The 57,671-nt window shown below is 69.5% G+C and carries 3 protein-coding genes and 1 pseudogene (2 of these 4 cut by a window edge); all 4 read left to right on the top strand.

What is annotated here, in order from left to right; translation table 11 throughout:
• Nucleotides 1-10,256, top strand: partial view of a type I polyketide synthase gene (locus ACIQD6_RS09500; protein WP_401880167.1) — the 3' portion only. Its footprint begins 3,490 nt before the window's first position; the window shows 10,256 of its 13,746 coding nt (coding positions 3,491-13,746); its start codon lies off the left edge, out of view; its stop codon occupies nt 10,254-10,256.
• 40 nt (nt 10,257-10,296) lie between these two features.
• Nucleotides 10,297-35,730 (top strand): type I polyketide synthase, encoded by a 25,434-nt coding sequence (locus tag ACIQD6_RS09495; RefSeq protein ID WP_401880165.1) that lies wholly within the window; start codon nt 10,297-10,299, stop codon nt 35,728-35,730.
• A gap of 48 nt (nt 35,731-35,778) precedes the next feature.
• Nucleotides 35,779-47,241, top strand: a complete 11,463-nt coding sequence (locus tag ACIQD6_RS09490; RefSeq protein WP_401880164.1) for an SDR family NAD(P)-dependent oxidoreductase — start codon at nt 35,779-35,781, stop codon at nt 47,239-47,241.
• 92 nt (nt 47,242-47,333) lie between these two features.
• A pseudogene (locus ACIQD6_RS09485) lies at nt 47,334-57,671 on the top strand (type I polyketide synthase) (its annotated part continues 57 nt past the right edge of the window); the annotation flags it as partial.

Genomic DNA, 57,671 nt, shown 5'->3' with positions numbered 1-57,671 from the left:
ATGCCGAGGCGCTGATCCGGCTGCGCCGGGCGGACTCCCTGCCGGGCAACGTCGTGGCATGGCACGACGAGGACATGCCGTCGGTCGAGGGGATGCGCCCCACTGATTCCGCCCGGCAGGTCGAGGCGCTGGTCAGCGCCGTTGAACACGACGACCCGAGCATCGTGGTCGCCGATCTGAGCAGCGACCTGCGAGACACCGTCGTGGACGGTCCACGCCGCGATGAGCGTCGGCGCGGTCGTACCGGAGTCGGTGCCGCGCCCGGCGTGGCCGCCAGCGAGTCGTACCTGCTCGACCTGGTCCGCACGCACGCCGCCGCGGTGCTCGGTCACGGTGGAGCATCGGACATCGACGCCGGTCGGAGTTTTCGGGAACAGGGCTCGGATTCCTACATGGCCGTGGAGCTGCGCAACCGGCTCATCGCGGCTGTTGCTCTGGATCTGCCGGCCACCGTGCTGTTCGACTATCCGACACCCACGCGGCTGGCCGCGTATCTGCACCGCCGCTTGTCAGGAGTGTCCGAGTCGGATCGGGCACCGGCCGGTGCGGCCTGGGCGGCGGATGAGCCGATCGCGATCGTGGGCATGGGGTGTCGTTTCCCGGGCGGAGTGGATTCGCCGGAGGCGTTGTGGGAGTTGCTGGCCGCCGGCGGGGAAGGGGTGTCGGAGTTCCCGGTCGACCGCGGCTGGGATGTGGAGGGCCTGTACGACCCGGATCGGCTTCGCCCGGGTACCTCGTACTCCCGGCACGGCACTTTCCTGGCTGAGGCGGGAATGTTCGATCCGGAGTTCTTCGGGATCAGCCCGCGTGAGGCGACGGCGATGGATCCGCAGCAGCGGCTGGTGCTGGAAACAGCCTGGGAGGCGTTGGAGCGGGCCGGGATCGTGCCGGATTCACTGCGTGGTTCGGATACCGGTGTCTATGTGGGTGTCGGCGGATCCGACTACGGTTCGGTGCTGGCGTCCGGTTCGGACGAGGTCGATGGACATGTGCTGACCGGCAATGCGGTGAGTGTGGCTTCGGGCCGAGTCGCCTACACACTGGGCCTCGAAGGCCCGGCGGTGACGGTGGACACGGCGTGTTCTTCTTCTCTGGTGGCGGCGCATCTGGCCGCGCAGGCGTTGCGTTCCGGTGAGTGCTCGATGGCGCTGGCCGGTGGTGTCACGGTGATGTCCACCCCGGATATGTTCGTGGAGTTTTCCCGCCAGGGCGGCCTGGCCGCTGATGGCCGGTGCAAGCCGTTCGCGGATGCCGCGGACGGGACCGGTTGGGGTGAGGGCGCCGGGATCCTGGTTCTTGAGCGGTTGTCCGATGCACGACGGAATGGACATCAGGTTCTGGCCGTGTTGCGTGGCAGTGCGGTGAATCAGGATGGTGCGTCGAACGGTTTGACGGCGCCGAACGGTCCTTCGCAGCAGCGGGTGATTCGGGCGGCGTTGGCGAGTGCGCGGTTGTCTTCGGCCGAGGTCGATGTGGTGGAGGCGCATGGCACCGGGACCCGCCTGGGTGACCCGATCGAGGCGCAGGCGCTGCTGGCGACGTACGGTCAGGACCGGCCGGAGGATCGGCCGCTGTGGCTGGGGTCGGTGAAGTCCAACATCGGTCATACCCAGGCTGCCGCCGGAGTTGCCGGTGTGATCAAGATGGTGCTCGCCATGCACCACGATGTATTGCCGCGCACGTTGAACGTGGACGCGCCGTCGTCGCATGTGGACTGGTCCTCCGACGCCGTGCAGTTGCTGACGGAGCCGGTGCAGTGGCAGGCCAATGGCCATCCGCGCCGGGCGGGTGTCTCGTCGTTCGGTATCTCCGGCACGAACGCCCATGTGATCATCGAAGAACCCGAACCGGTATCGGTAACCGAATCGGATGAGACCCCGGCGGCCGGCGTGGTGCCGTGGCTGTTTTCGGCCAGGTCGCCGGAGGCGTTGCGGGAGCAGGCGTCCCGGCTGGTCAGGTGGACCGCCGAACGCCCGGAGGTCGATCCGGTGGCAGTGGGTCGCGCGTTGGCCACGAGCCGTTCGGTGTTCGAGCATCGGGCGGTGGTGCTGGGCCGGGACCAGCAGGCGTTGCTGGAGAGCTTGCAGGCGTTTGCCGAGGACCGGTCGGGTGCGGGTGTGGTGACCGGCTCGCCTGTTTCTGGGCGGCTGGCGGTGGTGTTTTCCGGTCAGGGTAGTCAACGTCCTGGTATGGGTTCGCAGTTGTCGGCTGTGTTCCCGGTGTTCGCTGAGGCTTTTGATGAGGTGTGTGCGGAGCTGGACCGGCATTTGCCGCGTCCGATCCGTGAGGTGATCGATGGTGAGCCGGGCCTGCTGGATGAAACTCTTTATACGCAGGCTGGGTTGTTTGCGGTGCAGGTGGCTCTGTACCGGCTGACGTCGTCGTGGGGTGTGTCGGCGGAGTGGGTGGCTGGGCATTCGATCGGTGAGCTGAGTGCTGCTCATGTTGCGGGTGTGTGGGATTTGGCGGATGCGGCTGCGGTGGTGGTGGCGCGTGGTCGGTTGATGCAGGAGTTGCCGTCCGGTGGGGCGATGGTGGCGTTGTCGGCGGGTGAGGCCGAGGCGCTGGAGTTGATCGGTGAGCGGGCCGAGGTTGGCCTGGCGGCGGTGAACGGTCCGGAGTCCACGGTGATTTCCGGTGCTGAGAATACGGTGGAGGAGCTGGCGCAGCGGTGGCGTGACCAGGGCGGGAAGGCGCGGCGGTTGCGGGTGAGTCATGCGTTCCATTCGCCGTTGATGGAGCCGATGCTGGATTCGTTCGCGCGGGTGTTGGAGCGGGTGACGTGGCGTGAGCCGCTCATACCGGTGGTGTCCGGTACGCCGGATGCGGATGTGACGGACCCGGCTTACTGGGTTCGGCATGTGCGGGAAACGGTGCGTTATCACGACGCTGTTCTCAAGCTGCGTGAACTGGGTGCGGAGCTGTTCCTGGAGGCCGGGCCGGCCGGGACGCTGAGCGCGATGGCCACGGTGGACAGCGGCGTATGGCTGCCCGCAATGCGGTCCGAACGCGACGAGTCCGAAACGGTCATGGCCGCGCTGGCCGGGGCGTACGTGCACGGCGCCGGCGTGGACTGGGTCTCCTTGCTGGGCGCCGGCGGGCGGCCGGTGCCCCTGCCGACCTACGCCTTCCAAAGGCAGCGCTACTGGCCCGCGCTCGCCGGAGTGCGGCCCGGGGACGCTCGGTCATTGGGGCAGGGCGAGCCTGGGCATCAGCTGCTCGGCGCGGAAGTGGCGCTGGCTGGTGGGGACGCGGTGGTGCTGACCGGCCGGTTGTCGCTGGCCACATACCCCTGGCTGGCCGACCACGCCGTGCTCGGTTCGGTGTTGTTGCCGGGAACGGCGTTCGTGGATCTGGCGGTGCACGCCGGTGACCGCGTCGGCTGCGCGGTGGTCGACGAACTGACGTTGCAGGCCCCGTTGCTGTTGTCCGAGCAGGGTGGCGTACGGGTGCAGATCCGGGTCGGCGAGCCCGATGAGGACGGCCGTCGGGTGGTCGGCATCTTCTCGCGTGCCGACGATGACGATGAGTGGGTTCAGCACGCCGACGGTGCACTGAGTACGCAGTCCGCCCCGGCACCGGAGTGGCCGGGGGCATGGCCCCCGGCAGGTGCGCGGCCGGTGCCGGTGGACGGTGCCTATGAGCGCCTGGCCGAGGACGGCTACGGCTATGGACCGGTGTTCCAGGGGCTTCGTGGAGTGTGGCAGTCCGGCGCGGACGTGTTCGCCGAGGTGGCTCTGGCCGAGGGAACCGAGGTCGACGGATTCGGGGTGCACCCGGCACTACTGGACTCGGCCCTGCACCCGATCGGCCTGACCGCTCAGCCCGGCGGGGACGGGGTGAGCCTCCCGTTCGCGTGGAATGGCGTACGGTTGCACGCCACCGGTGCGTCGGTGCTGCGTGTGAGGTTGTCCCATCGTGAGGACGGTGGGGTCGGGGTCGAGGCGTACGATCCGGCCGGGCAGCCGGTGTTCAGCGCGGACTCCTTGCGGCTGCGCCCGATCACCGCCGCCCCGGACACGTCCGGCGGAGGACGCACGGGCCGCTCACTGTTCGGTGTGGACTGGATCCCGCTGGTCGTCCCGGAGACCACCGCGGTGGAGTGGGCTTGGCACGGCCAGGTCGAGGGCGAACTGCCCGCCGTGGTGGTCGCCCAGGTCCCGACCGGCGATGGTCTTGAGTCGGTGCAGACGGTGACGGCCACGGTGCTGAACTGGCTGCAGGAGTGGCTGGCCGAGCCGGGCACGGAGGACTCGCGGCTGGTGCTGCTCACCCGGGGCGCGGTCGATGGCGGCGATCTGGCCGCTGCGGCGGTGACCGGCTTGGTGCGTTCCGCGCAATCCGAGCACCCGGGACGGTTTGTTCTCCTGGACCTCGACGCCGACATCGACATCGACGCCGTCCTGCCTGCCGTGGTGGGCAGCGGCGAACCGGAGATCGCGCTGCGCGCGGGCGTGTTGAGTGTGCGGCGTCTGGTACGGGCTACCGGTGCTGGTCAAGCGGTACCGGACCAGGTGGCTGCGGGCACCGTGGTCATCACCGGGGGCACCGGGGTACTGGGTGCGCTGCTGGCCCGGCATTTGATCACTGCCTACGGTGTGCGCGATCTGCTGCTGCTCTCGCGCCGGGGCATGGACGCTCCGGGCGCGGATGAGCTGGCCGCCGAACTGGGTGAGTTGGGCGCGCGGGTGTCGGTCCAGGCGTGTGATGTGTCCGATCGTGATGCGGTGGCGGCGGTGTTCGCCGAGCATTCGGTGTCGGGTGTGGTGCATGCCGCTGGTGTGCTGGATGACGCGACGGTGGAGTCGCTGACCCCGGATCGGCTGGCTGGGGTGTTGCGGGCGAAGGTGGATGCCGCGTGGCATTTGCATGAGCTGACCCGTGACACGGACCTGGGGCTGTTCGTGGTGTATTCCTCGGCGGCTGCCACGCTCGGTTCGGCGGGGCAGGGGAGTTATGCGGCGGCGAACGCCGCGTTGGACGCGCTGGTGCAGCAGCGGCGGTCGTCGGGGCTGGCCGGACACTCGCTGGCGTGGGGACTGTGGGAACAAGGCTCAGGGATGACCGGTCGCCTGAGTGAAACCGACTTGGCCCGGTGGGCTCGGGCCGGAGTTCGGGCGCTGTCCGATGAACAGGGACTGGCGTTGTTCGATGCGGCAACGCGCCTGGATCGGTCCTTGGTGGTGGCGGCGCGACTGGACGTAGCGGCCATGCGAGCCGCCGGAACCGTCTCGTCGTTGCTGAGTGGGTTGACCGGTGGTCCGGGGCGCCGGTCCGCGGCCACCACGGCTGGTGAGGGTGATCTTGCCGCCCGGCTTGCCGCACTGCCCATCGAGGAGCGCCAGTCGGCGGTACTGGAACTGGTACGTGCTCAAGCGGCCACCGTTCTGGGACACACCTCGGCTGTTCGGGTCGACGCCGATGCGACCTTCCGTGACGTGGGCTTCGATTCGCTGACCGCGGTGGAACTGCGTAACCGGCTCACCGCCGTGACCGGAATGCGCCTGCCGGCGACCATGGCCTTCGACTATCCGACTTCGCGGTTGCTGGCCGGGTTCGTGCTGTCCGGGGTGCTGGGTGAGCAGGCGGACGAGGTTCCCGCGCTCGGGAGCGGCGCGGCGGCCGGTGCGCTGGACGAGCCGATCGCGATCGTCGGGATGGGGTGCCGTTACCCAGGTGGAGTGAATTCCCCTGAAGCGTTGTGGGAGTTGCTGGCCGCCGGCTCCGAGGGAGTGACTGAATTCCCGGCCGACCGCGGCTGGGATGTGGCCGGACTGTACGACCCCGACCGGCTTCGCCCGGGAACCACCTACACCCGCCACGGCGGATTCCTGAAGGACGCGGCGGAGTTCGACGCGGGATTCTTCGGTATTTCGCCACGTGAGGCGGTGGCGATGGATCCGCAGCAGCGGCTCGCACTGGAGACGGCGTGGGAGGCGTTGGAGCGGGCGGGGATCGTGCCGGATTCGCTGCGTGGTACTGCGACCGGTGTCTATCTCGGGTTGATGTATCACGACTACGCGACTCAGACGGCGTTGAGTCCGGGAGACAGCGACGGATTCAACGGCACCGGCAACTACGGAAGCGTTCTCACCGGCCGGGTGTCGTACGCGCTCGGCCTGGAAGGCCCGGCGGTGACGGTGGACACCGCTTGTTCCTCCTCCTTGGTGACGGTGCATCTGGCCGCGCAGGCGTTGCGGTCCGGTGAGTGTTCGATGGCGCTGGCCGGTGGGGTGACAGTGATGTCCACCCCGGAAGTGTTCGTGGAATTCTCCCGGCAGGGCGGATTGGCCGCCGACGGCCGGTGCAAACCCTTCTCCGAAGCCGCGGACGGAACCAGCTGGGGCGAAGGGGCCGGCGTCCTGGTGCTGGAAAGGCTGTCCGACGCCCGACGACATGGGCATCAGGTTCTGGCTGTGCTGCGTGGCAGTGCGGTGAATCAGGATGGTGCGTCGAATGGTTTGACGGCGCCGAACGGTCCTTCGCAGCAGCGGGTGATTCGGGCGGCGTTGGCGAGTGCGCGGTTGTCTTCGGCCGATGTCGATGTGGTGGAGGCGCATGGCACCGGGACCCGCCTGGGTGATCCGATCGAGGCGCAGGCGCTGCTGGCGACCTACGGTCAGGGCCGGCCGGAGGAGCGGCCGCTGTGGCTGGGTTCGCTGAAGTCGAATCTCGGTCACACTCAGGCGGCCGCGGGCGTGGCGGGCATCATCAAGATGGTGCTGGCGATGCGGCACGGCCTGTTGCCGCGGACGCTCCATGTGGACGCGCCGTCGTCCCATGTGGACTGGTCGGCCGGTGCGGTCCAGCTGTTGACCGAGCCGGTGCCCTGGCAGGTGGACGGTCGTCCTCGCCGGGCCGGTGTGTCGTCGTTCGGTATTTCCGGTACGAACGCGCATCTGATCCTCGAAGAACCCGAATCCGCCCCCGTGGTGGAACCGGGTGTGGTCCGGGGCGGAGTGGTGCCCTGGCTGCTGTCGGCCAAATCGGCGGAGGCGTTGCGGGAGCAGGCTGTCCGACTTGGTCAGTGGGTCTCTGATCAGCCGGAGGTCGATCCGGTGCTGGTCGGCCGGGCGTTGGCCACGACGCGTTCGGTGTTCGAGCATCGGGCCGTGGTACTGGGCCGCGACCGGCGGACGTTGGCGGATGGTGTGCAGGCGTTTGCCGAGGACCGGCCAGGTGCCGGGGTGGTGACCGGATCGCCGGGTTCGGTTCCCTTGGCGGTGGTGTTTTCCGGTCAGGGCAGTCAACGCCCTGGTATGGGTTCGCAGTTGTCGGCCGCCTACCCGGTGTTCGCCGAAGCCTTTGATGAGGTGTGCACGGAGCTGGACCGGCATCTGCCGCGCCCGATCAGGGAAGTGATCGACAGCGAACCGGGCCTGCTGGATGAAACTCTCTACACGCAGGCTGGGTTGTTCGCGGTGCAGGTGGCGCTGTTCCGGTTGGTGAGTTCGTGGGGTGTGTCGGCGGAGTGGGTGGCTGGGCATTCGATCGGTGAGCTGAGTGCTGCTCATGTGGCGGGTGTGTGGGATTTGGCGGATGCGGCTGCGGTGGTGGTGGCGCGTGGTCGGTTGATGCAGGAGTTGCCGTCCGGTGGGGCGATGGTGGCGTTGTCGGCGGGTGAGGCCGAGGCGCTGGAGCTGATCGGCGAGCACGCCACCGTGGGCCTGGCGGCGGTGAACGGTCCGGAGTCCACGGTCATTTCCGGTGACGAGAACACCGTGGAGGAGCTGGCGCAGCGGTGGCGTGACCAGGGCGGCAAGGCGCGGCGGCTGCGGGTGAGTCACGCGTTCCATTCGCCGTTGATGGAGCCGATGCTGGATCCGTTCGCGCGGGTGCTGGAGCAGGCGACGTGGCATGAGCCACGGATCCCCGTCGTGTCGGGTATTCCAGGTGCGGATGTGACAGACCCGGCCTACTGGGTTCGGCACGTGCGGGACACAGTGCGTTACCACGACGCTGTTCTCAAGCTGCGTGAACTGGGTGCGGAGCTGTTCCTGGAGGCCGGGCCGGCCGGGACGCTGAGCGCGATGGCCACGGTGGACAGCGGCGTATGGCTGCCCGCGATGCGGGCGGAGCGGGATGAACCGGAGACCCTGCTGACCGCGGTGGCCGGAGTGCACGTCCATGGCTCCACCGTGGACTGGACCACGCTGCTCGGAACCCGGTCGGGCAACCCCGTGATGTCGCTGCCGACGTACGCGTTCCAGCGGGAGCGCTTCTGGCCCGAGGCGTCATCTCAGCGCTCCGCGAGCGCGGTTGACGGTCTGGACGCCGAGTTCTGGGAGGCGGTGGAGCGCGAGGACGCGTCGGCGGTGTTGCCGGTGCTGGCTTCCCTGCGGCAGCGGCAGGCACGTTCGGCGGTGGACCGGTGGCGGTATCGGGTGGGGTGGTCGTCACTGCCGGAAAGGTCCGGTGGCCGGCTTGATGGTGTGTGGGCGCTGCTGGCGGCCGCGGGCTCCGGTGACGACCTGGCGGCCTTCCTGACGGAGGCCGGCGCCGAGGTCGTACGCATTGATCTCGACCAGGTCGATGAGCGGGAGCTGCCGGAGGCCGGGTCGTTGGCTGGTGCGGTGGTGGTGGCCGGTGAGGGCCGCGAGTGTGCGGCGCAGTTGCTCGCGGTCGCTCAGGCATGGAATTCGGTGCCGATGTGGGTGCTGACCCGGGGCGCGGTGAATGTCGGTGAGAGCGATCCGGTGGTGAATGCCTGGCAGGGACAGGTGTGGGGGCTGGGCCGGGTGATCGGTTCCGAGCAGCCCGGCGGTTGGGCAGGCTTGATCGATCTTCCCGCCGGGCCGCTGGATGAGCTGTTGTGGCAGCGGTGCTGTTCGGTGCTGGCCGATGGCGATGGCGAGAACCAGGTCGCGGTGCGCCCCGACGGCGTGTACGGGATGCGGTTGCGCCGCGCCCATGTCGTACCGGGGCAGGGCTGGCAACCGTCGGGAACGGTACTGGTGACCGGCGGAACGGGTGCGTTGGGTGCGCGGGTGGCGCACTGGCTGGTCGAGCGTGGTGCGGAGCATCTGGTGCTGGTCAGCCGCCGGGGCGCGGACGCGCCCGGTGCGCAAGCACTGGTGGCGGAGTTGTCGGCGTTGGGTGTCGGTGTGCAGGTGGCGGCCGGTGACGCCGCCGACCGTGTTGCGATGGCCGAGGCCTTGGCCGCGATTCCCGAGGAATTCCCGCTGACCGCCGTTGTGCACACGGCGGGTGTTCTGGACGACGGTGTGCTCGGTTCGTTGACACCGCAGCGGCTGGAGGCGGTGGCCGCGCCGAAGATCGACGCGGTGCTCGCCCTGGACGAACTCACCGCGGACATGGGCCTGCAGGCGTTCGTACTGTTCTCCTCGGTGGCGGCGTTGCTGGGTTCGCCGGGCCAGGGCAACTACGCCGCGGCCAATGGGTTCCTGGACGCCTACGCACAGATGCGGCGGGCACAGGGTGCACCGATGGTGTCGATGGGGTGGGGTGCCTGGGCCGGCGCCGGCCTGGCCGACGCCGAACTGATGCAGTCCCTCCATCGGCGGGTGGGCGTGCGCGGGATGGATCCGGCGGTGGCCGTGATGGCGCTGGAACACACCTTGGACGACGGGTACGTCGCGGTCGCCGACGTGGACTGGGGCCGGGTCGCGGAACTCGGCCTCGGCGGACGGTCGCTGGCCGAACTCCCGGAGGCCGAGGCGGCGGTGGCCGCGGACGCGGCGAACGGGGATTCCTCGTGGCTGCGGGATTTGCGGGAGGCCCCGCCCGGCAAGGGACCGTCGGTGGTGCTGTCGATGGTCCGGGAGCAGGCCGCTATGGTGCTGGGGCACGCGGGTGCGGGGAAGATCGACGAGGGAACCGCCTTCCGTTCTCTCGGGTTCGACTCGCTGACCGCGGTCGAACTGCGCAACCGGATGGCCGCGGTGACCGGCCTGTCGCTGCCGGCGGCGCTCGTTTTCGACTATCCGACACCGGCCGACCTCGCCGGGTACCTCCACACGCGACTGTCCGGCGACGCCGATGCCTTCGGACCGTCCATCCTGGACGAGCTCAGCCGCCTGGAGGACTCCCTGTCGCAGCTGACCGCCGAGTACTTCGACTCCCAGGCGGCCGAGGCGGGCTTCCACGACGAGGTCAGCGGTCGACTGAAGGCATTGACGTCGACCTGGCACAACCTCCAAGGGCTGGACGGCGACGGGAATGTGCAGGACAAGCTCCAGCACGCCTCGGACGACGACCTCTTCGACTTCATCGACAACCGGTACGGCAAGGCATGAGGACTCCTCTCGCTTTTCACGAAGAAATGGGTGATCGGTAGTGAACACCGAGGGCAAGCTCCGCGAGTACCTGAAGCGCGTCACGGTGGATTTGCACGAGACGAGTTCGCGCCTCGCCGAAGTGGAAGAGAAGTCGCGTGAGCCGATCGCGATCGTCGGAGTGGGCTGCCGTTTCCCGGGTGGGGTGGATTCGCCGGAGGCGTTGTGGAAGCTGCTGACCGGTGGCACGGATGCGATCGGTGATTTCCCCGGAGACCGTGGCTGGGAGGTGGCCGGGGATGCCGACCCACAGGCCGGATACGCCCCGGTGGGAGGCTTCGTCACCGATGTGACGGACTTCGACGCGGGATTCTTCGGTATTTCGCCGCGTGAAGCGGTGGCGATGGATCCGCAGCAGCGACTCGCGCTGGAAACGGCGTGGGAGGCGTTGGAGCGGGCCGGGATCGACCCGGACTCGCTGCGTGGCAGCGCCACTGGTGTGTATCTCGGCACCAATGGCCAGGACTACGCCACGATGGTCGCTGACGGGCCGGTCGCCGAAGAGGGGCACACCGGAACCGGCAACGCGGCGAGCGTGATGTCCGGCCGGGTTGCCTACACGCTTGGCCTGGAAGGCCCCGCGGTGACCGTGGACACCGCGTGTTCGTCGTCGCTGGTGACGATGCACCTGGCCGCGCAGGCATTGCGCTCGGGCGAATGCTCGGTGGCGCTGGCCGGTGGCGTCACGATCATGTCCACGCCCGGGATCTTCGTGGAGTTCTCGCGGCAGGGTGGGCTGGCTCCTGACGGGCGGTGCAAGCCGTTCGCTGACGCGGCTGACGGTACCGGCTGGGGTGAAGGCGCCGGTGTGCTGGTGCTGGAACGGCTGTCCGATGCTCGGAAGCGTGGGCATCAGGTGCTGGCGGTGCTGCGTGGCAGTGCGGTGAACCAGGACGGCGCGTCGAACGGTCTGACCGCACCGAACGGCCCCTCCCAGCAGCGCGTGATCCGCGCGGCCCTGGCGAGCGCCCGGCTGACCGCGTCCGATGTGGACGTTGTCGAGGCGCACGGCACGGGGACGAAGCTCGGCGATCCGATCGAGGCGGACGCGCTGCTGGCGACCTACGGTCAGGACCGTCCGGAGTCACAGCCGTTGTGGCTGGGATCGGTGAAGTCGAACATCGGTCACACTCAGGCGGCCGCGGGCGTGGCGGGCATCATCAAGATGGTCCTGGCGATGCAGCATCGTGTGCTGCCGCGCACGCTGCATGTGGACGCGCCGTCGTCGCATGTGGACTGGTCGGCCGGTGCGGTGAGGCTGCTGACGGAAGAGGTGCCGTGGCAGGCGGATGGCCGTCGGCGGCGGGCGGGTGTCTCGTCGTTCGGTATCTCGGGTACGAACGCCCACTTGATCCTCGAAGAACCGGAACCCGAGCCGGCGACCGAGCCGACAGCCGAGCCGGAACCGGCCACCGCGGTGGTGCCGTGGTTGCTGTCGGCCAAGTCGGCGGAGGCGTTGCGGGAGCAGGCTGTCCGACTTGGTCAGTGGGTCTCTGATCAGCCGGAGGTCGATCCGGTGCTGGTCGGCCGGGCGTTGGCCACGACGCGTTCGGTGTTCGAGCATCGGGCGGTGGTAGTGGGCCGGGACCAGCAGACGCTGCTGGAGAGCTTGCAGGCGTTTGCCGAGGACCGGTCGGGCGCGGGTGTGGTGACCGGCTCGCCTGTTTCTGGGCGGCTGGCGGTGGTGTTTTCCGGTCAGGGTAGTCAACGTCCTGGTATGGGTTCGCAGTTGTCGGCTGTGTTCCCGGTGTTCGCTGAGGCTTTTGATGAGGTGTGTGCGGAGCTGGACCGGCATTTGCCGCGTCCGATCCGTGAGGTGATCGATGGTGAGCCGGGCCTGCTGGATGAAACTCTTTATACGCAGGCTGGGTTGTTTGCGGTGCAGGTGGCTCTGTACCGGCTGACGTCGTCGTGGGGTGTGTCGGCGGAGTGGGTGGCTGGGCATTCGATCGGTGAGCTGAGTGCTGCTCATGTGGCGGGTGTGTGGGATTTGGCGGATGCGGCTGCGGTGGTGGTGGCGCGTGGTCGGTTGATGCAGGAGTTGCCGTCCGGTGGGGCGATGGTGGCGTTGTCGGCGGGTGAGGCCGAGGCGCTGGAGTTGATCGGTGAGCGGGCCGAGGTTGGCTTGGCGGCGGTGAACGGTCCGGAGTCCACGGTGATTTCCGGTGACGAGAACACCGTGGAGGAGCTGGCGCAGCGGTGGCGTGACCAGGGCGGGAAGGCGCGGCGGTTGCGGGTGAGTCACGCGTTCCATTCGCCGTTGATGGAGCCGATGCTGGATTCGTTCGCGCGGGTGCTGGAGCGGGTGACGTGGCGTGAGCCGCTCATACCGGTGGTGTCCGGTACGCCGGATGCGGATGTGACGGACCCGGCTTACTGGGTTCGGCATGTGCGGGACACGGTGCGTTATCACGACGCTGTTCTCAAGCTGCGTGAACTGGGTGCGGAGCTGTTCCTGGAGGCCGGGCCGGCCGGGACGCTGAGCGCGATGGCCACGGTGGACAGCGGCGTATGGCTGCCCGCAATGCGGTCCGAACGCGACGAGCCCGAAACGGTCATATCCGCGCTGGCCGGGATCCACGCTCACGGCTCCACCGTGGACTGGTCCGAGCTGCTGGGGACAGGTACGCGCCCGGTGTCATTGCCGACGTACGCGTTCCAGCGTGAGCGGTACTGGCCCGCGGTGACCTCCCGCGCGGGGGATGTACGGGCACTGGGCCAGGGTGAGGCAGGGCATCGGCTGCTGGGCGCGGCGGTGGCGCTGGCCGGTGGGGACGCGGTGGTGCTGACCGGCCGGTTGTCGCTGCCGGCCTATCCGTGGCTCGCCGATCACGTAGTGCTGGGCTCGGTGCTCCTGCCGGGAACGGCGTTCGTGGATCTGGCCGTGCACGCCGGTGACTGGGCCGGATGCCCGGTGCTGGAGGAACTGACCCTGCAGGCCCCGTTGGTGCTCCCCGAGCAGGGCGGGGTGCAGGTGCAGATCCGGGTCGCCGAGCGCGATGAGCAGGGTCGCCGGGTGATCGGTGTCTTCTCCCGTCCCGGTGATGAGGAGGAGTGGGTCCAGCACGCCGATGGTGTGCTGAGCGCGCAGACAGCTCCCGCTCCGGTGTGGACCGGGGCTTGGCCGCCGCCGGCCGCGCGGCCGGTGCCGGTGGACGGCGTATATGAGCGCCTTGCCGGAGATGGTTACGGCTATGGGCCGGTGTTCCAGGGCGTGCGGGCGGTCTGGCGGTCCGACACTGAGGTGTTCGCCGAGGTGGCCCTGCCCGAGCGGACCGATGTGACTGGTTTCGGGGTGCACCCGGCGCTGCTGGACGCGGCCCTGCACCCGATCGGTCTGACCGCTCTCGCTCAGGAGTCCGGCGACGGCGGGGTGCGCTTGCCGTTCGCATGGAGTGGTGTGCAGTTGTTCGCCACGGGCGCGTCGGTGTTGCGCGTCAGGTTGTCGCAGCGTGAGGACGGCGGGTTCGCGGTCGCGGTGTTCGATCCGGCCGGGCAGCCGGTGTTCAGCGCCGACTCGTTGGTGCTGCGGCCGATCACCACCGATCCGGCCGCTTCGCGGGCCGGCCAGACCTCCCGGTCGTTGTTCGGAGTGGACTGGACGCCGCTCGCCGATCAGGCGAGCACCACGACGGTGGACTGGGCTTGGCACGGGCAGGCCGATGGTGAGCTGCCCGCGGTGGTGGTGGCCCAGGTCCCGGCCGCTGCCGCGGACGGGCCTGAGCCGGTCCACTCGGTGACCGCGACGGTCCTGGACTGGCTTCAGACCTGGCTGGCCGACCCGGCCACCGAGGATTCCCAGCTGCTGCTGCTCACCCGGGGCGCGACCGATGGCAGCGATCTGGCCGCCGCCGCGGTGACCGGCCTGGTGCGCTCGGCACAGTCCGAACATCCCGGCCGCTTCATCCTCCTCGACGCCGACGCCGACGCCGACGCCGACGCCGACGCCGACACCGATCTCGAAGCGCTCCTGCCCGCGGTGGTGGGTAGTGGTGAGCCGGAACTGGCGCTCCGTGCCGGCGTGTTGCACGCGCGGCGTCTGGTGCGGGCGACCGGTCAGCTGGTGGTGCCGGGTCCGGAGCGGCTGGGGTGGCGGCTGGACGTGCCCGAGCGGGGCAGTCTGGAAAATCTGGCCGTGCTGGAGAACCCGGCTGGGGAGACGCCGCTGGCGCCCGGTCAGATCCGGGTGGGTGTGCGCGCGGTCGGGCTGAACTTCCGGGACGTCCTCGTCGGCCTCGGCATGTATCCCGACCCCGACGCCTTGATGGGCGGCGAGGCGGCCGGCGTGGTGGTCGAGGTCGCTGATGATGTGGCCGGACTGGCGGTCGGTGACCGGGTGTTCGGCGTTTTCGCGGGTGCGCTGGGTCCGCTGGCGGTGACTGATCACCGGCTGGTGGCGAAGGCGCCGGAGGGGTGGTCTCTCACGCGGGCGGCGTCGGTGCCGATCGTGTTCCTGACGGCGTTCTACGCGTTGCGGGACTTGGCCGAGGTGCAGCGTGGTCAGCGGATTCTGATCCACGCCGCGGCCGGTGGCGTGGGCATGGCGGCGGTTCAGCTGGCCCGGGTCTGGGGCATGGATGTCTACGGCACCGCCAGTACCGGCAAATGGCCGGTGCTGCGTGAACAAGGCTTCGACGAGGCGCACTTGGCGTCCTCGCGGGATCTGGGCTTCCGCGACAAGTTCCAGGCCGAGACCGATGGCCAGGGTGTGGATGTGGTCCTGAACTCCCTGGCCGGTGAGTTCGTGGACGCTTCGCTGGACCTGCTCGCGCAGGGCGGCCGGTTCGTGGAGATGGGCAAGGCCGACGTACGGGACGCGGCCGCGATCGCGGCCGGGCATGGCGGCGCGGTGTATCGGGCCTTCGATGTGCTCGAGGCCGGTCCGGAGCGGATTGGCCAGATGCTGGCCGAGATCGTGGACCTGTTCGGCTCCGGGGACCTGGAGCCGCTGCCGGTGACGGTGTTCGAGGCCGCCGCCACGGTGGATGGCCTGCGGTATCTGCAGGCCGGGCGAAACGTGGGCAAGGTCGTGGTCCGGCTGCCGATGGGGTTGGACCGACGCGGCACCGTCGCGATCACCGGTGGGACCGGGGTGCTGGGCGCGATGCTGGCCCGCCATCTGGTGACCGCTTACGGGGTTGAGCACCTGCTGTTGCTGTCCCGCCGGGGTAGTGCCGCTGAGGGCGCCGACGAACTGGTCACCGAGCTGGGCGCACTGGGCGCGCAGGTGTCGGTCCGGGCGTGTGACGTGTCTGATCGTGACGCGCTGGCGGCGGTGCTTGCCGAGCATCCGGTGTCGGGTGTGGTGCATGCGGCTGGTGTGCTGGATGACGCGACGGTGGAGTCGCTGACCCCGGAGCGGCTGGCCGTGGTGCTGCGGGCAAAGGTCGACGCGGCGTGGCATCTGCACGAACTGACCCAGGAGCTGGATCTGGGTATGTTCGTGGTGTATTCGTCCGCGGCGGCCACGCTCGGGCAGGCGGGTCAGGGGAGTTACGCGGCGGCGAACGCCGCGCTGGACGCTCTGATGCAGCACCGGGTATCGACTGGTCTGGTCGGTCAGTCGTTGGCGTGGGGACTGTGGGAGCAGAGCTCGGGGATGACCGGGCGCCTGGGCGAAGCGGATCTGGCCCGGTTGACACGGACCGGTGTTCGGGCGCTGTCCGACGAGCAGGGCCTGGCGTTGTTCGACGCGGCGACGCGCCTGGAACGGCCGTTGGTGGTGGCGGCCGGGCTGGATGTGGCCACCATGCGCGCTGCCGGGGCCGCTGGGCCGCTGCTGCGCGGGCTGGCCGGAGGCTCGGCACGCCGGGCCGCGGCCACCTCCGCGGCCGGTGACGGTGAGCTGGCCGCACGGCTGGCGGCATTGTCGGTGGAAGAGCGCCAGGACATGGTGCTGGAACTGGTGCGTACCGAAGCGGCCATCGTCCTGGGGCACAGCGGAGTGGGCGCGGTGGACGCCGACGCGGCCTTCCGTGACCTGGGCTTCGATTCGCTGACCGCGGTCGAGTTGCGTAACCGGCTCACCGCCGTGACCGGGATACGACTGCCGGCGACGCTGGCCTTCGACTATCCGACTTCGCGGTCGCTGGCCGGGTTCGTACTGGCGGGGGTACTGGGTGAGCGGGCGGACGCGGCTCCCGTATCCGGGGCCGTGGTGGTCGCCGGTGCGGAGGATGACCCGATCGCGATCGTGGGGATGGGGTGCCGGTTCCCGGGCGGAGTGGATTCCCCGGAGGCACTGTGGGACCTGCTGGCCGCTGAGGGCGAGGGCGTTGTGGAGTTCCCCGCCGATCGTGGCTGGGACGTGGAGGGCCTCTACGACCCGGACCGGCTTCGACCGGGTACCACCTATGCCCGGCACGGCGCCTTCCTGGCCGAGGCGGGAATGTTCGATCCCGAGTTCTTCGGGATCACACCTCGCGAAGCCATGGCGATGGACCCGCAGCAGCGGATCGTGCTGGAAACGGCGTGGGAAGCGCTGGAACGGGCCGGGATCGTCCCGGACTCACTGCGTGGCTCGGACGCCGGCGTGTATGTGGGTGCCTCCTGGGCGGAATACGGATCAGTGCTGGCGTCAGGTTCGAATGATGTCGCCGGGCACGTGCTGACCGGTAACGCCGGAAGTGTGGCCTCGGGCCGGATCGCTTACACGCTGGGCCTGGAAGGCCCTGCGGTCACCGTGGACACGGCGTGTTCCTCTTCGCTCGTGGCGGTGCACCTGGCGGCTCAGGCGTTGCGGTCGGGCGAGTGCTCGATGGCGCTTGCCGGTGGTGTCACGGTGATGTCCACCCCCGGTGTGTTCACGGAGTTTTCGCGGCAGGGCGGGTTGGCCGCCGACGGCCGTTGCAAGCCGTTCGCCGAAGCCGCCGACGGCACCGGTTGGGGTGAGGGCGCCGGGATCGTGGTCCTGGAGCGGCTGTCCGATGCGCGCCGGCATGGGCATCAGGTGCTGGCGGTGCTGCGTGGCAGTGCGGTGAATCAGGATGGTGCGTCGAACGGTCTGACGGCGCCGAACGGTCCTTCGCAGCAGCGGGTGATTCGTGCGGCGCTGGCGAGTGCGCGGTTGTCTTCGGCCGATGTCGATGTGGTGGAGGCGCACGGCACCGGTACGCGGCTGGGTGACCCGATCGAGGCGCAGGCGCTGCTGGCGACGTACGGTCAGGACCGGCCGGAGGAGCGGCCGTTGCGGCTGGGCTCGGTGAAGTCCAACATCGGCCACACCCTGGCCGCTGCGGGCGTGGCCGGGATCATCAAGATGGTGCTGGCCATGCGCCATGGCCAGTTGCCGCGGACGCTGAATGTGGACGCGCCCTCCTCGCACGTCGACTGGTCGGCCGGATCGGTGGAGTTGCTGACCGAGTCACTGCCCTGGGAGACGGATGGTCGTCCTCGCCGGGCTGGTGTGTCGTCGTTCGGCATCTCCGGCACGAACGCTCACCTGATCCTTGAAGAACCCGATCCCGAACCGGAATCCGTATCCGAGGTTGCTGACGCCCTGCCGGGTGGGGCGGTGCCCTGGCTGCTGTCGGCGAAGTCGGCGGAGGCGCTTCAGGAGCAGGCAGTCCGGCTTGGCCGGTGGGTCACGGACCAGCCGGAGATCGATCCGGCGCTGGTGGGCCGGGCTCTGGTGACGAATCGGTCGGTGTTCGAGCATCGTGCGGTGGTCGTGGCCGAGGATCTGGCCGGACTCGTGACTGGGCTGGAGAGTTGGGCATCTTCGCCCGACGTGGTGCGGGGCGTGGCGGCGCCGGCTGGGCATGGTCCGGTGTTTGTGTTCCCGGGTCAGGGTGCGCAGTGGGTCGGTATGGGTGTGGAGTTGTGGGACACCGAGCCGGTGTTCGCTCAGTCGATGGAGCGGTGTGCGGCGGCGTTGGAGCCGTTCGTGGACTGGTCGCTTCGCGACGCTCTTGCTGACGCTGAGTTGTTGGCGCGGGTTGATGTGGTGCAGCCGGTGTCGTGGGCGGTGATGGTGTCCCTGGCTGAGCTGTGGCGCTCGGCTGGCGTGGTCCCGTCCATGGTGGTGGGTCATTCGCAGGGTGAGATCGCGGCCGCTACGGCTGCTGGTGGTCTGTCGTTGGAGGACGGCGCGCGGGTGGTCGCCTTGCGCAGTCAGGCGATTGTGGCTCTGGCCGGCTCCGGCGGAATGGTGTCGGTTCGGGCGCCACTGGCTCAGGTTGAGGAGTGGATTGCTCCGTGGGCTGACTTGTCGGTGGCTGCGGTGAACGGTCCGGCGCAGGTGGTGGTTTCGGGTGCTGCGGAGGCGTGTGACGAGTTCGTGGCCCGGCACGCCGATGATGGTGTGCGGCGGATCGCGGTGGACTACGCCTCGCATTCGGCGCAGGTTGAGGCCATCGAGCAGCAGCTGGCAGCTGATCTGGCCGGCCTGACGCCAGTGAGCGGACGGATACCGCTGCATTCCACACTGGAAGCTTCGCTGGTCGATACCGCTGGGCTTGACGGTGCGTACTGGTATCGGAATCTGCGTGAGCAGGTGCGTTTCGCCGAGGTGATCGAGTCGTTGGTGGAGGCCGGGCATCGCACCTTCGTTGAGGTGAGTGCGCATCCGGTGCTGGCGATGGCGGTCGAGCAGGCCGGCGAGGGACTGGCCGTGACTGGCACGTTGCGTCGTGATGACGGCGGCCGGAGCCGGTGGCTGCGGTCCCTGGCGACCGCTCATGTCGCCGGTGTGAAGGTCGACTGGACCGCACTGCTCGGCTCGCAGTCCGGTGCGGGATCGCTCTCCCTGCCCACGTACGCGTTCCAGCACCAGCGGTTCTGGCCCGAGATGTCGCCCCAGAGCGCCGACCGTGTAGTCGACGGTGCGGACGCGGAGTTCTGGCAGGCGGTGGAGCGTTCGGACGGCGCGGCTCTGGCCACCACCTTGAGGGTGGATGAGCATGAAGTCAGTTCGGTGCTGCCCGCGTTGTCCGCCTGGCGCCGCGAGCGGCAGGACCGACAGGCGATTGACAACTGGCGATATCGGGTGGAATGGGCGCCGCTGTCGGGCTCGCGGCCTTCGACGCTGAGTGGTTCGTGGCTGGTGTTGCACCACCCGGCCTCCGCTGAATGGGCCGGCCAGGTGGTAGGGGTGCTGGCCGATCAGGGCGCGCGACCGCTTCCGGTGGCTGTGCCCGGTGACCGTACGGTGGTCGCCGAAGCAGTGCGGTCTGCCGTGTCCGAGTCCGAAGTGGACCTGGCTGGTGTGGTGTTCCTGCCCGGCGCCGCGCCGGCGAAGGAGCTTCTGGCGGTGCTCCAGGGCCTGGAACAGACCGGGTCGACGCAGCGGTTGTGGATGCTCACCCGCGGCGCGGTCCGAGTTGACGGAGCTGACGGGTCAGGTGACCTCGAGGCGGCCGCGGCGTGGGGCCTGGGCCGGGTGGCGGCGCTGGAGTACCCGACGTGGTGGGGTGGGCTGATCGATCTGCCGCCCGCCGATGCCGAAGCCGCGCTCGACGAGGTGATCTGGCGGCGTTGCTGCGCGGTGCTGGCCGGGTGGGACGACGAGGACCAGGTCGCGGTACGCGCCAGCGGCGTATACGGACGTCGGCTCGTGCCCGCCCCTGACTCCGGGCAGCCGTGGGTTCCGGCGGGCACTGTCCTGGTCACCGGTGGCACCGGTGGACTGGGTGGCCAGGTCGCGCGCTGGCTGGCCGACCAGGGCGTCGAGCACATCGTGCTGACCTCGCGGCGCGGTACGCAGGCGCCCGGCGCGGCAGAGCTTGTGGACGAGCTGACTGCCGGGGACCGGGTGCGGGTCACCGTTCTGGGCTGTGATGTGGCCGACCCGGACGGCCTGGCCACGGCTCTGTCCGGCGTGGGGCGGATCGATGCGGTGGTCCACGCGGCCGGTGTCGGTGAGCTGACCTCGATCGCGCAGACCGATCCGGACGCGGTGGACCAGGTCCTGGCGGCGAAGGTGGCCGGGACGCTGAATCTGCACCGACTGCTGGTGCAGGACACCGAGCATCCGCTGGACGCGTTTGTGCTGTTCGCCTCGGGCGCCGGCGTGTGGGGCGGTGGCGGGCAGGGGATGTACGCGGCGGCCAACGCGTTCCTCGATGCCTACGCCCTCCAGGAGCGTGTTGCCGGGCGCGCGGTGACGAGCGTGTCCTGGGGCCTGTGGGCCGGGCCGGGAATGGCTGGTTCACAGGAGAGCCAAGCCATGCAGCGGCGCGGGGTCCGGCCGATGGATCCGCAGCGGGCGCTGCGCGCCCTGGCCGAGGCGGTGGGCCGGGGTGAGGCGTGTGTGACGGTGACCGACATGGACTGGTCCCGCTTCGCCGCGGCGTTCACTTCCGCGCGGCCCAGTCCGCTGCTGGGCCAGATTCCGCAGGTGCGGGCTCTCGTGGCCGAGACGGACTCGGCGAGGGACGAGGACAGCGCCCTGGCCGCCCGGCTGCGGGAGTTGCCGGAGGGCCGGCGCCGGCAGACTGTGCACGAGATGGTGTTGGCTCATGCGGCCGTGGTGCTGGGGCATGGCACCGCGGACGGGCTCGGATCCGGTCAGGCGTTCCGTGACCTGGGCTTCGATTCCGTGACCGCGGTCGAGCTGCGCAACCGGTTGGTGGAGGCAACGGGGCTTTCGCTGCCGGCGACGTTGGTGTTCGACTACCCGAACGCGGCTGTGCTGACGGACTTCCTGCTGGAAGAACTGATCGGAGCCGAGGCGGCGACGTCCGCGCCGGTGGCGGCCGCGGTGCTGGACGAGCCCGTCGCGATCGTGGGTGTGGGATGTAGTTTCCCCGGCGGAGTGGACTCGCCCGAGGCACTGTGGGAGTTGCTGACCGAGGGCACGGACGCGATCGGCGCATTCCCCGGGAACCGCGGCTGGGATGTAGCCGGACTCGACGACCCGCAGGCCGATTACGCACGTGTGGGCGGGTTTGTGCCCGAAGTCACCGATTTCGACGCGCGATTCTTCGGTATTTCGCCGCGTGAGGCGGTGGCGATGGATCCCCAGCAGCGTCTGGTGCTGCAAACGTCGTGGGAAGCGCTGGAGCGGGCCGGCATCGCCGCGGATTCGCTGCGAGGTTCGGACACCGGCGTGTATATGGGTGTCGGTGGGTCGGAGTACGGGTCGGTGCTGGCGTCCGGATCCCATGGCACCGAGGGGCATTCGCTGACCGGCAACGCCGTGAGTGTGATGTCCGGGCGTGTTTCCTACACCCTGGGACTGGAAGGCCCGGCGGTGTCGGTGGACACGGCCTGTTCCTCGTCGCTGGTGGCGGTGCATCTGGCCGCACAGGCGCTGCGGTCGGGCGAGTGCTCGATGGCACTCGCCGGTGGCGTCACGGTGATGTCCACCCCCGGTGTGTTCGCGGAGTTCTCCCGGCAGGGCGGGTTGGCCGCCGACGGCCGTTGTAAGCCGTTCGCCGATGCGGCGGACGGAACAGGCTGGGGTGAAGGCGCCGGAATCCTGGTTCTTGAGCGGTTGTCGGATGCGCGGCGGCGTGGGCACCAGGTGCTGGCGGTGCTGCGCGGTAGCGCGGTGAATCAGGATGGTGCGTCGAACGGTCTGACGGCGCCGAACGGTCCTTCACAACAGCGTGTGATTCGCGCGGCGTTGGCCAGCGCTCGGCTGTCGCCGGGTGAGGTCGATGTGGTCGAGGCGCACGGCACCGGCACCAAACTCGGCGACCCGATCGAAGCGCAGGCCCTCCTGGCCACGTACGGTCAGGACCGCCCCCAGGACCAGCCGTTGTGGCTGGGTTCGGTGAAGTCGAACATCGGTCACACCCAGTCCGCCGCCGGCGTGGCCGGGATCATCAAGATGGTGCTGGCGATGCGGCATGGCGTTCTGCCGCGGACGTTGCATGTGGACGCGCCGTCGTCGCACGTGGACTGGTCGGCCGGAGCGGTACGGCTGCTGACCGAGGCCGTGCCGTGGGAGCCCGATGGCCGTCCGCGGCGGGCGGGCGTGTCGGCGTTCGGTATTTCCGGCACGAACGCGCACCTGATCTTCGAAGAGGCGGAGCCCGAACCGGAGTTGGTGTCGGCCACGGAGCCGGACGAGGTTCCGGGTGGGATGGTGCCCTGGCTGCTGTCGGCCAGGTCGTCGGACGCGCTGCGGGACCAGGCTGTCCGGCTGGTCCGGTGGGCCGCTGACCAGCCGGAGACCGATCCGGCGGTGGTGGCTCGCGCGTTGGCCACGAGCCGGTCGGTGTTCGAGCATCGTGCCGTGGTTCTGGGCCGGGACGGGCAGGAGCTGATGGACGGCCTGCGCACGCTGGCCGAAGGCCGACCGGGTGCGGGCGTGCGCACCGGATCGGCGGGCTCCGGGCGGCCGGCGATGGTGTTCTCCGGTCAGGGCAGTCAACGGTTCGGTATGGCGGCGGAGCTGTGTGCGTCGTTCCCCGTGTTCGCCGAAGCCTTTGACGAGGTGTGTACGGAGCTGGACCGGCATCTGCCGCGTCCGATCCGAGAGGTGATCAACGGTGAACCGGACCTGTTGAACGAGACGGTGTTCACCCAGGCCGGCTTGTTCGCCGTGCAGGTCGCTCTGTACCGGCTGACGACGTCGTGGGGTGTGTCGCCGGAGTGGGTGGCAGGGCATTCGATCGGTGAGCTGAGTGCCGCGTATGTGGCGGGTGTGTGGAGCCTGGCGGACGCGGCGGTGGTGGTGACCGCGCGGGGCCGGCTGATGCAGGAGTTGCCCGCGGGCGGCGCGATGGCCGCCCTCTCGGCGAGTGAGGCCGAGGCGCTGGAACTGATCGGTGAGTGCGACACCGTGGGGCTGGCCGCGGTGAACGGTCCGGCCTCGACCGTGGTTTCCGGTGACGAGGATGTGGTGCTGGAGCTGGCGGAGAAGTGGCGACAGCAGGGCGGCAAGGCACGACGCCTGCGGGTCAGCCACGCGTTCCACTCCCCGTTGATGGAACCCATGCTGGCTTCGTTCGCGCAGGTCCTGGAGGGCGTGTCCTGGCGGGAACCACAGTTCCCCGTGGTGTCCGGAACCCCGGACGCGGATGTGACGGACCCGGCCTACTGGGTGCGGCATCTCCGGGACACGGTGCGTTACCACGACACCGTCCTGAAGCTGCGGGACCAGGGAGCGGACCTCTTCCTGGAGATCGGGCCCGACGGCACGTTGAGCGCGATGGCCACGGCGGACAGTGGTGTCTGGATCCCGGCGTTGCGGGCCGACCGTGACGAGCCGGAGACAGTGGTGACCGCGCTGGCCGGCGTACACGCCCATGGCTCCACCGTGGACTGGACCGCGCTGCTCGGCGCTCAGGGTTCCAGTCCGGTGTCGTTGCCGACGTACGCGTTCCAGCGGGAGCGGCACTGGCCTCGGGTGACCCGCCGCGCCGGGGACGTGCGCGCGCTGGGCCTGGGCGAATCCGCTCACGGGTTGCTGGGTGCGGTGGTGTCTCTGGCCGGGGGCGATGCCCTGGTGCTGACCGGGCGCCTGTCACTGGCGTCGTATCCGTGGCTGGCTGATCACGCGGTGCTGGGCTCGGTGCTGCTGCCGGGAACGGCGTTCGTGGACCTGGCCGTACACGCCGGTGATCGCGCCGGCTGTCCGGTCGTGGAAGAACTGACCCTTCAGGCTCCGCTGCTGTTGCCTGAACAAGGTGGGGTGCAGGTTCAGGTGCGGGTCGCCGAGCCTGACGAGCAGGGGCGCCGGGCGGTTGCGATCCTCTCTCGTGTCGACGATGACGACGAGTGGGTGCGGCACGCCGATGGTGTGCTGAGTCCACAGGACGTCACAGCTCCGGTGTGGACCGGCGCCTGGCCGCCGCCGGACGCGCGGCCGGTGCCGGTGGACGACCGGTACGAGCGCCTGGCCGAAGACGGCTACAACTACGGTCCGGTCTTCCAGGGGCTCCGCGCGGCTTGGCAGTCAGGGACCGATGTCTTCGCCGAGGTGGCACTGCCCGAGCACACCGAGGTGGACAGCTTCGGGATACACCCGGCGCTGCTGGACGCCGCCCTCCATCCGATCGGTCTCACCGCCTCGGCGCGGCCGAGCGAAGGCGTGAGCTTGCCGTTCGCGTGGAATGACGTTCGCCTGCACGCCACCGGTGCGTCGGTGCTGCGTGTGAGGTTGTCCCACCGTGAGGACGGCGGGGTCGGGGTCGAGGCGTACGATCCGGCCGGGCAGCCGGTGTTCAGCGCGGAGTCCTTGCGGATGCGCCCGATCACCGCGGACCTGGCGTCCGGGGCCGGCGAGTCGGCCAGGTCGTTGTTCGGAGTGGACTGGGTTCCGCTGACCGATCCCGGTACCACCACGGAGGTGGACTGGGCCTGGCACGGCCAGATCGAGGGCGATGTGCCCTCGGTGGTGGTGGCTCAGGTCCCGACCGGCTACGGCGAGGGCCCGGAATGGGTGCACGCGGTCACCTCGACGGTTCTGGGCTGGCTGCAGACCTGGTTGGCCGACTCGGCCAACCAGGATTCCCAGTTGCTGCTGGTCACCCGGGGCGCGCTCGACGGCAGCGATCTGGCCGCCGCCGCGGTGACCGGCCTGGTGCGTTCGGCACAGTCGGAGCACCCCGGACGTTTCGTCCTCCTGGACCTCGACACCGACCTGGATCTCGATGCCGTGCTGCCCACGGTGCTGGGAAGCGGTGAGCCGGAACTCGCCGTACGGGACGGAGCGCTGGCCGTGCGGCGCCTGGTGCGGGCCGCGGGCGGCAGGCAGGCGGCGGTGGCACCGGACCGGCTGGCTGAGGGCACCGTCGTGATCACCGGTGGTACTGGCGGCTTGGGCGCGCTGTTGGCCCGGCATCTGGTGACCGCTTACGACGTCGGGCATCTGCTGTTGCTGTCGCGGCGGGGCATGGACGCTCCCGGGGCGGCTGAGCTGGCTGCCGAGTTGGGCTCGCGGGTGTCGATTGAGGCCTGTGATGTGTCTGATCGTGACGCGTTGGCGGCGGTGCTCGCCGAGCGTTCGGTGTCGGGTGTGGTGCATGCGGCTGGTGTGCTGGATGACGCGACGGTGGAGTCGCTGACCCCGGAGCGGCTGGCCGTGGTGCTACGGGCGAAGGTCGATGCGGCATGGCATCTGCACGAACTGACCCGGGATCAGGATCCGGGGTTGTTCGTGGTGTATTCCTCCGCGGCGGCCACGCTCGGCTCGGCCGGGCAGGGAAGCTATGCGGCGGCGAACGCCACGCTGGACGCGCTGGTGGAGTTCCGGCGGTCCGCGGGGCTGGCCGGGCACTCGCTGGCCTGGGGACTGTGGGCGCAGCGCTCGGGAATGACCGGGGCGCTGGACGAGGTCGACCTGGCAAGGATGAACCGAGCCGGTCTCCAGGCTCTGTCGGATGAGCAGGGCTTGGGGCTGTTCGACACCGCGGTGCGCCTGGACCGGTCTCTGGTAGTGGCGGCGCGGCTGGATATGGCGAATATGCGAGCTGCCGGGGCGGACTCCCGGCTCTTGCGCGGCCTGATCGGAGGCTCGGCGCGCCGTACCGCTGCCAAGGTTCTCGCCGGTGGTGGCGAGTTGGCCGACCGACTGGCGGCGCTGACCGTGGAGGAACGCCACGGCACGGTGCTTGAGTTGGTGCGTACTCAGGCTGCGAACGTCCTCGGCCACGCCACAGCCGGCGGGGTCGATGCTGATGCGGCTTTCCGCGATCTGGGTTTCGATTCGCTGACCGCGGTCGAACTGCGCAACCGGCTCACGGCCGTAACCGATCTACGGCTCCCGGCGACGCTGGTCTTCGACTACCCGACCGCGTCCGTGCTGGCCGAGTTCGTGCTGGCGGAGCTCGTCGGGACCGGCACCGACGCTTCGAATGCGGCGCCGGTGGCGGCGGTGGTGGATGAGCCGATCGCGATTGTCGGGATGGGGTGTCGTTTCCCGGGTGGGGTGGATTCGCCCGAGGCTTTGTGGCAGATGCTGGCCGCCGGTGGTGAGGGAGTGGCGGAGTTTCCGCCTGACCGGGGCTGGGACGTGGAGGGGCTGTATGACCCTGAGCGTCTTCGTCCTGGTACGAGTTACACCAAGCACGGTGGTTTCTTGCTGGGTGCGGCGGAGTTCGACGCGGGGTTCTTCGGTATTTCGCCGCGTGAGGCGGTGGGGATGGATCCGCAGCAGCGGATCGTTCTGGAGACGGCGTGGGAGGCTCTGGAGCGGGCGGGGATCGTGCCGGATTCCCTCCGTGGCTCGGACACCGGTGTGTACGTCGGCCTGATGTACCACGACTATGCGACCCAAACGGCGATGAATCCGGCCGAGAGCGAAGGATTCGGCAGTACCGGCAATTCCGGAAGCGTGGCCTCCGGCCGGATCGCCTACACGCTGGGCCTGGAAGGTCCCGCGGTCACCGTGGACACGGCGTGTTCTTCTTCGCTCGTGACGGTGCACCTGGCCGCCCAGGCTCTGCGGTCGGGTGAGTGCTCGATGGCACTCGCCGGTGGCGTCACGGTGATGTCCACCCCAGCGGTGTTCACGGAGTTCTCCCGCCAGGGCGCACTGGCCGTCGATGGCCGGTGCAAGCCGTTCGCGGATGCCGCGAATGGCACTGGTTGGGGTGAGGGCGCCGGAGTCCTGGTTCTTGAGCGGTTGTCGGATGCGCGCCGGCAGGGGCATCAGGTGCTGGCGGTGCTGCGTGGTAGCGCGGTGAATCAGGACGGTGCGTCGAATGGTCTGACGGCGCCGAACGGTCCTTCGCAGCAGCGGGTGATTCGGGCGGCGTTGGCGAGTGCGCGGTTGTCCCCGGCCGACGTCGATGTGGTGGAGGCGCACGGTACGGGGACGAAGCTCGGCGACCCGATCGAGGCGCAGGCGCTGCTGGCGACGTACGGTCAGGACCGGCCGGAGGACCGGCCGTTGTGGCTGGGTTCGGTGAAGTCCAACCTCGGACACACTCAGGCGGCCGCGGGTGTGGCGGGGATTATGAAGATGGTGCTGGCCATGCGGCATGGTCTGCTGCCGCGGACGTTGCATGTGGACGCGCCGTCGTCGCAGGTGGACTGGTCGGCCGGTGCGGTGGAGTTGCTGACCGAGCCCGTTCCCTGGCAGGCCGCTGATCGTCCTCGCCGGGCGGGTGTGTCGTCGTTCGGTATCTCCGGCACGAACGCTCACCTGATCCTTGAAGAAGCTGAGCGCGTGCCGGCTGCGGAGGTCGATGACGCCGCTGAGAGTGGGCCGGTGCCGTGGTTGCTGTCGGCGAAGTCGGCGGAGGCGTTGCGGGAGCAGGCTGTCCGGTTGAGTCGGTGGGTCACTGACCGGCCGGGGATTGATCCGGTGCTGGTGGGTAGGGCGTTGGCCACGAGCCGGTCTGTGTTTGAGCATCGTGCGGTGGTGGTGGCCGAGGATCTGGCCGGGTTTGTGACCGGGCTGCAGGATGTGGAGACCTCCACGGCGGTGGTGCACGGTACGGCGGCGCCGACCGTCCTGGGGCCGGTGTTCGTGTTCCCGGGGCAGGGCGCGCAGTGGGTCGGTATGGGTGTGGAGTTGTGGGACACCGAGCCGGTGTTCGCACAGTCGATGGAGCGGTGCGCGGCGGCGTTGGAGCCGTTCGTGGACTGGTCGTTGCGTGACGCTCTTGCTGACGCTGAGTTGTTGGCGCGGGTTGATGTGGTGCAGCCGGTGTCGTGGGCGGTGATGGTGTCCCTGGCTGAGCTGTGGAGCTCGGCCGGTGTGGTCCCGTCCATGGTGGTGGGTCATTCGCAGGGTGAGATTGCCGCGGCGACGGTGTCTGGTGGTCTGTCGTTGGAGGACGGCGCGCGGGTGGTCGCCTTGCGCAGTCAGGCGATTGTGGCTTTGGCGGGTTCCGGTGGAATGGTGTCGGTTCGTGCCACGCTGGCTCAGGTGGAGGAGTGGATCGCCCCGTGGGCCGATGCTCTCTCCGTGGCTGCGGTGAACGGTCCGGCGCAGGTCGTGGTCTCCGGTGCTGCGGAGGCGTGTGACGAGTTCGTGGCCCGGCATGCCGATGATGGTGTGCGGCGGATCGCGGTGGATTATGCGTCGCATTCGGCTCAGGTGGAGGCGATCGAGGCGCGGTTGGCTGAGGATCTGGCCGGGCTGGAGCCGACGAGCAGCCAGGTGCCGTTCCATTCCACGCTGGAGGCTGCCCTGGTCGATACGGCGGGGCTTGATGGTGGGTATTGGTATCGGAATCTGCGTGAGCAGGTCCGTTTCGCCGAGGTGATCGAGTCGCTGGTGGCAGCCGGGCACCGCACCTTCGTCGAGGTGAGTGCGCATCCGGTCCTCGCGATGGCGGTCGAGCAGGCCGGTGAGGATCTGACGGTGACCGGTACGTTGCGTCGTGATGACGGCGGCCGGAGTCGTTGGCTGCGGTCACTGGCGACCGCTCATGTCGCCGGCGTGAAGGTCGACTGGACCGCACAACTCGGTGACGCGGGAAGCGTCATGGACCTGCCGACGTACGCCTTCCAGCGGGAGCGGTTCTGGCCTTCAGCCATCCACCGGGCCGGGGATGTGCAGGCTCTGGGGCAGGGCGAGTCCGGTCACCCGCTGCTCGGTGCCGTCGTGACGCTGGCTGGTGAGGACAAGGTGCTCCTGACCGGGCGGTTGTCTCTGTCCGCGTATCCGTGGCTGGCCGATCATGCGGTGCTGGGCTCGGTGTTGCTGCCGGGTACGGCTTTGGTGGATCTGGCGGTGCACGCCGGTGACCGGGCCGGCTGTCCGGTGCTGGAGGAGCTGACGCTTCAGGCTCCGTTGGTGCTGCCCGAGCAGGGCGGCATACGGGTTCAGGTGCGGGTCGCCGAGCTTGATGAAAAGGGTCGCCGGACGGTGGAGATCTTCTCCCGTCACGGCGACGAGGACGAATGGGTTCAGCACGCCGACGGCGTGCTGAACGACCAGGCCGCCCCTGCTCCCCTGTGGACCGGTTCCTGGCCACCGGCGGATGCGCGACCAGTGCCGCTGGACGGCGTGTATGAGCGCCTGGCCGAGGACGGCTATGGCTACGGGCCGGTGTTCCAGGGAATGCGTACGGTCTGGCAATCCGGCACCGATGTCTTCGCCGAGGTCGCGCTGCCCGAGCAGACCGAAGTAGGCGGTTTCGGGGTACACCCGGCGTTGCTGGACGCGGCTCTGCACCCGATCGGACTGACTGCGCTGACGCAGTCGAGCGAAGACGGCGTCCGGTTGCCGTTCGCGTGGAGTGGCGTCCAATTGCACGCCACGGACGCGGTGATGTTGCGAGTGCGGTTGTCCTCGCGGCAGGACGGCGGGGTCGCGGTCGCCGTGTTCGACCCGGCCGGGCAGCCGGTGTTCAGCGCCGAGTCGCTGATGCTGCGTCCGATCACCACCGACCTGCCTTCCGCCGGTGCGGGGGAGACGGCTCGGTCGCTGTTCGGGGTGGACTGGCTGCCGCTGACTTTCCCGGACACCACCGAAGTGGTGGACTGGTCCTGGTACGAGCACGTCGGTGCCGATGTGCCCTCGGTGGTGGTGGCCCGGGTCCCGGCTGCTGTCGGCGAGGGTCCGGAGTCGGTGCACGCGGTGACGGCGACGGTGCTGGACTGGCTTCAGACCTGGCTGGCCGACGAGGCCACCGAGGATTCCCGGCTTCTGCTGCTCACCCAGGGCGCCGCGGATGGCAGTGATCTGGCCGCGGCCGCGGTGACCGGTCTGGTGCGTTCGGCGCAGTCGGAGCACCCGGGCCGTCTCATCCTCCTGGACGCCGAACCCGGCACCGATCTCGATGCCGTCCTGCCTGCCGTGGTGGGCAGTGGTGAGCCGGAGCTCGCGCTGTGCGCGGGTGTGTTGAGTGTGCGGCGTCTGGTGCGGGCTGCTGGTGCTGGTCAGCCGGTGCCGGATCGGGTGGCTGAGGGCACGGTGGTGATCACCGGCGGGACCGGTGTGCTGGGGGCCATGCTGGCCCGGCACCTGGTGACCGTTCACGGAGTCAGGGACCTGTTGCTGCTCTCACGCCGGGGCATGGACGCTCCGGGCGCGGATGAGCTGGCCGCTGAACTGGATGAGTTGGGCGCGCGGGTGTCGATCCGGGCCTGCGATGCGTCTGATCGTGACGCGCTGGCGGCAGTGCTTGCCGATGGTTCGGTGTCGGGTGTGGTGCACGCGGCTGGTGTGCTGGATGACGCGACGGTGGAGTCGCTGACGTCGGAGCGGCTGGCCGTGGTGCTGCGGGCGAAGGTCGATGCGGCATGGCATCTGCACGAACTGACCCGGGACAAGGACCTGGGGCTGTTCGTGGTGTACTCCTCCGCGGCGGCGACGCTTGGTTCGGCGGGTCAGGGGAGTTATGCGGCGGCGAACGCCGCGTTGGACGCGCTGGTGGAGCAGCGGTGTTCGGCGGGGCTGGCCGGTCAGTCGCTGGCGTGGGGGTTGTGGGAGCAGAGCTCGGGAATGACCGGGGAGCTCGACGCGATGGACCTGGCGAGGCTGGCCCGGACCGGGGTTCGTGCGTTGTCCGATGAGCAGGGCTTGGCGTTGTTCGACGCGGCGGTGCGCCTGGAGCGGTCGCTGGTGGTGGCGGCGCGGCTGGATGTGGCGGCGATGCGAACGGCCGGAACCACTGGGCCGTTGCTGCGGCTGCTGGCCGGGGGCCCGGCACGCCGGGCCGCCGCCACAGCTTCCGCCGGTGAGGGCGAACTGGCCGCTCAGCTGGTCGCAATGCCGGTGGAGGAACGCCACGGCAAGGTGCTGGAGCTGGTGCGTGCTCAAGCGGCCACGGTGCTGGGCCACACCGCCGGCGAAAGCGTCGATGCCGACGCGGCCTTCCGCGATCTGGGCTTCGACTCACTGACCGCCGTCGAACTACGCAACCGCCTCACGGCCGTAACCGATCTACGGCTCCCGGCGACGCTGGTCTTCGACTACCCGACCGCCTCTGTGCTTGCGGAGTTCGTGCTGGACGAGCTCCTCGGAAGGGGAGCCAAGGCGCCGGTCGCGGTCTCGGTGGCGGCGATCGATGAGCCGATCGCGATCGTGGGCATGGGGTGTCGATTCCCGGGCGGAGTGGATTCCCCGGAGGCGTTGTGGGAGTTGCTGCGCGGGGGTACGGACGCGATGGGTGGACTGCCCGGCGATCGTGGCTGGGATGTTGCCGGGCTGGGTGATTTCGCCCGGGTGGGCGGATTCGTGACCGATGCGGCCGAGTTCGATGCCGGGTTCTTCGGTATTTCGCCGCGTGAGGCGGTGGCGATGGATCCGCAGCAGCGGCTCGTGCTGGAGGCGTCGTGGGAGGCGTTGGAGCGAGCCGGGATCGTGCCGGATTCGCTGCGTGGCAGTGCGACCGGTGTGTATCTCGGGTTGATGTATCACGACTACGCGACTCAGACAGCCTTGAATCCGGGCGACAGCGACGGGTTCAGTGGCACCGGCAGCTCCGGGAGCGTGGCTTCGGGCCGAGTGGCCTACACACTGGGCCTGGAAGGCCCCGCCGTGACCGTGGACACCGCTTGTTCCTCCTCTTTGGTGACGGTGCACCTGGCCGCGCAGGCGCTGCGGTCCGGTGAGTGTTCGTTGGCGCTCGCCGGTGGTGTCACGGTGATGTCCAGCCCAGGAGTGTTCACGGAGTTCTCCCGGCAAGGCGGCATGGCCACTGATGGCCGCTGTAAGCCGTTCGCCGATGCGGCGGATGGGACAGGCTGGGGTGAGGGCACCGGAATCCTGGTTCTTGAGCGGTTGTCGGATGCCCGGCGGCAGGGGCATCAGGTGCTGGCGGTGCTGCGTGGTAGCGCGGTGAATCAGGATGGTGCGTCGAACGGTCTGACGGCGCCGAACGGTCCCTCACAACAGCGGGTGATTCGCGCGGCGTTGGCCAGCGCTCGGCTGTCGCCGGGTGAGGTCGATGTGGTGGAGGCACACGGCACCGGAACGAAGCTGGGCGACCCGATCGAGGCGCAGGCGCTGCTGGCGACCTATGGTCAGGACCGGCCGGAGGACCGGCCGTTGTGGTTGGGTTCGGTGAAGTCGAACATCGGTCATACCCAGGCGGCCGCGGGTGTGGCGGGCATCATGAAGATGGTGCTGGCGATGCGGCATGGTCTGCTGCCGCGGACGTTGCATGTGGACGCGCCGTCGTCTCATGTGGACTGGTCGGCCGGTGCGGTGGAACTGCTCACCGAGTCACTGCCCTGGGAGACCGATGGCCGTCCTCGCCGGGCTGGTGTGTCGTCGTTCGGTATCTCCGGCACGAACGCTCATGTGATTCTCGAAGAAGCTGAGCTCGTGTCGGCTGCCGAGGTCGATGACGCCGCTGAGAGTGGTGTGGTGCCGTGGTTGTTGTCGGCGAAGTCGGCGGAGGCGTTGCGGGAGCAGGCTGTCCGGTTGGGCCGGTGGGTCACTGACCGGCCGGGGATCGATCCGGTGCTGGTGGGCCGGGCGTTGGCCACGAGCCGGTCGGTGTTCGAGCATCGTGCGGTGGTGGTGGCCGAGGATCTGGCCGGGTTCGCGTCCGGGCTGGAGAGCTGGGAGTCCTCGTCTGCGGTGGTGCACGGTGTTGCGGCGCCGACTGGGCTGGGTCCGGTGTTTGTGTTCCCGGGTCAGGGTGCGCAGTGGGTCGGTATGGGTGTGGAGTTGTGGGACTCCGAGCCGGTGTTCGCGGAGTGGATGGAGCGGTGTGCGGCGGCGTTGGAGCCGTTCGTGGACTGGTCGCTTCGCGACGCTCTTGCTGACGCTGAGTTGTTGGCGCGGGTTGATGTGGTGCAGCCGGTGTCGTGGGCGGTGATGGTGTCCCTGGCTGAGCTGTGGAGCTCGGCCGGTGTGGTCCCGTCCGTGGTGGTGGGTCACTCGCAGGGCGAGATTGCCGCGGCGACGGTGTCTGGTGGGCTGTCGTTGGAGGACGGCGCGCGGGTGGTCGCCTTGCGCAGTCAGGCGATTGTGGCTTTGGCGGGTTCCGGCGGAATGGTGTCGGTTCGCGCTACCTTGGCTCAGGTTGAGGAGTGGATCGCCCCATGGGCCGACGCTCTCTCCGTAGCGGCGGTGAACGGCCCGGCGCAGGTCGTGGTCTCCGGAGCGGCGGAGGCGTGCGACGAGTTCGTGGCCCGGCACGCCGATGATGATGTGCGGCGGATCGCGGTGGACTACGCCTCGCATTCGGCTCAAGTGGAGGCGATCGAGGCGCGGTTGGCTGAGGATCTGGCCGGCCTCACGCCAATCAGCGGTCGGATACCGCTGCATTCCACGCTGGAGGCCGCGCTGGTCGACACCGCGGAGCTTGACGGTGCGTACTGGTATCGGAATCTGCGTGAGCAGGTGCGTTTCGCCGAGGTGATCGAGTCGCTGGTGGCGGCCGGGCATCGCACCTTCGTCGAGGTGAGTGCGCATCCGGTCCTCGCGATGGCGGTCGAGCAGGCCGGTGAGGATCTGACGGTGACCGGGACGTTGCGTCGTGATGACGGCGGCCGGGGCCGGTGGCTGCGGTCACTGGCGACCGCTCATGTCGCCGGTGTGAAGGTCGACTGGACCGCACAACTCGGTGACGCGGGCCGCGTCATGGACCTGCCGACGTACGCCTTCCAGCGGGAGCGGTTCTGGCCCGAGACGATGCGGCAGGCCACCGGAAGTGTGGTCGACGGCCTCGATGTGGAGTTCTGGGAGGCCGTGGAGCGGAACGACGCGTCGGCGGTGCTGCCGGTTCTGGCGTCGCTCCGGCAGCGGCAGGCGCGTTCGGCGGTGGATCGGTGGCGGTATCAGGTCGCGTGGTCGTCGCTGCCGGAGAAGTCCGGTGACCTGCTCGGCGGCGAGTGGGCGGTGCTGGCAGCCGAGGGTTCTGGTGACGATGTCGCGGCCGGGTTGACGTCGGCGGGTGCCAAGGTCGTGCGCATCGATCTCGATCAGGTCGGCGAGCGGCAACTGCCGGAGGCCGGATCGCTGGCTGGTGCGGTCGTCGTGGCCGGTGAGGGCCGCGAATGCGCGGCGCAGCTGCTCGCGATCGCTCAGGCATGGAGTTCGGTGCCGCTGTGGGTGCTGACCCGAGGAGCGGTCAGCGTGGCGGAGCACGATCCGGTGGTGAATGCCTGGCAGGGACAGGTGTGGGGCCTGGGACGGGTGATTGGTTCCGAGCAGCCTGCGAGCTGGGGTGGTCTGATCGACCTTCCCGTCGAAAGCGACATGTCGCAGGAGACTCTGTGGCGGCGGTGCTGTTCGGTGCTGGCGGCCGGCGACGAGAACCAGGTGGCGGTCCGTGCTGACGGTGTGTACGGGATGCGGTTGCGGCGTGCCCCGATCGCTGTCGCCGAGGGCTGGCGGCCGTCGGGGACGGTCCTGGTGACCGGCGGAACGGGTGCGTTGGGTGCGCGGGTGTCGCGCTGGCTGGTCGACCGCGGCGCGGAGCACTTGGTGCTGGTGAGCCGCCGGGGTATGGCTGCCCCGGGCGCGCAAGAGCTGGCGGCGGAGTTGTCGGCCGCCGGTGCGGGCGTGGAGGTGGTGGCATGCGATGTCGCTGATCGTGACGCGATGGCCGAGGTCCTGGCCGCTGTTCCGGAGCAGTTCCCCCTGACCGGCGTCGTGCATACCGCGGGCGTCCTCGACGACGGTGTGCTCGGTTCGTTGACACCGCAGCGGCTGGATGGGGTGGCCGCGCCCAAGGTCGATGCGGTGCTGACGCTGGATGAGCTCACCGCGGGCATGGATTTGCAGGCGTTCGTGGTGTTCTCTTCGGCGGCCGCGTTGCTCGGTTCGCCGGGGCAGGGCAACTATGCGGCGGCCAACGGCTTCCTTGACGCCTATGCGCAGATGCGGCGGGCACAGGGCGCGCCGATGGTCTCGGTGGCCTGGGGTGCCTGGGCGGGTGCGGGACTCGCCGATACCGAGTTGGTCCAGTCTCGTCAACGTCGCGCCGGTGTCGGGGCGATGGATCCGGCGGTGGCGGTGACGGCTCTGGAACACGCCCTCGGCGAGGGTTATGTGGCGGTTGTCGACGTGGACTGGCGCCGGGTACTGGAGTTGGGCGCTGGTGGTGGCGCGTGGCTGACAGATCTGCCCGACGCGAAAGCGGTCGTCGCGGACCTGGCCGACCAGGACTCTTCGTGGGCCAAGGGCCTGCGCGGTGCCCCGGCGGGCCGCAGGGCGTCGATGGTGCTGGCGATGGTCCGCGAGCAGGCCGCGGTGGTGCTCGGTCATACCGGTGCGGGCAGGGTCGACGAGGGCGCTGCGTTCCGCTCGCTGGGCTTCGACTCGTTGACCGCGGTCGAGTTGCGTAATCGGCTGGCAACGGTGACGGGTCTGTCGTTGCCGGCCGGGCTGGTGTTCGATCACCCGACTCCGGCCGCGCTCTCCGAACACCTCCTCGGCGAAATCGTCCAGGGCGAACCCGCGGAGGAACTGCCGCTTCTCACGCAGTTCGACACACTGCAGTCGCGGCTGGCCGCGCTGGACGCCGACAGCGACCTGCGCACCACTCTCGTCGCCAGGATTCGAGGACTCGCAGCCAGCCTGGAAAACCCACGCGGGAATGGAACGTCGGCACTCGCCGAAAAGCTCAACGTTGCCGACCGCGACGAAATCCTCGACTTCATCGAGAACGATCTCGGATTGTCGTAAGCAGATCCCGCAGGTGTTCGTTCCACTCGGATTGGTGTTGTAGCTGCGATGACAAATGACGAAAAGCTCCTCGGATACCTCCGGCGGCTCACGGTGGATCTGCACGAGACACGCGAGCGTCTCCGCCAGGCCGAGGCGGGCGAACACGAACCCGTCGCGATCATCGGGATCGGCTGCCGATTCCCCGAGAACGTGCGGACCCCCGATGACTTCTGGCGGATGCTCGCCGCGGGCGAAGACGGCCTCGTCGCGTTCCCGGAGAACCGCGGTTGGGATACCGAGCCCGATCAGGCCGGCCCCGGCTACGCCCGTGTCGGCGGATTCGTTGCCGACGCGACCGAGTTCGATGCGGGATTCTTCGGCATTTCACCGCGTGAGGCGGTGGCGATGGATCCGCAGCAGCGGCTGGCGCTGGAGACCGCGTGGGAAGCTCTGGAACAGGCCGGGATCGCGCCGGACTCGTTGCGGGGCAGCGCGACCGGGGTGTATCTCGGCACCAATGGCCAGGACTACGCCGGGATAGCCGCCGATGGGCGGACCAGAGGCGAGGGGCACCTGCTGACCGGCAACGCGGTGAGCGTCATGTCCGGCCGCGTGTCCTACACACTGGGCTTGGAAGGCCCCGCGGTGACCGTGGACACGGCGTGTTCGGCTTCACTGGTGGCGATGCACCTGGCCGCGCAGGCGCTGCGTTCCGGTGAGTGCTCGATGGCGCTTGCTGGTGGCGTCACGGTGCTTTCCACCCCTGGAGTGTTCGCCGAGTTCTCGCGGCAGGGCGGTTTGGCCGCTGATGGCCGGTGCAAGCCCTTTGCCGACGCCGCGGATGGCACCGGCTGGGGTGAGGGTGCCGGTGTGCTGGTGCTGGAGCGGTTGTCGGACGCTCGCCGCCAGGGGCATCAGGTGCTGGCCGTGTTGCGTGGCAGTGCGGTGAATCAGGATGGTGCGTCGAACGGGTTGACGGCGCCGAACGGACCGGCTCAGCAGCGGGTGATTCGAGCGGCGCTGACAAATGCCCGGTTGTCCCCGGCTGAAATCGACGTGGTCGAAGCCCACGGCACCGGGACCCGGCTGGGTGACCCGATCGAGGCGGAAGCGCTGCTGGCGACCTATGGCCAGGAACGTACGGCGGATCGGCCGCTGCGACTGGGTTCGGTGAAATCGAACATCGGTCACACCCAGGCTGCCGCCGGTGTCGCTGGGATCATCAAGATGGTGCTGGCGATGCGGCACGGTGTCCTGCCGCGGACGTTGCATGTGGACGCGCCTTCGTCGCATGTGGACTGGTCCGCGGGCGCGGTGGAGCTGCTGACCGAGGCCGTGCCGTGGGAGACCGACGGCCGCCCGCGCCGGGCGGGTGTGTCGTCGTTCGGTATCTCCGGCACGAACGCCCATGTGATCCTTGAGGAAGCCGAACCAGAAGTGGTGGTGGCGACCGAGCCGGTTGAGGTTCCGGGCGGTGTGGTGCCGTGGCTGTTGTCGGCCAAGTCGCCGCAGGCGCTGCGCGAGCAAGCGGCGCGGCTGGCCCGCTGGGCGACTGAACAGCCGGAAATCAACCCCGGGCCGGCCGGCCGTGCGCTGGCCACGAGCCGGTCGGTGTTCGAGCATCGGGCGGTGGTTCTGGGCCGTGACCCGCAGACCCTGCTGGAGGGTGTGCGCGCGCTGGCCGAGGAGCGCCCGGATGCGGGTGTGGTGACTGGTTCGCCGGGGTCCGGGCGGCTGGCGATGGTGTTCTCCGGCCAGGGCAGTCAACGGCTCGGTATGGGGGCGGAGCTGTGTGCGTCGTTCCCGGTGTTCGCCGAAGCGTTCGATCAGGTGTGTACGGAGCTGGACCGGCATCTGCCGCGTCCGATCCGTGACGTGATCGACAACGACTCGGATCTCCTCGACGAGACGGTGTACACCCAGGCCGGTCTGTTCGCGGTGCAGGTGGCGCTGTACCGGCTGACGACTTCGTGGGGTGTGTCGCCGGAGTGGGTGGCCGGACATTCGATCGGTGAACTCACCGCCGCGCATGTGGCGGGTGTGTGGGACCTGGCCGATGCGGCAGCGGTGGTGACCGCTCGGGGCCGGCTGATGCAGGAATTGCCCGCCGGTGGGGCGATGGCGGCGTTGTCGGCGAGCGAGGCCGAGGCGCTGGACCTGGTTGCCGGGCATGCCATGGTGGGCCTCGCGGCGGTGAACGGTCCGGAGTCGACGGTGATCTCCGGTGACGCGAACACCGTGGAGGAGCTGGCGCAGCGTTGGCGTGACAGCGGTGGAAAGGCCCGGCGCCTGCGCGTCAGCCACGCCTTCCATTCCCCGTTGATGGAGCCGATGCTGGCGCGGTTCGAGCAGGCGCTGAAGCAGGTTACGTGGCGTGAGCCGGAGATCCCGGTGGTGTCGGGCACCGCTGGTGCCGAGGTGACCGATCCCGCGTACTGGGTGCGGCATGTCCGTGACACCGTGCGCTATCACGACTCCGTCCTCGCGCTGCGGGATCAGGGAGCGGATCTGTTCCTGGAGGCGGGTCCGGCCGGGACGTTGAGTGCGATGGCCACCGCGGACAGTGGTGTGTGGCTGCCGACGCTGCGGGCCGAACGCGACGAAGCGGAAACCCTGTTGACCGCGGTGGCCGGGGTGCACGCTCACGGTGCCACTGTGGACTGGACCGCGCTGCTGGGCGCACAGAGCGCCGGCCCGGTGCCGTTGCCGACGTACGCGTTCCAGCGTGAACGGTTCTGGCCCGCGGTGACCCGACGTGCGGGCGACGTGCGGGCGCTGGGCCTCGGCGAGCCCGGTCACGGGTTGCTGGGCGCGGAGGTGGCCCTGGCCGGGGGCGATGCCTTGGTGCTGACCGGGCGCCTGTCACTGGCGCTGTACCCCTGGCTGGCCGACCACGCGGTGCTGGGCTCGGTGCTGCTGCCGGGGACGGCGTTCGTGGATCTGTCCGTGCACGCCGGTGACCGCGTCGGGTGTCCGGTGCTGGAGGAACTGACGCTGCAGGCTCCGCTGCTGCTGCCGGAGCAAGGAGGCGTGCAGGTTCAGGTTCGGGTCGCCGAGCCCGATGAACGCGGTCGCCGGGTGGTCGGGATCTTCTCCCGTATCGACGATGAGGACGACTGGACCCAGCACGCCGATGGTGTGCTGAGCAGGCAGGACGCTCCCGCCCCGGTGTGGACCGGGGCCTGGCCCCCGCCCGACGCGCGGCAGGTGCCCGTGGACGGTGAGTACGCGCGCCTGGCCGAGGAGGGCTACGGCTACGGGCCGGTGTTCCAGGGTGTGAGGGCGATCTGGCAATCAGGCACCGAGGCCTTCGCGGAAGTCGCGCTGCCCGAGGACACTGAGGTCGACGGGTTCGGTGTGCACCCGGCGCTGCTGGACGCGGCCCTGCACCCGATCGGCTTGACCGCACTGGTCCAGCCCGGCGAGGGCGAGGTCAGGATGCCCTTCGCCTGGAGTGGCGCGCGCTTGCACGCCACGGGCGCGACGACGCTGCGAGTGCGGTTGTCCGGGCGTGAGGACGGCGGGGTCGCCGTCGCGGTGTTCGATCCGACCGGGCAGCCGGTGTTCAGTGCCGACTCGTTGATGCTGCGACCGGTGACCACCGATCCGGCACCCGGCACCCGGGACACGGCTCGGTCGTTGTTCGGAGTGGACTGGCTGCCGCTGGCCGAATCGGCGGCCACAGAGGTGGAGTGGGCCTGGCACGGCGAGGCCGCAGGCGAGCTGCCCGCGGTCGTGGCGGCCCGAGTCGAAACCGGCGCCGGCCTGGAGGCGGTGCACGAGGTGACGGCCACCGTGCTGGGCTGGTTGCAGGAGTGGCTGGCCGACCCGGCAACCGAGGATTCCCCGTTGGTGCTGCTCACCCAGGGCGCCACCGACGGAAGCGACGTGGCCGCCGCCGCGGTGAGCGGTCTGGTGCGTTCGGCGCAGTCGGAACACCCCGGCCGCTTCATCCTCCTCGACACCGAGTCCGACATCCAGCTGGACAGCGTTCTGCCCGCGGTGGTCGGCAGTGGCGAGCCCGAACTCGCCATGCGCGCCGGTGTGTTGCACGCGCGGCGTCTGGTACGGGCCACCGGCCGGCCGGCCGAGCCGGCGGGGCTGGACTCGCGGGGCACGGTGGTGATCACCGGTGGTACCGGTGGCTTGGGCGCGTTGCTGGCCCGGCATCTGGTGACCGCTTACGACGTCGGGCATCTGCTGTTGCTGTCGCGGCGGGGTATGGATGCTCCCGGGGCGGCTGAGCTGGCCGCCGAGTTGGGCGCGCGGGTGTCGATTCAGGCGTGTGATGTGTCTGATCGGGCCGCACTGGCCGCGGTGCTGGACACCGTACCCGCCGAACATCCGGTAACCGGTGTGGTGCATGCCGCCGGTGTGCTGGATGACGCGACGGTGGAGTCGCTGAACCCGGAGCGGCTGGCCGTGGTGCTACGGGCGAAGGTCGATGCGGCGTGGCATCTGCACGAACTGACCCGGGATCAGGACCTGGGGTCGTTCGTGATGTATTCCTCGGCGGCGGCCACGCTCGGTTCCGCGGGGCAGGGCAGTTACGCGGCGGCGAACGCCGCTCTCGACGCTCTGATGCGGCAGCGGAGCCAGGCGGGCTTGGCCGGGCAGTCATTGGCATGGGGGCTGTGGGAGCAGAGCTCGGGAATGACCGGGGCCCTGGACGAGGCAGATCTGTCCCGGCTGAGCCGAGCCGGGGTTCAGGCCCTGTCCAACGCGCAGGGGCTGGAACTGTTCGACGCCGCGGTGGGCCTGGACCGGCCGCTGGTGGTGGCGGCCCGCCTGGACCTGGCCGGCATGCGCGCCGCCGGGACCGCCGGACCGCTGCTGCGGGCGCTGACCGGAGGCCCGGGGCGGCGTGCCGCGGCCACCGCTTCGGCCGGCGAAGGCGAGCTGGCCATTCGCCTTGCGGCGCTACCGGTGGAGGAGCGCCAAGCGGTGGTGCTGGAGCTGGTGCGTGCTCAAGCGGCCACTGTGCTGGGGCACACCACAGCCGGAGGCGTTGACGCTGATGCGGCATTCCGCGATCTGGGCTTCGATTCGCTGACCGCTGTCGAACTGCGCAACCGGCTTACCACCGTTACCGATCTGCGCCTCCCGGCGACACTGGTTTTCGATTATCCGAATCCGCGGCTGCTGGCCGAATTCGTACTGTCCGGAATGCTGGACGAGCAGCCAGAGGCGGCTCTCGCGGTCAGGGGAGTGGCCACCGCCACGGTGGACGAACCGATCGCGATTGTCGGGATGGGATGTCGTTTCCCGGGTGGGGTGGATTCGCCCGAGGCTTTGTGGCAGATGCTGGCCGCCGGTGGTGAGGGAGTGGCGGAGTTTCCGCCCGACCGGGGCTGGGACGTGGAGGGGCTGTATGACCCCGAACGTCTTCGTCCTGGTACGAGTTACACCAAGCACGGTGGTTTCTTGCTGGGTGCGGCGGAGTTCGACGCGGGGTTCTTCGGTATTTCGCCGCGTGAGGCGGTGGGGATGGATCCGCAGCAGCGGATCGTTCTGGAGACGGCGTGGGAGGCGTTGGAGCGGGCGGGGATCGTGCCGGATTCCCTCCGTGGCTCGGACACCGGTGTGTACGTCGGCCTGATGTACCACGACTACATGGCTCAGACGGCTTCGAATCCGGCCGACAGCGACGGATTCAGCGGCACCGGAAATTCGGGGAGCGTGGCGTCGGGCCGGATCGCCTACACCATGGGCCTGGAGGGTCCCGCGGTCACGGTGGACACGGCGTGTTCCTCCTCGCTGGTTACGGTGCATCTGGCGGCTCAGGCTCTGCGGTCGGGTGAGTGTTCGATGGCGCTCGCCGGTGGTGTCACGGTGATGGCCACCCCGGGGGTGTTCACGGAGTTCTCCCGTCAAGGCGGACTGGCCGCTGACGGGCGGTGCAAACCATTCGCCGACGCGGCAGACGGAACCAGCTGGGGCGAGGGTGCCGGTGTGCTGGTCTTGGAGCGGTTGTCGGACGCTCGCCGCCAGGGGCATCAGGTGCTGGCCGTGTTGCGTGGCAGCGCGGTGAATCAGGATGGTGCGTCGAATGGTCTGACGGCGCCGAACGGTCCTTCTCAACAGCGGGTGATCCGGGCGGCCCTGGCCAACGCTCGGCTGTCCCCGGCTGAGGTCGATGTGGTCGAGGCGCACGGCACGGGGACGAAGCTCGGTGATCCGATCGAGGCGCAGGCGCTGCTGGCTACCTACGGCCAGGACCGGCGGGAGGACCGGCCGCTGTGGCTGGGTTCGGTGAAGTCCAACCTCGGACACACTCAGGCCGCTGCGGGTGTGGCGGGGATCATCAAGATGATTCTGTCGATGCAGCACGGCGTTCTGCCGCGCACGTTGCACGTGGACGCGCCTTCGTCGCATGTGGACTGGTCGGCCGGTGCGATGGAGTTGTTGACCGAGGCGGTGCCGTGGCAGGCCAATGGTCATCCCCGGCGAGCGGGTGTGTCGTCGTTCGGCATCTCTGGCACGAACGCCCATCTGATCCTTGAAGAGCCCGAACAGGTACCGGCCGTGGAGCCGGAAGAAGCTGCCGGTGGGGCGGTGCCGTGGTTGCTGTCGGCCAAGTCGTCGCAGGCGCTTCAGGAGCAGGCCACCCGGCTTGGCCGGTGGGTCACTGACCGGCCGGGGATCGATCCGGTGCTGGTGGGCCGGGCGTTGGCCACGAGTCGGTCGGTGTTCGAGCATCGTGCGGTGGTGGTGGCCGAGGATCTGGCCGGGTTCGCGTCCGGGCTGCAGGATGTGGAGACCTCCACGGCGGTAGTCCGCGGTACGGCGGCGTCGGCTGGGCTGGGTCCGGTGTTCGTGTTCCCGGGGCAGGGCGCGCAGTGGGTCGGTATGGGTGTGGAGTTGTGGGACACCGAGCCGGTGTTCGCACAGTCGATGGAGCGGTGCGCGGCGGCGTTGGAGCCGTTCGTGGACTGGTCGTTGCGTGACGCGCTTGCTGACGCTGAGTTGTTGGCGCGGGTTGATGTGGTGCAGCCGGTGTCGTGGGCGGTGATGGTGTCCCTGGCTGAGCTGTGGAGCTCGGCCGGTGTGGTCCCGTCCATGGTGGTGGGTCATTCGCAGGGTGAGATTGCCGCGGCGACGGTGTCTGGTGGTCTGTCGTTGGAGGACGGCGCGCGGGTGGTCGCCTTGCGCAGTCAGGCGATTGTGGCTTTGGCGGGTTCCGGCGGAATGGTGTCGGTTCGGGCCACGCTGGCCCAGGTCGAGGAGTGGATCGCCCCATGGGCCGACGCTCTCTCTGTAGCGGCGGTCAACGGCCCGGCGCAGGTGGTGGTTTCGGGTGCCGCGGAGGCGTGCGACGAGTTCGTGGCCCGGCATGCCGATGACGGTGTACGGCGGATCCCGGTGGACTACGCGTCACATTCGGCTCAAGTGGAGGCCATCGAGGCACGGCTGGCTGACGATCTGGCCGGCCTCACGCCGGTGAGCGGGCGGATACCGCTGCATTCCACCGTGGACGCGAAAATCGTCGATACCGCGGGACTCGACGGTGGTTATTGGTATCGGAATCTGCGTGAGCAGGTCCGTTTCGCCGAGGTGATCGAGTCGCTGGTGGCAGCCGGGCACCGCACCTTCGTCGAGGTGAGTACGCATCCGGTGCTGGCGATGGCCGTGGAGCAGACCGGAGAGGCGCTCACCGTCACCGGTACGTTGCGTCGTGACGACGGAGGCCTTGGCCGGTGGCTGCGGTCACTGGCGAGCCTTCACGTAGCCGGCGTGAAGATCGACTGGACCACGCAGCTCGGCACCCAGACCGGTACCACTCCGGTGTCGCTGCCGACGTACGCGTTCCAGCGGGAGCGGTACTGGCCCTCGGGGGCCGGGGCGAAGTCAGGTGATGTGCGGGCGCTCGGGCAGGGTGAGTCGGGCCACCCGTTGCTCGGTGCGATGGTGGCGCTGGCCGGTGGGGACGAGGTGGTCCTGACCGGACGGTTGTCGCTGTCCGCGTACCCGTGGCTGGCTGATCACGCCGTTCTCGGCTCCGTGCTGTTGCCGGGCACGGCCATAGTGGATCTGGCCGTGTACGCCGGTGATCGCGTCGGGTCTCCGGTGCTGGAGGAACTGACCCTGCAGGCTCCGTTGGTGCTCCCCGAGCAGGGCGGCGTACAGGTTCAGGTGCGGGTCGCCGAGCTGGACGATCACGGGCAACGAGGCGTCGGGGTCTTCTCCCGCGCTGACGATGAGGATGACTGGGTTCAGCACGCCGACGGTGTGCTGAGCGCGCAGGCCGGCCACGTGCCGGTGTGGGCGGGAGTCTGGCCGCCGGAGGGCGCGCGGCCGGTGCCGGTGGACGGAGTGTACGAGCGCATGGCCGAGGACGGTTATGGCTATGGGCCGGTGTTCCAGGGTGTCCGCGCGGTGTGGCAGATGGATTCCGATGTCTTCGCCGATGTGGCTCTGCCCGAGCAGACTGAGGTGGACGGCTTCGGGATACATCCGGCGTTGCTGGACGCGGCATTGCATCCCCTCGGACTGACGGCCTCGGACCAGGCCGGTGAAGGCGTGACCCTGCCGTTCGCGTGGAGTGGCGTGCACCTGCACGCCACCGGCGCGGCGGCACTGCGGGTGCGCTTGTCCCATCGGGAGGACGGTGGGGTCGCGGTCGCGGTGTTCGATCCGGCCGGGCAGCCGGTGTTGAGCGCGGACTCGCTGATGCTGCGTCCGATCACCACCGATTCGGCTTCGTCCGCGGCGGGGGAGACGGCGCGGTCCTTGTTCGGAGTGGACTGGCAACCGCTGTCCGATCAGGAGAGCACCACCACGGTGGACTGGACCTGGCACGGCCGGGCCGAGGGCAAGCTGCCCGCGGTCGTGGTGGCCCAGGTTCCTGGCGGGATCGACGAGGGCCCGGATCCGGTGCACGCGGTGACGGCCACGGTGCTGGGCTGGTTGCAGGAGTGGCTGGCCGACCCGGCCACCGAGGATTCCCAACTGCTGCTGCTCACCCGGGGCGCGACCGATGGCAGCGATCTGGCCGCCGCCGCGGTGACCGGCCTGGTACGTTCCGCGCAGTCGGAGAATCCCGGCCGTTTCATCCTTCTCGACGCCGACCTCGACACCGATCTCGAAGCGGACACCAGCCTCGATGGTGTGCTGCCCGCGGTGGTGGGTAGCGGCGAGCCGGAACTCGCGATAGATGCCGGCGTGTTGCACGCGCGGCGTCTGGTGCGGGCGACCGGGCAGCTGGTGGTGCCCGGTCCGGAGCGGCTGGGCTGGCGGCTGGACGTGTCCGAGCGGGGCAGCCTCGACGATCTGGCGGTGCTGGACAGCCCGCCCGCGGTGGCGCCGCTGGCGCCCGGTCAGATCCGGGTCGGTGTGCGCGCGGCCGGGCTGAACTTCCGGGACGTGATGGTCGGTCTGGGCCTGTACCCGGATCCGGGCGCCGTGATGGGCGGCGAGGCGGCCGGCGTGGTGGTCGAAGTCGCTGATGATGTGGCCGGACTAGCAGTCGGTGACCGGGTGTTCGGCGTATTCGCCGGTGCGCTGGGTCCGCTGGCGGTGACCGATCACCGCCTGGTGGCGAAGGTGCCCGAGGAGTGGTCCTCCACGCGGGCGGCGTCGGTGCCGATCGTGTTCCTGACGGCGTTCTACGCGTTGCGGGACTTGGCCGAGGTGCAGCGTGGTCAGCGGATTCTGATCCACGCCGCGGCCGGTGGCGTGGGCATGGCGGCGGTTCAGCTGGCCCGGGTCTGGGGCATGGACGTCTACGGCACCGCCAGTACCGGCAAATGGCCGGTACTGCGTGAACAAGGCTTCGACGAAACGCACCTGGCGTCCTCGCGGGACCTGGACTTCCGGGACGAATTCCTGGCCGCCACCCAGGGGCAGGGCGTTGACGTGGTCCTGAACTCCCTGGCCGGTGAGTTCGTGGACGCTTCTCTCGACCTGCTCGCCAAGGGCGGGCGGTTCGTGGAGATGGGCAAGACCGATGTGCGCGACGTGGCGGAGATCGCCGCCGCGCACGGAGGCACAGTGTATCGGGCCTTCGATCTGATGGAGGCCGGTCCGGAGCGGATCGGCCAGATGCTGGCCGAGATCGTGGACCTGTTCGGCTCCGGGGACCTGGAGCCGCTGCCGGTGACCGTGTTCGAGACGGCCGCGGCCGTGGACGGCCTACGTCATCTGCAGACCGGGCGGAACGTGGGCAAGGTCGTGCTGCGCCTGCCGGCGAGCCCGGGCCCGCGGGGCACGGTGGTGATCACCGGTGGAACCGGCGGCCTGGGCGCGATGCTGGCCCGCCACCTGGTCACCGACCACGGAGTGGAACACCTGCTGCTGCTGTCCCGGCGAGGTACGGAAGCCCCAGGAGCGGACGAACTGACTGCGGAACTCAACGAGTTGGGCGCGCGGGTGTCGATCCAGGCCTGCGATGTGACTGATCGGGCAGCTCTGGCCGAGGTGCTGGACGCGGTGCCCGCGGCGTATCCGGTGGCGGGTGTCGTGCACTCCGCCGGTGTTCTCGACGACGCGACCATCGAATCGCTGACCCCGGAGCGGCTGGCCGTGGTGCTGCGGGCGAAGGTCGACGCGGCATGGCATCTGCACGAACTGACCCGAGACAAGGACCTGGGGCTGTTCGTCGTGTATTCCTCCGCGGCGGCCACGCTCGGCTCCGCCGGTCAGGGAAGCTATGCGGCGGCCAATGCCGCGCTGGACGCGCTGGCGCAGTTCCGGCGTTCGGCCGGGCTGACCGGGCAGTCGCTGGCGTGGGGACTGTGGGAGCAGAGCTCGGGAATGACCGGGGCGCTGGACGAGATGGATCTCGCCAGGCTGGCCCGGACCGGTGTTCGGGCGCTGTCTGATGAGCAAGGGCTGGCGTTGTTCGACGCGGCGACGCGTCTGGAACGGCCACTGGTGGTGGCGGCCCGGCTGGATGTGGCCGGTATGCGGGCGGCGGGAAGCGCCGGCCCGCTGCTGCGCGGCCTGGTCGGAGGCTCGGCACGCCGGGCCGCCGCCACGGCCCCGGCCGGTGGCGGCGAGCTGACCGCCCGGCTGGCCGGGTTGCCGGTGGACGAGCGTCAGACGCTGGTACTGGAGCTGGTGCGCGCCCAGGCGGCGACCGTCCTCGGGCACGCCACAGCCGACGCTGTCGATGCGGACGCGGCTTTCCGTGAGCTGGGCTTCGACTCGCTGACCGCGGTGGAACTGCGCAACCGGCTCACCGCGGTAACCGGGCTGCGACTACCGGCCACCCTGGTTTTCGACTACCCCAGTCCCACCGAGCTCGCCGGCCAGCTGCGGACCCGGTTGACGCCGGAGGAAAAGAGCCTCGCGGAGTCCCTGCTCGCCGATGTGGACCGGATCGAACGGGCCATCCCCGCGCTGGCCGAGGGAGACGGCGACGGTTCGGAGCGGCTGGTGGGCCGGCTGCGAGAACTCGTCCGCAGGATCGAGGCCCGGCCTGCCGGGAACGGGGCGGCATCGACGGTCGATGCCGCCGAAGCCTCCGACGACGAACTGTTCGACGTCCTCGACAAGATCGCGATCTCCGAGGGAAGGCACACGTCATGAGTAACGAAGAGCGGCTGCGGACGTACCTGCGGCAAGCCACGACGAGCCTGCTGGAGACCCAGAACCGCCTGCACGAGCTGCAGGCTCGCACGAGCGAGCCCATCGCCGTGGTGTCGATGGCCTGCAACTTCCCGGCAGGGGCGGACAGCCCCGAAAAGCTGTGGGACCTGGTCGCCACGGGCCGCGACACGATGGATCCCTGGCCGACGGACCGGGGCTGGAACGCCGAGCACGATCAGGCGAGCTACGCCCGCGTAGGCGGGTTCGTGGCCGAGGCCACGCGGTTCGACGCGAGCTTCTTCGGGATCTCGCCGCGTGAGGCGTTGGCGATGGAACCACAGCAACGGCTGATACTCGAGACGGCGTGGGAGGCGTTGGAGCGGGCCGGGATAGCGCCGGACTCGCTACGAGGCAGCTCGACCGGCGTGTACGTGGGGGCTGGTGGATCGGAGTACGGTTCGCTGCTCGCGTCCGGTTCGGACGAGGTCGATGGGCATCTGCTGACCGGCAACGCCGTGAGTGTGGCTTCGGGCCGGGTGTCGTACACACTCGGACTGGAAGGTCCGGCGGTGACCGTGGACACCGCTTGTTCCTCCTCCCTGGTGGCGGTGCATCTGGCCGCGCAGGCGCTGCGCTCGGGCGAGTGCTCGATGGCGCTGGCCGGTGGTGTCACGGTGCTGTCCACCCCCGGGATCTATACGGAGTTCTCGCGGACGGGCGGATTGGCCGCCGACGGCCGGTGCAAGCCGTTCGCGGACGCCGCGGACGGGACGGGCTGGGGCGAGGGCGCCGGGATTCTGGTGCTGGAGCGGCTGTCCGACGCCCGGCGGCACGGGCACCAGGTCCTGGCCGTGATCCGTGGCAGTGCGGTGAACCAGGACGGTGCGTCGAATGGTCTGACCGCGCCGAACGGCCCTTCTCAGCAGCGGGTGATTCGCTCGGCCTTGGCCAACGCTCAGTTGTCCACGACTGAGGTCGATGTGGTGGAGGCGCACGGCACCGGTACGCGGCTGGGCGACCCGATCGAGGCGCAGGCGCTGCTGGCGACCTATGGTCAGGACCGGCCGGAGGATCAGCCGTTGTGGCTGGGTTCGGTGAAGTCCAACATCGGGCACACCCAGGCTGCCTCCGGGGTGGCCGGGATCATCAAGATGGTGCAGGCGATGCGGCATGGTGTTCTGCCGCGGACGTTGCATGTGGACGCGCCTTCTTCGCAGGTGGACTGGTCGGCCGGCGCGGTGGAACTGCTGACCGAGTCGCTGCCCTGGGAGACCGACGGCCGTCCTCGCCGGGCCGGGGTGTCGTCATTCGGCATTTCCGGAACGAACGCGCATGTGATCCTCGAAGAACCCGAAATGGCACCGGCCGTGGAGCCGGAGGAGAAGCCGGCTCCTGGCGTGGTGCCGTGGTTGTTGTCGGCCAAGTCGCCGCAGGCGCTGCGGGAGCAAGCCGCCCGGTTGAGCCAATGGGCTGATGACCAGCCGGAAGCCGATCCGGCGGCGGTGGGCCGGGTGCTGGCCACGGGCCGGTCGATGTTCGAACATCGCGCTGTGGCCCTGGGCCGGGACCGGCAGGCGCTGGTGCACGGCGTGCGCGCACTGGCCGAGGACCGGCCGAGCGCAGGTGTGGTGACCGGGCAGGCAGGCACTGCCCGGCTGGCGATGGTGTTCTCCGGCCAGGGCAGTCAGCGCCTCGGTATGGGTTCGCAACTGTCGGCCGCGTTCCCGGTGTTCGCCGAGGCCTTTGACGAGGTGTGTGCGGAGCTGGACCGGCATCTGCCGCGTCCGATCCGTGACGTGATCGACAACGACTCGGATCTCCTCGATGAGACGGTGTACACCCAGGCCGGTCTGTTCGCGGTGCAGGTGGCGCTGTACCGGCTGACGTCGTCGTGGGGTGTTGTTCCGGAGTGGGTGGCCGGGCATTCGATCGGTGAGCTCAGTGCCGCGTATGTGGCGGGCGTGTGGAGTCTGGCGGACGCGGCCGCTGTGGTCGCGGCGCGAGGCCGGCTCATGCAGGAGCTGCCCACCGGCGGGGCGATGGTGGCGTTGTCGGCGAGTGAGGCCGAGGCGCTGGAACTGATCGGTGAGCATGCCACGGTGGGGCTGGCCGCGGTGAACGGTCCGGAGTCGACGGTGATTTCCGGCGACGAGGACGTGGTCGAGCAACTGGCGGAGACGTGGCGGCAGCGGGGCGGCAAGGCGAGGCGGCTGCGGGTCAGTCACGCGTTCCACTCGCCGTTGATGGAACCCATGCTGGACTCGTTCAAGCGGACGCTGGACCAGGTCTCGTGGAACGAGCCGCAGACTCCATTGATTTCGGGCGTTCCTGGCATGGATGCGACTGATCCGGCCTACTGGGTGCGGCACGTCCGTGACACCGTGCGTTACCACGACACGGTCCTCAAGCTGCGGGACCAGGGCGCGGGCCTGTTCCTGGAAATGGGCCCGCAAGGCACCCTGAGCGCGATGGCCACTGAGGACAACGGGGTCTGGCTCCCGGCCCTGCGGGCCGAGCGTGACGAACCGGAGACGGTGACGGCAGCGGTCGCCGGGCTGTACACCCATGGGGCCACCGTGGACTGGGCCGCGCTGCTGGGCACTCCGGGCCCCGGCCCGGTGTCGTTGCCGACGTACGCGTTTCAGCGCGAGCGGTACTGGCCGGAGAACACGCGCCAGGCCGCCGCGGCTGTTGTCGACGGTGTCGACGCGGAGTTCTGGCAGGCGGTGGAGCGCTCGGACAGCGCCGCTCTGGCCACCACCTTGCGGGTGGACGAGCATGAGGTGAGTCCGATGCTTCCCGCGTTGGCCGCCTGGCGCCGGGGAAAGCTGGACAGGCAGGCCGTCGACACCTGGCGGTACCGGGCGGAGTGGGTCTCCCTGAAGGGAGCACGGCCGTCCGGACTGAGCGGTGCGTGGCTGGTGATGCACGATCCGGACATGGCCGGATGGGCCGGTCAGGTGGCGGGAATGCTGGCCGATCAGGGCGCGCGGCCGCTTCCGGTGGCCGTGTCCGCCGATCGTGCCGCGATTGCCGGAGTCGTACGGGACGCACTGTCCGAAGGCGACTTGGCCGGGGTGGTGTTCCTCCCCTCTGGCGCGCCGGTGCGGGAACTCCTGGCAGTGGTACAGGGATTCGCGGACTCCGGAGCGCCGCAGCGGCTGTGGATGCTGACCCGTGGCGCGGCCGGACCCGAGGCCCCTGGTGATCTTGACGCGGCCGCGGCGTGGGGCCTGGGCCGCGTGGCGGCGCTGGAGTACCCGGGGAGCTGGGGTGGGCTGATCGATCTGCCCCTCACGGAACCGGACGAGGGCATCGGCCGGCGTTTCTGCGCGGTGCTGGCCGGGTGGGATGGTGAGGACCAGGTCGCCGTGCGTGCCGGCGGTGTGTACGGGCGTCGCCTGGTGCCCGCCCCCACCACGCGATCCGGGCGGACATGGGCACCTTCGGGCACCGTCCTGGTCACCGGCGGCACAGGTGGTCTCGGCGGGCACGTCGCGCGCTGGCTGGCCGATCAGGATGTCGAACACATCGTGCTGACCTCACGGCGCGGCGCCCAGGCCCCGGGGGCGGCCGAACTGGTGGAAGACCTCAGCTCCGGGGGACAGGTGCGAGTCACCGTCCTGGGCGTGGATGTGGCCGATCGGGACGGGCTGGCCGCGGCTCTGGCCGAGGTGGGCCGTATCGACGCGGTGGTTCACGCCGCCGGTGTCGGTGAGCTGACTCCGATCGCGGAGACCGATCCGGAGGCCGTGGAGCGGGCCCTGGCGGCGAAGGTGACCGGGACGCAGAACCTGCACCAACTGCTCGTACGGGATGCTGATCGTCCGCTCGACGCGTTCGTACTGTTCGCTTCCGGTGCCGGTGTGTGGGGTGGCGGCGGGCAGGGACTCTACGCGGCGGCCAATGCCTTCCTGGACGCCTATGCCACTCGGCAGCGTGCTGCCGGGCATGCGGTGACGAGCGTGTCCTGGGGTGTGTGGGCCGGTGCGGGGATGGCCGGCTCGGAAGAGAGCCGGGCGATGCAGCGGCGCGGGGTCCGGCCGATGGATCCCCAACGCGCCCTGTGGGCACTGGTCGAGGCGGTGGGCCAGGGCGAGACCTGTGTGACCGTGACCGACATGGACTGGTCGCGGTTCGCGGCCGCGTTCACGTCGGTTCGCCCGAGTCCTTTGCTGGCGGAGATACCGCGAGCACAGGTCGATGCGGACTCGGTACCGGTCGCGGACAGCGGCTTGGCCGCCCGATTGCGGGCGATGCCCGAGGCACAGCGTCGCCAGTCGCTCGAAGAGATGGTGCTGGCCCATGCGGCCGCCGTACTGGGCCACGACACCGCCGAGGGGCTGGGGGCCGGCCAGGCGTTCCGCGAGCTGGGTTTCGATTCCGTGACCGCGGTGGAGCTGCGCAACCGGCTGACGGAACTGACCGGTTCGTCGTTGCCGACGACGTTGGTGTTCGACTATCCGACCGCGGCCGCGCTGTCGGAATTCCTGCTGGCGGAACTACTCGGTATCGAGGCCGAGGCTGCGACACCTGTGTCGGCCTCGGCGGCCTCGGTGGCCGACGAACCGGTCGCGATCGTGGGAATCGGCTGCCGATTCCCCGGGGACGTGGGCAGTCCCGATGACTTCTGGCGGATGCTCGCCGCGGGCGAGGACGCCATCACCGCGTTCCCGGAGGACCGTGGCTGGGAGGACGAAGGGAATGGTTACGCCCGCGTCGGCGGATTCGTCACCGAGGTCACGGACTTCGATGCGGGATTCTTCGGTATTTCGCCGCGTGAGGCGATCGGCATGGATCCGCAGCAACGCCTTGTGCTGGAGACGGCATGGGAAGGGCTGGAGCGGGCCGGGATCGACCCGGTTGGACTGCGGGGCTCGGACACCGGTGTGTACGTCGGTGTCGGCGGCTCGGAGTACGGCTCGGCGCTCGCGGCCGGTTCGGACGATGTCGACGGGCACTTGCTGACCGGCAGTGCGGCGAGTGTGGCTTCCGGCCGGGTGTCGTACGCGTTGGGTCTGGAAGGACCGGCGGTCTCGATCGACACGGCCTGTTCCTCGTCGTTGGTGGCGGTGCATCTGGCCGCGCAGGCGTTGCGTTCCGGTGAGTGCTCGATGGCGCTGGCCGGTGGTGTCACGGTGGTGTCCACCCCAGGAGTGTTCTCGGAGTTCTCCCGGCAGGGCGGATTGGCCGCTGACGGCCGGTGCAAGCCGTTCGCCGATGCCGCGGACGGGACCGGCTGGGGCGAGGGTGTCGGTGTGCTGGTGCTGGAGCGTCTGTCGGACGCGCGTCGGCGTGGGCATCAGGTGCTGGCCGTGTTGCGCGGCAGCGCGGTGAATCAGGACGGTGCGTCGAATGGTCTGACGGCGCCGAACGGTCCTTCTCAGAAGCGGGTGATCCGGGCGGCCCTGGCCAACGCTCGGCTGTCTCCGGCTGAGGTCGATGTGGTGGAGGCGCACGGCACCGGTACGCGGCTGGGTGATCCGATCGAGGCGCAGGCGTTGCTGGCGACCTATGGCCAGGACCGGCCAGAGGACGAACCCCTGTGGCTGGGTTCGGTGAAGTCGAACATTGGCCATACCCAGTCCGCCGCCGGCGTGGCCGGAATCATCAAGATGGTGCTGGCCATGCGGCACGGCATGTTGCCGCGGACGCTGCATGTGGACGCGCCGTCGTCGCATGTGGACTGGTCGGCCGGAGCCGTACGTCTTCTGACCGAGCCGGTGCCCTGGCAGACGCATGGTCGTCCTCGCCGGGCCGGAGTGTCGGCGTTCGGCATTTCCGGCACGAACGCCCATGTGATCCTCGAAGAACCCGAATCCGAGCCCGAGCTGGTATCGGCGACGGCGCCCGAAGTTCTGGGTGGTCCGGTGCCCTGGCTGGTATCGGCCAGGTCGGCACAGGCGCTGCGGGAGCAGGCAGCCAGGTTGAGCCACTGGGCCGCTGACCGGCCGGAGATCGATCCGCTGGCGGTGGGTCGTGCGCTGGCTACGACGCGTTCGGAGTTCGAGCATCGTGCGGTGTTGGTGGCGGAGGACCTCTCCGGGTTTGTGACTGGACTGCAGGATCTGGAGACTTCCACGGCGGTGGTGCACGGTGTCGCGGCGCCGACCGCTCTGGGTCCGGTGTTCGTGTTCCCGGGGCAGGGCGCGCAGTGGGTCGGTATGGGTGTGGAGTTGTGGGACACCGAGCCGGTGTTCGCACAGTCGATGGAGCGGTGTGCGGCGGCGTTGGAGCCGTTCGTGGACTGGTCGTTGCGCGACGCACTGGATGATGCTGAGTTGTTGGCGCGGGTTGATGTGGTGCAGCCGGTGTCGTGGGCGGTGATGGTGTCGCTGGCTGAGCTGTGGCGCTCGGTCGGCGTGGTCCCGTCCGTGGTGGTGGGTCATTCGCAGGGTGAGATCGCGGCGGCTACGGCTGCTGGTGGGCTGTCGTTGGAGGACGGCGCGCGGGTGGTCGCCTTGCGTAGCCAGGCGATCGTTCCTTTGGCGGGTTCCGGTGGGATGGTGTCGGTTCGCGCCACGCTGGAGCAGGTTGAAAAGTGGATTGCCCCGTGGGCTGACTTGTCGGTGGCTGCGGTGAACGGTCCGGCGCAGGTGGTGGTTTCGGGTGCTGCGGAGGCGTGTGACGAGTTCGTGGCCCGGCATGCCGATGATGGTGTGCGGCGGATCGCGGCGGACTTCGCGTCGCATTCGGCGCAGGTGGAGGCCATCGAGCAGCAGATGGCAGCTGATCTGGCCGGGCTGGAACCGACAAGCAGCCAGGTGCCGTTCTACTCCACACTGGAAGCTGCCCTCATCGACACCGCGGGACTTGACGGTGCGTACTGGTATCGCAATACGCGTGAGCAGGTGCGTTTCGCCGAGGTGATCGAGTCGTTGGTGGAGGCCGGGCACCGCACCTTCGTCGAGGTGAGTGCACATCCGGTCCTCGCGATGGCGGTCGAGCAGGTCGGCGAGGGCCTGACGGTCACCGGCACGTTGCGTCGTGATGACGGCGGCCGGGGCCGTTGGCTGCGGTCACTGGCGACCGCTCATGTCGCCGGTGTGAAGGTCGACTGGACCGCACAACTCGGCGCTGAGAGCACGAGTCTGATGTCGTTGCCGACGTATGCGTTCCAGCACCAGCGGTTCTGGCCTTCAGCCACCCGGCGGGCCGGGGATGTGCAGGCTCTGGGGCAGGGCGAGTCCGGTCACCCGCTGCTCGGTGCCGTCGTGACGCTGGCTGGTGAGGACAAGGTGCTCCTGACCGGGCGGTTGTCTCTGTCCGCGTATCCGTGGCTGGCTGATCATGCGGTGCTGGGGTCGGTGTTGCTGCCGGGTACGGCTTTGGTGGATCTGGCGGTGCACGCCGGTGACCGGGCCGGCTGTCCGGTGCTGGAGGAGCTGACGCTTCAGGCTCCGTTGGTGCTGCCCGAGCAGGGCGGGATACGGGTTCAGGTGCGGGTCGCCGAGCTTGATGAAAAGGGTCGCCGGACGGTGGAGATCTTCTCCCGTCACGGCGACGAGGACGAATGGGTTCAGCACGCCGACGGCGTGCTGAGCGACCAGGCCACCGCCGCTCCGGTGTGGACCGGCGCCTGGCCGCCGGAGGGTGCGCGGCCGGTGCCGGTGGACGGTGTGTATGAGCGCATGGCCGAGGACGGTTACGGCTATGGGCCGGTGTTCCAGGGTGTCCGCGCGGTGTGGCAGACCGGCACCGATGTTTTCGCCGACGTGGCTCTGCCCGAGCAGACCGAGGTGGACGGCTTCGGGATACATCCGGCGTTGCTGGACGCGGCTTTGCATCCCATCGGATTTACGACCTCGGACCAGGCCGGTGAAGGCGGCGTGAGGTTGCCGTTCGCGTGGAGTGGCGTTCAGTTGCACGCCACGGGCGCGGCGGTGGCGCGAGTGCGCTTGTCGCATCGTGAAGACGGCGGGCTCGCGGTCGCGGCTTTCGACCCGGCCGGGCAGCCGGTGTTCAGCGCCGAGTCGCTGATGCTGCGTCCGATCACCACCGATCCGGCTTCGTCGGTGGCGAGGGAGACGGCGCGGTCCTTGTTCGGAGTGGACTGGGTACCGCTCGCCGGGCCGACCACCACCGAAGCGGTGGACTGGTCCTGGTACGAGCACGTCGGTGCCGATGTGCCCTCGGTGGTGGTGGCCCGGGTCCCGGCTGCTGTCGGCGAGGGTCCGGAGTCGGTGCACGCGGTGACGGCGACGGTGCTGGACTGGCTTCAGAGCTGGCTGGCCGACGAGGCCACCGAGGATTCCCGGCTTCTGCTGCTCACCCAGGGCGCCACGGATGGCAGTGATCTGGCCGCGGCCGCGGTGACCGGTCTGGTGCGTTCGGCGCAGTCGGAGCACCCGGGCCGTCTCATCCTCCTGGACGCCGAACCCGGCACCGATCTCGATGCCGTCCTGCCTGCCGTGGTGGGCAGTGGTGAGCCGGAGCTCGCGCTGTGCGCGGGTGTGTTGAGTGTGCGGCGTCTGGTGCGGGCTGCTGGTGCTGGTCAGCCGGTGCCGGATCGGGTGGCTGAGGGCACGGTGGTGATCACCGGCGGGACCGGTGTGCTGGGGGCCATGCTGGCCCGGCACCTGGTGACCGTTCACGGAGTCACGGACCTGCTGTTGCTCTCACGCCGGGGCATGGACGCTCCGGGCGCGGATGAGCTGGCCGCTGAACTGGATGAGTTGGGCGCGCGGGTGTCGATCCGGGCCTGTGATGCGTCTGATCGTGAGGCGCTGGCGGCGGTGCTTGCCGATCGTTCGGTGTCGGGTGTGGTGCATGCGGCTGGTGTGCTGGATGACGCGACGGTGGAGTCGTTGACGTCGGAGCGGCTGGCCGTGGTGCTGCGCGCGAAGGTCGATGCGGCGTGGCATCTGCACGAACTGACCCGGGATCAGAATCCAGGCATGTTCGTGGTGTATTCCGCGGCGGCGGCGACGCTCGGCTCGGCGGGTCAGGGGAGTTATGCGGCGGCGAACGCCGCGTTGGACGCGCTGGTGGAGCAGCGGTGTTCGGCGGGGTTGGCCGGGCAGTCGCTGGCGTGGGGGTTGTGGGAGCAGAGCTCGGGGATGACCGGGGAGCTCGACGCGATGGACCTGGCCAGGCTGGCCCGGACCGGGGTTCGTGCGTTGTCCGATGAGCAGGGCTTGGCGTTGTTCGACGCGGCGGTGCGCCTGGACCGGTCGCTGGTGGTGGCGGCGCGGCTGGATGTGGCGGCGATGCGAACGGCCGGAACCACTGGGCCGTTGCTGCGGCTGCTGGCCGGCGGCCCGGCGCGCCGGGCCGCCGCCACGGCTTCCGCCGGTGAGGGTGAACTGGCCGCTCAGCTGGTCGCGCTGCCGGTGGAGGAGCGCCACGGCAAGGTGTTGGAGCTGGTGCGTGCTCAAGCGGCCACGGTGCTGGGCCACACCGCCGGCGAAAGCGTCGATGCCGACGCGGCCTTCCGCGATCTGGGCTTCGACTCACTGACCGCCGTCGAACTCCGCAACCGGCTCACCACCGTGACCGGACTACGCCTCCCCGCGACGCTGATCTTCGACCACCCGAACGCGGACGCGCTGACCGCTCACATCCTGGACGAACTCGCCACCGGGAGCCCCGCCGAAACCGCTTCCACGGAAGTGGTCCGGCTGTCGGACCTCGCGGAGATGTACATGCGCGCCGAGGCCGAGGGCAAGGGCGCTGTCTTCCTGGATTCGATGGAGAACCTCGCGCAGTTCCGGCCCACCTTCGGTGCCGACACCGCCGGTACGGCGATCCGGCCGCCCAAACGCGTCGCCACCGGAGACCAGAAGCCGAAGCTGTACCTGTTCCCGCCGTTCATGGCCCCGGACGAACTGGCGTACGTGCGACTGGCGTGGGCCTTCCAGGGCAGCCGGGAGGTGTCACTGCTGAAGCTGCCCGGCTTCCACGTCGGTGAGGCACTGCCGCGGAATCTGGAAACGATGACCGCCGCCTACGCCGAGGCGATCCTCCGGGACAACCCGACAGGGGAGGAATTCGCCCTGGGAGGAGCGTCCAGCGGCGGAATGATCGCGCACTGGGTCGCCGCCGAGCTGGTGCGCAGGGGAGTGACCCCGGTGGGCATCACCCTGTTCGACACCGTCTCCCAGGAGGACCTCACCGCCTTCGAAGAGGATGCGAACGCACTGCTGGCGGGACTGTTCGAAAACATCAGGCAGTCCGGCGACAACGGCGACGACAGCTGGATCTCCGCCATGGCCCACTACAGGTCGTTCCCGTGGTGGTCCCCGGACCACCTGGACATCCCGACACTCCAGGTCCGGGCGACCGAACGGATGGGTGCCCCGGTGGACCACGAGGACTGGATGTTCACCTGGAACAACTCCTCGGCGGTCACCTTGGCCGACGTGCCGGGAAACCATCTGACGATGCTGGACAAATTCGCGACGGTGACCGCGCAGGTGGTCAACGACTGG

This window comes from Streptomyces sp. NPDC088400, from assembly GCF_044753355.1.
In the GTDB taxonomy this organism is placed as follows: domain Bacteria; phylum Actinomycetota; class Actinomycetes; order Streptomycetales; family Streptomycetaceae; genus Streptomyces.
The sequence above is the reverse complement of the archived record's forward strand: the minus strand, read 5'-3'. Positions and strand labels throughout refer to the sequence as shown.

Coding starts and splice junctions, on each gene's coding strand:
- ACIQD6_RS09490 (WP_401880164.1), top strand. CDS start 35,779: ATGACAAATGACGAAAAGCTCCTCGGATACCTCCGGCGGCTCACGGTG.